The sequence below is a fragment of the Mucilaginibacter gossypii genome, from assembly GCF_900100945.1.
GTDB lineage: Bacteria > Bacteroidota > Bacteroidia > Sphingobacteriales > Sphingobacteriaceae > Mucilaginibacter > Mucilaginibacter gossypii.
Map to the genome: position 1 here is coordinate 1 of NZ_FNCG01000006.1, position 57,671 is coordinate 57,671.

Annotated in this window: 48 protein-coding genes and 1 tRNA gene (1 of these 49 running past the window's edge); 34 read left to right on the forward strand and 15 right to left on the reverse strand. The window is 40.2% G+C overall.

What is annotated here, in order from left to right; translation table 11 throughout:
• Positions 1 to 263: 263 nt before the first annotated feature.
• The 6 genes from BLS28_RS13175 to BLS28_RS13200 form a co-directional block, all read right to left on the reverse strand.
• On the reverse strand, positions 264 to 989 hold the full coding sequence (locus BLS28_RS13175; RefSeq protein ID WP_091167677.1) for an endo-1,4-beta-xylanase: 726 nt from the start codon (positions 987 to 989) through the stop codon (positions 264 to 266).
• 41 nt (positions 990 to 1,030) lie between these two features.
• Complete coding sequence (locus tag BLS28_RS13180; protein ID WP_091167679.1) at positions 1,031 to 2,443, reverse strand: hypothetical protein; 1,413 nt, start codon at positions 2,441 to 2,443, stop codon at positions 1,031 to 1,033.
• A gap of 361 nt (positions 2,444 to 2,804) precedes the next feature.
• Positions 2,805 to 5,240 carry a glycoside hydrolase family 3 N-terminal domain-containing protein gene (locus tag BLS28_RS13185; protein ID WP_091167680.1) on the reverse strand — a complete coding sequence of 812 codons (2,436 nt, stop codon included), beginning with the start codon at positions 5,238 to 5,240 and terminating at the stop codon, positions 2,805 to 2,807.
• A 210-nt stretch (positions 5,241 to 5,450) separates the two neighbouring features.
• A complete protein-coding gene (locus BLS28_RS13190) occupies positions 5,451 to 7,028 on the reverse strand; it encodes a RagB/SusD family nutrient uptake outer membrane protein (RefSeq protein WP_091167681.1) in 1,578 nt (525 codons plus the stop codon).
• Positions 7,029 to 7,088: 60 nt separating this feature from the next.
• The gene (locus tag BLS28_RS13195) at positions 7,089 to 10,199 is read right to left on the reverse strand and encodes a SusC/RagA family TonB-linked outer membrane protein (protein WP_091167682.1); all 3,111 of its coding nucleotides are present in this window, start codon (positions 10,197 to 10,199) and stop codon (positions 7,089 to 7,091) included.
• 451 nt (positions 10,200 to 10,650) lie between these two features.
• The gene (locus tag BLS28_RS13200) at positions 10,651 to 14,793 is read right to left on the reverse strand and encodes a hybrid sensor histidine kinase/response regulator transcription factor (protein ID WP_091167684.1); all 4,143 of its coding nucleotides are present in this window, start codon (positions 14,791 to 14,793) and stop codon (positions 10,651 to 10,653) included.
• A 403-nt stretch (positions 14,794 to 15,196) separates the two neighbouring features.
• Here BLS28_RS13200 and BLS28_RS13205 point away from each other — a divergent pair, with 403 nt between their 5' ends.
• From BLS28_RS13205 to BLS28_RS13245, 10 genes are all read left to right on the forward strand, one after another.
• Positions 15,197 to 17,524, forward strand: a complete 2,328-nt coding sequence (locus tag BLS28_RS13205; RefSeq protein WP_218134409.1) for a glycoside hydrolase family 3 N-terminal domain-containing protein — start codon at positions 15,197 to 15,199, stop codon at positions 17,522 to 17,524.
• Between the two features lie 141 nt (positions 17,525 to 17,665).
• A complete protein-coding gene (locus BLS28_RS31160; RefSeq protein ID WP_218134410.1) occupies positions 17,666 to 18,016 on the forward strand; it encodes a hypothetical protein in 351 nt (116 codons plus the stop codon).
• 54 nt (positions 18,017 to 18,070) lie between these two features.
• Positions 18,071 to 19,168: a TolB family protein gene (locus tag BLS28_RS13210; RefSeq protein ID WP_218134411.1), complete on the forward strand. Its 1,098-nt coding sequence runs from the start codon at positions 18,071 to 18,073 to the stop codon at positions 19,166 to 19,168.
• A gap of 23 nt (positions 19,169 to 19,191) precedes the next feature.
• Positions 19,192 to 20,148, forward strand: a complete 957-nt coding sequence (locus BLS28_RS13215; protein WP_091167685.1) for a sugar phosphate isomerase/epimerase family protein — start codon at positions 19,192 to 19,194, stop codon at positions 20,146 to 20,148.
• Positions 20,149 to 20,178: 30 nt separating this feature from the next.
• The gene (locus tag BLS28_RS13220; protein ID WP_091167688.1) at positions 20,179 to 21,207 is read left to right on the forward strand and encodes a glycoside hydrolase family 5 protein; all 1,029 of its coding nucleotides are present in this window, start codon (positions 20,179 to 20,181) and stop codon (positions 21,205 to 21,207) included.
• Positions 21,204 to 22,400, forward strand: coding sequence for a Gfo/Idh/MocA family protein (locus BLS28_RS13225; protein WP_091167691.1), 1,197 nt, complete (start codon positions 21,204 to 21,206; stop codon positions 22,398 to 22,400). The genes BLS28_RS13220 and BLS28_RS13225 overlap by 4 nt, the downstream gene beginning before the upstream one ends.
• A gap of 57 nt (positions 22,401 to 22,457) precedes the next feature.
• Positions 22,458 to 23,768 carry an MFS transporter gene (locus BLS28_RS13230; RefSeq protein WP_091167694.1) on the forward strand — a complete coding sequence of 437 codons (1,311 nt, stop codon included), beginning with the start codon at positions 22,458 to 22,460 and terminating at the stop codon, positions 23,766 to 23,768.
• A 36-nt stretch (positions 23,769 to 23,804) separates the two neighbouring features.
• On the forward strand, positions 23,805 to 25,352 hold the full coding sequence (locus tag BLS28_RS31165; RefSeq protein ID WP_218134412.1) for a 3-keto-alpha-glucoside-1,2-lyase-like domain-containing protein: 1,548 nt from the start codon (positions 23,805 to 23,807) through the stop codon (positions 25,350 to 25,352).
• 263 nt (positions 25,353 to 25,615) lie between these two features.
• Positions 25,616 to 25,924, forward strand: coding sequence for a hypothetical protein (locus tag BLS28_RS13240; RefSeq protein ID WP_091167697.1), 309 nt, complete (start codon positions 25,616 to 25,618; stop codon positions 25,922 to 25,924).
• Between the two features lie 150 nt (positions 25,925 to 26,074).
• Positions 26,075 to 26,980, forward strand: coding sequence for a hypothetical protein (locus BLS28_RS13245; RefSeq protein ID WP_143020751.1), 906 nt, complete (start codon positions 26,075 to 26,077; stop codon positions 26,978 to 26,980).
• A 470-nt stretch (positions 26,981 to 27,450) separates the two neighbouring features.
• Here the strand turns inward: BLS28_RS13245 and BLS28_RS13250 are convergent.
• The 3 genes from BLS28_RS13250 to BLS28_RS13260 all read right to left on the reverse strand — a co-directional run bounded on the left by BLS28_RS13250 (position 27,451) and on the right by BLS28_RS13260 (position 28,319).
• Positions 27,451 to 27,530 (reverse strand) — tRNA-Leu (locus BLS28_RS13250).
• 19 nt (positions 27,531 to 27,549) lie between these two features.
• Positions 27,550 to 28,074, reverse strand: coding sequence for a Fe-S protein assembly co-chaperone HscB (gene hscB / locus BLS28_RS13255; protein WP_091167701.1), 525 nt, complete (start codon positions 28,072 to 28,074; stop codon positions 27,550 to 27,552).
• 50 nt (positions 28,075 to 28,124) lie between these two features.
• Positions 28,125 to 28,319, reverse strand: a complete 195-nt coding sequence (locus BLS28_RS13260; protein ID WP_091167703.1) for a hypothetical protein — start codon at positions 28,317 to 28,319, stop codon at positions 28,125 to 28,127.
• 211 nt (positions 28,320 to 28,530) lie between these two features.
• On the opposite strand from BLS28_RS13260, the gene BLS28_RS30520 reads away from it, so the two are divergent.
• Positions 28,531 to 28,821: a hypothetical protein gene (locus BLS28_RS30520; protein ID WP_143020752.1), complete on the forward strand. Its 291-nt coding sequence runs from the start codon at positions 28,531 to 28,533 to the stop codon at positions 28,819 to 28,821.
• Positions 28,822 to 28,901: 80 nt separating this feature from the next.
• On the opposite strand, the gene BLS28_RS13270 is transcribed toward BLS28_RS30520, so the two are convergent.
• Complete coding sequence (locus BLS28_RS13270; RefSeq protein WP_091167707.1) at positions 28,902 to 30,533, reverse strand: carboxylesterase/lipase family protein; 1,632 nt, start codon at positions 30,531 to 30,533, stop codon at positions 28,902 to 28,904.
• A 143-nt stretch (positions 30,534 to 30,676) separates the two neighbouring features.
• Between BLS28_RS13270 and BLS28_RS13275 the strand changes: the two genes are divergently transcribed.
• The 14 genes from BLS28_RS13275 (at position 30,677) to BLS28_RS13335 (ending at position 43,731) form a co-directional block, all read left to right on the forward strand.
• Positions 30,677 to 31,426: an NUDIX hydrolase gene (locus tag BLS28_RS13275; protein ID WP_091167709.1), complete on the forward strand. Its 750-nt coding sequence runs from the start codon at positions 30,677 to 30,679 to the stop codon at positions 31,424 to 31,426.
• Between the two features lie 167 nt (positions 31,427 to 31,593).
• Positions 31,594 to 32,028: a VOC family protein gene (locus tag BLS28_RS13280; protein WP_091167712.1), complete on the forward strand. Its 435-nt coding sequence runs from the start codon at positions 31,594 to 31,596 to the stop codon at positions 32,026 to 32,028.
• Between the two features lie 105 nt (positions 32,029 to 32,133).
• Complete coding sequence (locus tag BLS28_RS13285) at positions 32,134 to 32,355, forward strand: hypothetical protein (RefSeq protein WP_223266127.1); 222 nt, start codon at positions 32,134 to 32,136, stop codon at positions 32,353 to 32,355.
• Positions 32,356 to 32,419: 64 nt separating this feature from the next.
• A complete protein-coding gene (locus BLS28_RS13290; RefSeq protein ID WP_091167714.1) occupies positions 32,420 to 32,803 on the forward strand; it encodes a VOC family protein in 384 nt (127 codons plus the stop codon).
• A 426-nt stretch (positions 32,804 to 33,229) separates the two neighbouring features.
• Positions 33,230 to 33,616, forward strand: coding sequence for a response regulator (locus BLS28_RS13295; RefSeq protein WP_090525064.1), 387 nt, complete (start codon positions 33,230 to 33,232; stop codon positions 33,614 to 33,616).
• A complete protein-coding gene (locus BLS28_RS13300) occupies positions 33,597 to 34,685 on the forward strand; it encodes a sugar transferase (protein ID WP_091167718.1) in 1,089 nt (362 codons plus the stop codon). Before BLS28_RS13295 ends, BLS28_RS13300 begins: the two co-directional genes overlap by 20 nt.
• A 4-nt stretch (positions 34,686 to 34,689) precedes the next feature.
• Positions 34,690 to 35,373 (forward strand): TolC family protein, encoded by a 684-nt coding sequence (locus tag BLS28_RS13305; RefSeq protein WP_143020753.1) that lies wholly within the window; start codon positions 34,690 to 34,692, stop codon positions 35,371 to 35,373.
• 3 nt (positions 35,374 to 35,376) lie between these two features.
• Entirely contained in the window at positions 35,377 to 37,542 is a 2,166-nt protein-coding gene (locus BLS28_RS13310) for an exopolysaccharide transport family protein (protein WP_091167721.1), read from the forward strand.
• Positions 37,543 to 37,589: 47 nt separating this feature from the next.
• Positions 37,590 to 37,727 carry a hypothetical protein gene (locus BLS28_RS31170; protein ID WP_218134413.1) on the forward strand — a complete coding sequence of 46 codons (138 nt, stop codon included), beginning with the start codon at positions 37,590 to 37,592 and terminating at the stop codon, positions 37,725 to 37,727.
• Between the two features lie 24 nt (positions 37,728 to 37,751).
• Positions 37,752 to 39,251 (forward strand): O-antigen ligase family protein, encoded by a 1,500-nt coding sequence (locus BLS28_RS13315; protein ID WP_091167722.1) that lies wholly within the window; start codon positions 37,752 to 37,754, stop codon positions 39,249 to 39,251.
• 12 nt (positions 39,252 to 39,263) lie between these two features.
• Positions 39,264 to 39,878 carry an acyltransferase gene (locus tag BLS28_RS13320; RefSeq protein ID WP_091167725.1) on the forward strand — a complete coding sequence of 205 codons (615 nt, stop codon included), beginning with the start codon at positions 39,264 to 39,266 and terminating at the stop codon, positions 39,876 to 39,878.
• A gap of 10 nt (positions 39,879 to 39,888) precedes the next feature.
• Complete coding sequence (locus BLS28_RS13325) at positions 39,889 to 41,232, forward strand: lipopolysaccharide biosynthesis protein (RefSeq protein ID WP_091167727.1); 1,344 nt, start codon at positions 39,889 to 39,891, stop codon at positions 41,230 to 41,232.
• 9 nt (positions 41,233 to 41,241) lie between these two features.
• Positions 41,242 to 42,459 (forward strand): glycosyltransferase family protein, encoded by a 1,218-nt coding sequence (locus BLS28_RS13330; RefSeq protein WP_091167730.1) that lies wholly within the window; start codon positions 41,242 to 41,244, stop codon positions 42,457 to 42,459.
• Between the two features lie 57 nt (positions 42,460 to 42,516).
• Entirely contained in the window at positions 42,517 to 43,731 is a 1,215-nt protein-coding gene (locus tag BLS28_RS13335; RefSeq protein WP_091167733.1) for a glycosyltransferase family 2 protein, read from the forward strand.
• A 140-nt stretch (positions 43,732 to 43,871) separates the two neighbouring features.
• Here BLS28_RS13335 and BLS28_RS13340 read toward each other — a convergent pair whose 3' ends face one another.
• The 4 genes from BLS28_RS13340 to BLS28_RS13355 are packed head-to-tail and all read right to left on the reverse strand — an operon-like array spanning position 43,872 to position 46,425.
• Complete coding sequence (locus BLS28_RS13340) at positions 43,872 to 44,423, reverse strand: sensor histidine kinase (RefSeq protein WP_091167736.1); 552 nt, start codon at positions 44,421 to 44,423, stop codon at positions 43,872 to 43,874.
• Positions 44,424 to 44,437: 14 nt separating this feature from the next.
• Positions 44,438 to 44,773, reverse strand: coding sequence for an STAS domain-containing protein (locus BLS28_RS13345; protein WP_091167740.1), 336 nt, complete (start codon positions 44,771 to 44,773; stop codon positions 44,438 to 44,440).
• Complete coding sequence (locus BLS28_RS13350) at positions 44,748 to 45,953, reverse strand: fused response regulator/phosphatase (protein WP_256337415.1); 1,206 nt, start codon at positions 45,951 to 45,953, stop codon at positions 44,748 to 44,750. The genes BLS28_RS13345 and BLS28_RS13350 overlap by 26 nt, the downstream gene beginning before the upstream one ends.
• Complete coding sequence (locus BLS28_RS13355) at positions 45,925 to 46,425, reverse strand: hypothetical protein (RefSeq protein WP_091167743.1); 501 nt, start codon at positions 46,423 to 46,425, stop codon at positions 45,925 to 45,927. The genes BLS28_RS13350 and BLS28_RS13355 overlap by 29 nt, the downstream gene beginning before the upstream one ends.
• A gap of 77 nt (positions 46,426 to 46,502) precedes the next feature.
• Between BLS28_RS13355 and BLS28_RS13360 the strand changes: the two genes are divergently transcribed.
• Positions 46,503 to 47,426 (forward strand): glycosyltransferase family 2 protein, encoded by a 924-nt coding sequence (locus BLS28_RS13360; RefSeq protein ID WP_091167745.1) that lies wholly within the window; start codon positions 46,503 to 46,505, stop codon positions 47,424 to 47,426.
• Positions 47,423 to 48,598, forward strand: coding sequence for a glycosyltransferase family 2 protein (locus BLS28_RS13365; RefSeq protein ID WP_091167748.1), 1,176 nt, complete (start codon positions 47,423 to 47,425; stop codon positions 48,596 to 48,598). The genes BLS28_RS13360 and BLS28_RS13365 overlap by 4 nt, the downstream gene beginning before the upstream one ends.
• Before the next feature lie 226 nt (positions 48,599 to 48,824).
• Here BLS28_RS13365 and BLS28_RS13370 read toward each other — a convergent pair whose 3' ends face one another.
• The gene (locus BLS28_RS13370) at positions 48,825 to 49,550 is read right to left on the reverse strand and encodes a glycosyltransferase family 2 protein (protein ID WP_091167751.1); all 726 of its coding nucleotides are present in this window, start codon (positions 49,548 to 49,550) and stop codon (positions 48,825 to 48,827) included.
• Positions 49,551 to 49,632: 82 nt separating this feature from the next.
• Between BLS28_RS13370 and pbpC the strand changes: the two genes are divergently transcribed.
• The 7 genes from pbpC to BLS28_RS13405 all read left to right on the forward strand — a co-directional run.
• Complete coding sequence (pbpC, locus tag BLS28_RS13375; RefSeq protein WP_091167753.1) at positions 49,633 to 52,023, forward strand: penicillin-binding protein 1C; 2,391 nt, start codon at positions 49,633 to 49,635, stop codon at positions 52,021 to 52,023.
• 99 nt (positions 52,024 to 52,122) lie between these two features.
• A complete protein-coding gene (locus BLS28_RS13380; RefSeq protein WP_091167756.1) occupies positions 52,123 to 52,830 on the forward strand; it encodes a 3'-5' exonuclease in 708 nt (235 codons plus the stop codon).
• A 2-nt stretch (positions 52,831 to 52,832) separates the two neighbouring features.
• The gene (locus BLS28_RS13385; RefSeq protein WP_091167759.1) at positions 52,833 to 54,530 is read left to right on the forward strand and encodes an ABC transporter ATP-binding protein; all 1,698 of its coding nucleotides are present in this window, start codon (positions 52,833 to 52,835) and stop codon (positions 54,528 to 54,530) included.
• Positions 54,531 to 54,603: 73 nt separating this feature from the next.
• A complete protein-coding gene (locus tag BLS28_RS13390; protein WP_091167762.1) occupies positions 54,604 to 54,843 on the forward strand; it encodes a hypothetical protein in 240 nt (79 codons plus the stop codon).
• The gene (locus BLS28_RS13395; RefSeq protein WP_176844451.1) at positions 54,825 to 55,205 is read left to right on the forward strand and encodes a type II toxin-antitoxin system VapC family toxin; all 381 of its coding nucleotides are present in this window, start codon (positions 54,825 to 54,827) and stop codon (positions 55,203 to 55,205) included. The genes BLS28_RS13390 and BLS28_RS13395 overlap by 19 nt, the downstream gene beginning before the upstream one ends.
• Before the next feature lie 83 nt (positions 55,206 to 55,288).
• Complete coding sequence (gene rnr / locus BLS28_RS13400) at positions 55,289 to 57,427, forward strand: ribonuclease R (RefSeq protein ID WP_091167768.1); 2,139 nt, start codon at positions 55,289 to 55,291, stop codon at positions 57,425 to 57,427.
• Positions 57,428 to 57,516: 89 nt separating this feature from the next.
• Positions 57,517 to 57,671 carry the start of a polyprenyl synthetase family protein gene (locus tag BLS28_RS13405; RefSeq protein ID WP_091167769.1) on the forward strand. 820 nt of this gene lie beyond the right edge of the window, so the window shows 155 of its 975 coding nt (coding positions 1-155); the start codon lies at positions 57,517 to 57,519; the stop codon falls past the right edge of the window.

A 57,671-nucleotide genomic window follows, 5' to 3' on the forward strand; every position in this document is an offset into this window, starting at 1 on the left:
TAATGAGAATGCAATCAAAATACAGATATGGTGCGCTTTTATTGCCGATCTTCTAATCAAAATTGTCCAGGTACAACTCAAAAGACAATGGTCTTTCTCTAATCTGAGTTCTATTATAAGACTCCATCTGATGAGTTATATCCACCTATTTAACTTTCTGAACGATCCGGAGAAACTGTCCGTCATGTCAACAAATCACTCACGGCAACTAAAATTGGGGGGGCTTGGACATCCGCTTTAAAACCTAAATCCTTCTTTTTATATCATAATGCAGTCTTTTTATAACAATAACAAACTTTACCGGACAACAGTGACTTAATATAAGTATAACCTTCGCCGGATATTTTATCCATCCAAACACAGTGGTCTTTAGCAGTATCATCGGCGTCCGACGGATCCGCCAAGCCGCTTCCTCTCAAAGTGCCATTATTGTTTACCGCTTCATTAACCACATCCCATGATTTTACACAGGGCGAGCCATCCGGGTTCTTATAGTGCTGGTAATAATACGTTATAACATTGGTAATATGGGTTTGCATGATAGACCGGTAAGTTTGATCGGCAGTTAAACCCGCGGTGGTTGCATTACTTAGCCATGTAGGATTGCTTGAAAACCAGATAAGGTTATGCCCATGTACCCTTGGTATACCATGGCTCTTCGCAAAAAGTATAACTGCGTCATTATAAGTAAAGCTACCCCTTGCTGGTTCAACGGAAGCAAATTTCATTTCATTTTCGGCAGTTAAACTATTGTATTGATTGCCTGCCAAATTAGTATAGGCTGAATTACTAAATTTGCTGGCGTTAATGGCAGCGCCGACTAAAACTGCATCATTAGCGTTCTTAAGTAAGGGATTATTACCCGAATATGGTACATTATCCACCACAACCTTTGTTGTTTTTACATCATTTATTTTTGATAATAAAAACTCTTTTTTACAGCCGGCTACACCTAATCCGACTAAAAAAAATAACACAATCTTCTTCATTTTAATTTAAATTATTGTTTATAAATTGGTTAAGTAATTGGCTATTTACGTTTATCGAAGTATTGTACAAGGTTAAAAACCTGTTTATTCAATTCTTTAATTTGTTGCACCAGCGGGTTATAATACTCGTAATCTGAATCAACTATTCCTTTATTAGAGTCTCTGTTGGAAAGATCTGTTTTCAAATTATCAGGGTCATTGTCCTGGTAAGTAAACCAATGCCAGCCAACACAACTTTTACTCTTAATAAGTGATAAGGCAAAATTTTCATAGAAATATCCTCTGTCTTGCTGGGTTTTAACAATCCAACCAGCTCCCCCATTATTTGCCAAACCCGAATCCTGGGCTTTTACATACCACTCCGTAATTAAGAAAGGTTTGCCAGACCATTTTTCCCAGTCAGCCATTTGCGCAGAATCCGGCTCCCATTTCCTGTAGTGGTTAATAGATATGACATCCATATATTTGCCCGCTACTTTAAAGATCTCTGGATTGCTTAGTTCCTGCCTATCCTGCTGGTTAAATCTGCAGCCCAAATACATATGGTTTGGATCATACTTTTTCAGTGCCGCGGTTACCTTCTGCATATAAGTATCAAAGTAAAAACCAGAAAAAGCCAGCCGGTCAGCTTCAGTGATATCTGCTAACGAGGAAGTTTTCCCTTTTCTTTGATCTAACCACTTCCGGGCTGCGATGTATCCCGGTTCGTCCTTAGCCAGGTTCTTAAGCGAAATATCCAGAGCGTCCGTTTTCCAGGGTAATTCGTTGTCCGAATAATATCCCAGTAAGTATTTATCCTCTTTATATTTTGATAAAGGTTTAAAAGCAGCGTCACAATACGCGTCGAATTCCGGATCGAATACCATTACTAAATCAAACCTATAGCCTTGCCATCCCGCAATTTTATACTTTCCGCCGAACCTTTTAATATGGTCCGCCTTGTAGCTCCCCATTGCATTTACAATTACAGTATAAACCATGGGCGAAGGGCTATTGCGTATTAAATCAACATCAGACCAAGCTCCTGCTCCGTTAAATCCCAGATCTTTTAAAAAAGTACTTTCATGTTTGTACCAGTTATTAACAGACCCATATTTTTGTTTCAGTATTTTCTGTTGATGCTCAGATGTAAAAGGGCGAAATACGGCCACCCCCTTATTAATAAACGGATACCCATCCGGATCAATGAACCACCATCTATCATTGATCTTTTCAGTTCTGAAATACCCTGTACCCTTTTGCTTATTCATTTCCCAGCTTCCATATTTGTTTAGCGGGGGTTCAGTCTGAGATTTAAAGTCGGATAGCGCGACCAGGGTTTTTGTTTTGTAGTTTGTCCAAACGGTATCCTTATTTGATTTTTTCGCTTCGACGAATCTATAGCTTGAGCTTTTTTGGGCAAAAACAGCCCATGAAAAGGCTACAAAAAGCCCTATTAGAATTATTATTTTCATAATTTATGGGATTCTTATACTTTATTGCCATGCGGCCAGGAAACCGCTATATGCGAGTGTTTTGTTATAATTTTCATCAAAAAGTAAAGGGCACTTTATATTCCCGTTATTGCTATATCTTAACCACGTACACTTATCTGTAACTCCCCTCTGATCTTCAACTTTTAATACTTGCTCCGATGCCCGTGAGCTTTCCCTGAACAAACAAGGACTGATTTTTATTTGCGCTCTGGCAAAATGTGGAAAACCAAGTAAAACCATCTACAACCACCTTATGGGCTCTTTTTTTCATAGCGTAAGTCGATTATGGTTTATGATAATATCATATTTATAATTAATTGGCTATCTGGGTTATTTATAATTATTTCACCGTTAAATCCTGAGATAGTTGAATACTGTCGGAAGAATTTCCGATTTTAATTTTGAAAACACCGGGCTCTACAACAAAATTCATCTTGGTGTCAAAAACGGCTAAGTCATCCGGATGTATCCTAAAACTTAATGTTTTAGTTTCTGCCGGCAACAGACTTACCCGCTCAAACCCCCGTAAAACAGAATCATAAGTAGTTAGGCTACTTTGCTCATCTGTGATGTAAAGCTCCGCAACTTCATCCCCTTTTACTTTACCAGTATTGGTTACATCTACCGAAACAGTAACATCTTCTTTATTAGATATCTCCGAGGGACTTATTTTAAGGTTTGTAAAACTAAAGGTTGTGTAACTTAATCCGTACCCAAAAGGATATAAAGGTCCGTTTACACTAGTTTTGCCATAACCGTTGGGCCCCGCAGTAGGCTGGCCAGCTTGCGAACCCTTTTTAAAAGGAAAGTTAAACTCAATCTGGCCGGTTGTTTTAGGAAATGTAATTGGCAGTTTTCCGCCCGGATTGTAAGTGCCAAACAAAGTCTCGGCTATAGCTCTTCCACCTTGAGCCCCTGGAAACCATGCTTCTAAAATTGCGGGTAAATATTTATTTTCCCAATTAATAGTTAATGGTTGACCGTTTATCATTACCATTACTACAGGCTTGCCGGTGGCATATAGAGCCTGCAATAGTTGACGCTGCCTGCCAGGTAAATCTAATCCAGTTCTTGACAAGCTCTCGCCTACCCGCTTCTCATCTTCACCTACCACAGCTATCACTACATCCGAACGTTTAGCCATTTCCACAGCCTTATTAATCTCTTGCTGTTCTTGAAAAGTTAACGGAACTGGTATAAGCTCACTTTCTGGCCACGTTGAGTCTACGACATCACATCCCTTTGCGTAGTTTACCTTTACCCTATTTCCGACTTCATTGGTAATTCCGGATAAAACTGAGATCAAATGATTATTTGAAGGACCATATCTGCTTAACTCGTAATTGGTTTCAGCTGCCAATGGACCGGTAACAAGGATACTTTTCAATTTGCTTTTATCTAATGGTAGAAGTGGCTGCTTTTTATCCTTATAAGGTTGGTTCTTTAACAATACAAATGACTCCCTGTTAATTTGCATTGCAAACTCATCATCTTTTAGCGTGTGTACCTTTTTATCGGATAACTTCGTGTCATCCACATAAGGTTGATCAAACAATCCCAGTTTAAATTTTACCCTAAGTACGTCAGAAACCCTAGCATTCAATGTTTCCATCGAAACTCTGCCTGTTTTAACCAAATTTCTTAGGGGCAGAATAAAATCCTGTGGTGGTGTAAAATTGGTTCGAACGTTAAGGCCGGCCTCTACAGCTAGCCTCACTGCATCTTCGGCATCTTTTGCTACATGATGTTTTGTTTCCAGGAACTCTACCGCCTCACTATCAGAGACTACATATCCCGTAAAACCGTATTGTATTCGTAATAATTCCGTTAAAAAATACCTACTGCCAGTTATCGGCATCCCATTCCAGTCATTATAACTGCTCATTACGCCAAAAGGATGTGCTTCCTGAATTACTCGTTTAAAAGGATAGAGAAAAATTTCTTGCAATTCAATAGGCGCAATATGAGGATCTGTTCTGGCATTGCCATCCCTTCCTCCTTTGGGGACGCTGTAGGCCGCAAAATGCTTCAACGTAGATGCGACGCCATTCTCTTGTATACCCAATGTCATCTGCTTACCTAACTCGGCAACCAGAAAAGGATCTTCACCGTAGGTTTCAACTACCCTGCCCCATCTTGGGTCTCTGGATACATCCAAAATTGGAGCATAAACATTAGTATATCCCAATGCTTTAGCCTCTCTTCCAACGATATTACCTGCCGTTCTGACCATTGGCTTGTCCCAGGTGCTACCAATGTTGATAGGCGAAGGTAACGGTGTTGCACGATCATGATTTAGTCCATGAATTCCTTCATTAGTAAAATCGACTGGAATTCCTAATCTGGTTTGTTCTATAAACCATTTTTGAACCAAATTAATCGCATCGGCATGTTTACTGAAAGGGTAAGAATACTCAGACTGTGCATCGGGGTTAAAAGGTAAACTATTGAGGTGTTCATCAATATTTGCTATACCATCTTTCCAGATTTCATTTTTCCATTCCGCTGTTGGAAGCTGATCTTTTAAAACACGATGATAGCCGTAAAGTGTTGCCATTTGACAAGTTTTCTCCTCTAAAGTCATCTGCGATAGCAGATCATTTACCCGGGCCTCTATGTTTTGGGTGGGATCTTCGAAGATGTCCTCCTTTCCGTTTTTATTAAAATCTATCCACCTTTGATGATAGATATTAACAGATTTATCTTGAGAAAATAAAAAATCAACATTTAATAGCAAGCATATAATCAAGACAAAGTTTTTTAGGAAATATTTCATAGTAATTAGTTAAAAATTGGGGCTGGCGTGTTTTTTGATCGTTAGATTTGAGCAGGAAGACTGACAGGCCAAGAAATGGCAATTCTGTTTACATAAAGCGCAGTATTTATCAGCTAATTTTATTTCAATCCGTGGAACATCCCGGCCTTATTATATATAAATACCCATCAGCAAATAGATAACGATATTTGCCGATGGGTATAAAATAAATTAATAGCCCGGATTTTGCGGGAAATTTGGCGCCATAAGGTCAATTTGATCTTGTGGTATTGGCCAACGTACCTGAAAATCTTGCATCGGGAAAACCTTTTCGTTGGTGCTTGCGCTTCCAAATGTGTGGTATTTATTTACCTGACTCACCAAAACTCCCATTCTTTTTAATAAAAACCAGCGCCCTCCCTCGAACGCCAATTCCCGTGCCGATTCGTCTAGAATGGTTTGTTGGTCGATTGATGTAAAATTTGGCATGCCTGCTCTAGCGCGAATCCTGTTAATGTACATTAAAGCAGTAGGGTCCGAACCGTTGTTGGTCAGTCTCCAATGAGCTTCAGCTCCCAGCAATAGGGTTTCGGCGAGTCGATAAGCTATTACATCTTTGTAGCTTCCTGCACGGCCATCAGGCTTGGTGAAATCCTGATATTTCTTCACACTCCAGTGGTATTGCCTGTAATTATCTGAATAGGATGACTTTGGCAACTTTCTTCCGTAATAAGGATCTCCTGGTTTGTTACCGACTACAGTATCTGGGAAAAAATAAGTTGTGAAGCGCTTGTCAGGAGATAGCCCCGTGGTTTTATCCCATCCTAACAGCGTTTTAAGATAAAAATTCGGTGTTGTCCATGCAAAAGAATTGCCGCCCCAATTATTATCTTCAATCATATGGCCTCCAGGCATTTCATAGTAACGTGCAGTAAGCACAGCATTTAAAAAGTGCTGTTCTCCGCCGGCAAGATTTGAGCTTCCTCCTGTTAACTCATCAAACTGGTAGGTATAAAGAGATTCGTTATGATTGACATCCGCGCCAAACACCTTTTCCAGTGGTTGTAAAGCATAAGGGCCAGTATTAATCACTGCATCACATTGAGCGGCCATTGTTGCCCAATCACCCTGCCAGGCAGCAACTTGAGCTCTAAGGTGTCGGGCAAGCCCCTGGCTAACTTCCCCGGGTTGAGCAACATATGATAAATTGGCAATTGCAAAATCTAAATCGGAACTAATCAACGAAAGAACCTGCTGTTTTGTGGCTGGTTTATATTGAACAGGGTCAAAGGCGTTATTTACAGTCGTTGGGATGGTATCAATTAATATATTATCATACAACTCCCAAAGTTTAAAAAAAGTCATTGCTCTAATAACCCTTGCTTCACCGATAACTTTATTTTTAGCGGCTGCCGAGGAAAAACTAACTTTTTTCGCACCTTCGATAATCGCGCTCGCCCTGTCTATCAGTTGATAACCAGAATTCCATTTACCCCTTGGGAAATCTATAGCGTTCATATTTGCCTTGTAAATTTGAGCATCGTTAAAGGTCCTGGTGCAACCCAAATCGTCCGCGCAATAAATCCAAAGGTTATCCTGCTGCAAACCACTATTATAACTAACCAGTTCATATGCTCGCTGTAAATTATACAATGCCCCAAGGCCTACATTCAACCCTGCCTCATCCTTGTAGATAACATCCGAGCCAATTTTTGTAAAATTTTCTTCCGCTAGCCATTTTTTGCAGGAGGCCAAAAGGGACATTATTCCTACAATTCCTGCTATCAACATTTTATTATGATTTTTCATTTTATTATTTTATTAAGACATTTAAGAATTAAAAGATCGGCTGTTATAAACATTTTACTATTATTGCAAACCGATTTTTACTCCCAAAATAAAATTTCTTGTTGCCGGATAAGAGTACAAGTCTTGCTCTGGGCTATAAGCCTGATACTTGGTACTAGTGATTAGGTTTTGCCCTGTTGCGTAAATCTTCAGATTAGCAATTTTTAATCTTGAAAGCACTTTTTGGGGAAAGGTGTAGCCTATGGTGAGGTTTTGTAACCTCCAATATGAAGCATCTTGCAATCCAAGATTATACATTCCCGGAGGCGAAGTACCAGCATTTGGCTGTGGAAAAGTATTGGAAGGGTTCTCGGGAGTCCAATAATTCACCTTGATCCCATTTCTATTTCCTCTTAAATCCCCACCTGCGGTATAATCATATAAAAATTGATTGTTTTTTGTAATGCCTTGTACGGTATAAATATCCATTGAAAAATCAAATCCTTTGTAGGCCACGCTTAAGTTAAATGAGCCTGTCCAATCGGGATATTTAGATGTTATATAATTATCATCAGCATTTATTTTTCCATCACCATTTTTATCTTCCAATTTCACGGTTCCAGGTACAGGTGTTTTCTGGGTGAACGGATCAACAATAGGCTTTCCACTTGCGTCTAAAGCTACAGGAGCTTGCACACCATTAATTTCCCACTTTCCTGTTGCCTTATCAAAGGTCGAGCCGGGGTACACTTCAGTACCCTGCCACACGCCAAGATATTTCGCTTGTCTGTAAATCTCGATTGGCTGACCAATGAACCAATTATTTGCAACATCATCATCCTGTACACCATCGCCGTTAAGGTCTCCATATAGCTTCTTGATTTTATTCCTATTTTTGGAAAACAACACCCCCATCCTCACGGTAAGATCCTGGGTTTGTACAGGCACACCGTCCAATTGAATTTCTATGCCGCGATTTTGAATTTCGCCAATATTATAAGGTTGTGTAGTGTATCCGATTGAGGAATTCAACTGCCTATTTACCAATAAATCAGTTGTTTTGGTATTATAATACTCCACTGTACCGGAAATACGATCTTTGAATAAAGCAAAATCCAATGCAGTGTTTAAGGTTGTCGATGTTTCCCATTTCAGTTTAGGGTTGGACAGTGAACTTCCGGGTGTATAACCTGAAACTCTGTTGTTGCCAAATAAATAATCTCTTTGATCTGCGAGGCTCAAGCTTCCATAAGGAGGAATTCCTTCATTACCCACACTTCCATAGCTCGCGCGAAATTTAAGGTTTGTGATCTGTTTTACATCCGTCAGAAACTTTTCTTTATAGATATTCCAGCCTAAAGCAACAGCTGGGAAATAGCCCCATTTATTGTCGGCACCGAAAACAGATGATCCGTCAGCACGGGCACTTAGCGTTACATAATATTTTGACGAATAATCATATTGAACCCTACCAACACCCGAAACCAACCTGCGCCTGTTACCTCCGATTGTTGGCACATTAATTAAAGCTGACTGTAATCCGTAAATGCCAAGTATGTCATTCGGAATTTTAGATGCTGAGTTTCTGAAATATGTGTAATCCTGCTGAGTTGCACTGGATACAAAAGTAAACCCCAGGTTATGCTTTTTTATTTGAGTATTATACGTTATTATATCTTCCAGCAACCATTCTCTGTTATCCTGAAAGTAGATGCTTCCGTTAGCAGATCCATTGGCAACGCCGCTTTCGGAAAGTGCCGTATTGTAGTCCAATTGTTTATAATTCCAGGACCTGCGGCTAGCGTTAATTCTGTTATTGAATCCCTTGAACGGTTTTATATCTAAATAAATATTAATAATATCGTTGCGGTTACGGGTATCATCCTTTGTTTGCTGTAAATTTAATAAAGGGTTGAAACTTTCCTGATTACCTCCCGGCCTTACATTATAGCTTCCATCTGCATTATAGATATTACCTAACGGGGATGCTGTTATTACTTCACGGAGAATTGTGGATACTCCCGGATCATTTGATTTAGAGGTTTGGAATGAGGTATTAATTCCAACTTTTAACCAACTCTTTAAATCCTGGTCTAAATTTATTCTGATAGCTCCCTTTTGAATATTAGTTGTTGGCACTATGCCTTGCATATCCTGAAAATTCGCTCCAACATATAGTTTGGTTTTTTCGGTACCAGATGAAAAACTTAGGTTGTGATTCTGAATTGTTGAAGGTTTCAAAACTTCTTTTGACCAATCTATAGACCGATTTTCGGCGATAGCCTGTAATTCGTCTGCGCTGAAAATAAGATTGTCTGGTCTGATAATGTTATTATTAACCGCTCTATCGGCTTCTCTTTTTAACTGTGCAAACTCCGGGCCTGTATATACATCAAAGTTTCTGTGCACGGTTTGTGTTCCATAATAGCCTCCATAATCGATTGCCAGTTTACCTAGTTTCCCTCTTTTTGTAGTAATGAGAATAACACCATTAGATGCTCTTGCCCCATAAATAGCCTGTGCGGCCGCATCTTTTAAAATCTCGATTGATGAAATATCATTGGGGTTAAGATCGTTGATAGAACCGATAGGGACACCATCTGCAATTACAATCGGGCTATCTCCCCCAGCTAAAGACCCCCTTCCCCTTATTGAAATATTAGAAGAGCCCCCCGGACCCGCGTCGTTTGTTGTTACCTGTACACCTGCCGCCTTTCCTCTTAGCATCTCCCCCACATCCAAAGTAACATTTCGAGTTGCGCTTTCAGGCTTGATAGAAGCAACAGAACTGATGATATCACTTTTCTTTTGCGTACCATAACCTATCACAACTACTTCGTTAAGATTACTGGAACCTGCTTTGAGCACTACATGCAGATCTCTTTCTTCCCCAACTTTAACCTGCTGTTCCAAAAAACCGACATACCGAAATACCAGGACGGCATCATTATCAGGTATCTTCATTGAAAATCTCCCGTCAGTGCCGGTTACAGCACCTTGTTTGGTGCCCTTTAACAGAACGCTAACTCCAGGCAGCGTTAATTTTTGTTCGTCCGTTACAATACCCTTTATCACTATTTGCTGGGCTTGAGCCTTTAAACATAGCAATAATAAAATAGCAATTGCACTATGCCTGAGGTAGCCTCGGCTAAGCACATAAAAAGCATTTCTCTCTTTGTAAAAAGTTTTCATTCTAATTGGTTTGGTTAATAATTTGGTAATTGGTTGCGTTACTATTAGAGATAATAACTGCTACAAATATGATTGAGGAGTGCAGAATCGACGGTATTTTAGCGTACTGAAATGAGGGTTCAAATGTACTTTACAGGCAGAAACAACTATTACAGGAGTCTATTCAAACTATATATTAAATTGCCAAGGTTGCTTTTGAATGTGTGGAATGTTTGAATAAACTACTTTTTGACCCGATACTGCGGCCATTTTGTTGCTGTGAGAAAGCATCAATCGAGATGAATTAAAGATCCCATTACACGTCAGATATGATATGCGTGCATTTAGAATATCAGATAGTTAATTACTGGAGCTATGATTTGCATTGGCGGACAGAACGCAAAGCCAAAGACACTCCTTTGCATTTATTACCCCGTTGTTGCAAGCTACGAAATAAGCCCTGTTAGAGGGATCAAACTTTTTTCTGATGGAAGTTTTGAATATATTCTGAGGGCGAATACTCAAATTGCTTTTTAAATTCCTTACTAAAATGCTTTCTGTCATTGAACCCGACCATGTATGCCACTTCAGCAATAGAATAGGTATTTTGCTTAAATAGCGCGGCAGCCTTTTTTAATCTGATTTGTTTAATTAAATCTGCCACAGAATAACTGGTTAAGGCCTGTACCTTCTTGTACAATACTGTACGGCTCATCCCAATTTCGTTAACCAAGTCGTTTACTTCAAAAGTAGGGTCTTCTATCTTGCATTCTATAATGCTCATTAACTTGTTGAGAAACTTTTCTTCGGGAGAGGCTATATTACTGGGCGAAGGCATTAAAACAAACTGTTGTCCAAATTTTTCACGCATCACCTCTTGAGCATGCAATAAGTTCTTGATATTTAATTCAAGGATTTGAAAGCTAAATGGCTTAGAAACATATGCATCTGCCCCTGTTGAAAGACCATCAATTTGATGATCAAGTGAGGCTTTGGCTGTTAGTAAGATAAAAGGTATGTGACTGGTGTTTTCGTTTGACTTAACGCCCTTACAAAAATCCAACCCATTCATTCCTGGCATCATAATATCGCTGATTATTAAATCCGGAATTTCATGTTTCATTGACGACAAAGCATCCTCGGCATTTGAAAACTGCAAGATGGAATATTTCCCATGCAGCAAATCAACGATTAATTGTCTCACTTCATCATTATCTTCGACAATCAAAAGTGTATACTTTTTTGACGACCTGGAAAATAAAGGTGCGGCGTCATCATTAACAATAACTTTATCAGAATTCATAACGGCGGTATCCATTATATAGGCAGCCTTACTCGGATCAAGAATCTGCTGGCTATTCAGATGTTTACTTCCAATTGGAAGTGAGATAATAAAACTGGTGACATTTTCTGGAAAACTTTCACTGCTTATTTCAATTTTACCGCGGTGCAATTCAACAATACTTTTTGACAGCGCTAATCCAATACCACTTCCTATATCCTGCCTTCCCCGATCATCTACCTGAAAAAAGCTTTCGAATAATTTAGGCTGCATATCTTTGGGTATACCTTTTCCATTGTCAGTTATTCCAATTTCAATCCAATTGTCTTCTATGAAACTCTTGCCGACCGTTAGGGTGATTTTTCCCTGCTCCGGTGTAAATTTAAAAGCATTTGAAAGTAAATTATAAATAGCCTTCTCAAGCTGATTTGAATCAAAATATATAAATAATGGTGCTTCTGAAGCGACAAAATAATACTCTATTTGCCGGTCATCCGCTAAGGCCTGAAAAGATTCAAAAATACTCTTGCAGAAAGCTGTGATATCCTGGTTCGTACAATATATGTTCAAGCGCCCCTCTTCTGCTTTGCGAAAATCTAATAATTCAGTAACCAGTTTCATTAACCTGCCCGCATTGCTTTTAATTAAAGTCAAGGGTTTAACAAATTCCTTACTGCTATTTTCCTTTAGTATTTTATCTAAAGGGCCTAAGATCAGGGTTAATGGAGTGCGAATTTCATGAGATATATTGGTGAAGAAATTTAATTTCATTTGGTATAATTCTTCTTGCCGAATATTGTAAACGTGCTCCAGGTATAAATCCCTCTTTAATCTGGCCCTGTTTCTTAAAAAACGGACTACTATGATTGAAACTATACTAATGCAAAAAGCATAAATTAAATACGCCCACCAAGTTGCCCAAAATGGGGGTTTAACTATTATTTTTAAGGACCGGATGCCGTTTCCCCAAACCTTGTCATTATTTGAAGCTTTTACTTTAAATATGTAACTTCCGGGGGGGAGATTCGCGAAGTTGACTGTTCTTTGTGCCCCAATCTGTTGCCAATCTGTATCATTGGCCAAGCCTTCCAACTTGTAGGCATATTGATTATTTTCGGCATTGATAAAATTTAATGCAGAATAAGTAAAGCTCAAATTCGCCTGATCATAAGGCACAACAATTCTTTTCGCCTCTACAATTGAACTACTAAGCGGCGAGTCTTTTTGTCCAATTTCTACTGCCTTGTTATTAACCAAAACCCTGGTTAGGGCAACCTCAGGCTGTAAAGTGTTTTTTATAATTTCTTCAGGATAAAATACAGACAAACCATTCATACCACCAAATAAAAGCTCCCCGGTATGAAGTTTAATTGCTGCATTGTTTGAAAACTGATTGCTAATTAAGCCATCGTTTGCTGAGTATCCCGATATTTCTAAATTATGTTTTGAAAAAGGAACATCAAACAACTTAAAATCTATTTTGTATAAGCCTAAATCTGTACTAACCCATAAATTGTGCAAATCGTCTTCCACAATGGCATGAATAACATCGTCCCCTAATCCCAAATCCTTACTAATAACGTAAAACCTGCCGGTTGCCCGGTCAAAATAATTTAGACCTCCGCCTTCTGTACCGATCCATAGCCTATGTTTGGAATCGATAAAAAGAGCAGTAACATTACTATTGTCAATTTGAAATTTATTGTGTCTTCTTCGCTGGTAAATCTTTGTAATGGCGTTGGCTTTGGTGTCAAAACAATTCAATCCATTTTGTGTCCCCACCCACAAATTGCCATCAAAATCTTTAACTAAAGCCGAAACAAAATTATCGCTCAGGTTCAGACCTCCCATATTGTTTAACGCCTGTTTTCGTAAATAAACCGGAGATCGTCCATTTGGCAATACATACCTTAATCCACCGCCATTTGTTCCAATCCAAGCACCTTCTCCATCTGGCAAAATTGCACTGATAAGTTTTTCGCTCAATTTCCCATCGCTTACAGGGAATTCGAAATACCTGAACTTCTTCCTTTCCTTATTAAACAAGCTTAACCCATCTAACGATCCAATCCACAAATTTCCTTTACCGTCATCGGCCAATGATTTTATTCCGTTACTCGCCATTAATTGATTATCTGGCTTTATCGAGAAATATTCACATTTATGGTTATTGAAATCAAGATGGTTTAAACCGCCCCCAAATGTACCCACCCACCAAGACCCATCTTTGTCCTCAGTTACAGCATTCACCAAAACATGGTTCAACCCTATTTCATTACCAATACGTTCCACGATATTTTTGAAGTTCGCATTCCCTTTATAATAGAAGTTGATCCCCCCTCCGAAAGTACCAACCCAAACACAACCTGCCCTATCTTTCATAAAGCTCCAAATTGCGTTATCATTTAAACTGTTTGGATTTAAGGGGTCGTGCTTATAATTGGTAAACTTCTGTGTGGCTGTATTTAAAATACAAATTCCAGTACGGGTAGCAAACCACAACGACTGTGCATCAAATAATAAAATATCCCGTACCCAATTGGAAGATATTGAATTAGGATTGCCCGTTATTGACAGGTACCTTAATAAGGTATTTTGCTTTTTTTGATATGTGAAGGCCCCGGCCGTTTCCGTACCAAACCATAAATTACCTTCTTGATCTTGCCTGGTGACTAAGACTTTTAGATCTTTTACTTCTTTAAATGCTTCGGGGATTGTAAGCATTTGATAGGTTTTAGGATCAAACCTACGTAAACCAAGTTTGGTACCAGCCCACAATGAATTATCCCGGTCTGTAAACAAAGAAAATATTGCTTTTTTACCCAAAACTTCGTTAGATTCGGTAGTGAAAACCTCCTCCAATTTCCGCGTTTTTCGATTAAGCTTTCTAATTCCGGCAAAAGTACCCACCCATATATTGCCGAGGTTATCTTCCGCTAACGAGGAAATATAATTTCGTCCTCCTTTAATTTCTAAAATATCAATTGGCGTAAAGGTTTCAGTATATTTATTATATAAGCAAATTCCATTCGCAGTACCTATCCATAGGTTTTTTTCATGATCCTGGAAAATAATATTCACCCTGTTATTACAAAGGCTACTGGGATTTTTCTCGTCATAGACAAAAGTCTTAAACTCGTATCCGTCGTATCGTGTTAAACCTTTTAAATTCCCAAACCAAATAAATCCCTTATCATCTTGCAAAAAATTTGAAATAGGGCTTTGCACCAATCCTTCCTTATAAAAGATGTGCTTGAAATTGAGTGTTTGAGCACCAACCAGATTAGCAGTAAAAAATAAAATTATGAAGTAGTAATACTTACTTAAATTCATAAAGGGCTTTATAATTGGTTATTTGAACTATTCGAAGGGAACGGTGCCGCAAGATATAAACATTCGATTAATTTAAAGTTATTTTACAATGCTGGATTTTAAACAATAAAGCGCTATCACTATCGCAAGCGCCTGAATTTATGGTGGATATAATTATTTCGGCAGCTAAATATTCCAAGTCATTTCCGTTAAAATTAGAGCTAAACACGAGCAACTACTTCCGTTATTATTAAAAGGGATATTTTAACCCCACACTTGGGATGTTTATACCCCTATCAATTGCATGTAACTTATCATGTTTGCCAAGCTGATCTTTAAAATCAACCTCCAAACCTAATTTTAACACCCTGCATGAGTTTTCATCAGCATTAAATGCTGATGAAGCGATACATTCTAAATATTTATGTACAGAAAGTCCCTATTTAAAAACATTTGGAGAACAACTTCGCCGTTTTGCAGCGGTCAGAATCGCTACTCTTTTATAAAAGCGTTAAAATACGCTTCATTTTTGATTGCAGCAGTTTCAACCTTTTCTGTATCATATAGGCAAATCAATGTACAAACACCGAAAAAAATTCAAGAATCGGCTAAAAGATCCGCCTTGGTTTATAAAAACAAAAACATCCCCATTAATCAGCGGATTGAGGATTTACTGCGAAGAATGACAATCGAAGAAAAAATTCTTCAGATGACGCAGTGGACCTATGGTAAAAATGCCAATGCAAATAATATCGAAGCAAGTAAAAAAGCGGTTCGTCCCGAAATCGGTTCTTTGATTTATCGTAGTGTTAATCCGGTTTATCGTAATGAGATTATGCGAAAGGCCATGGAGCAATCCCGTTTAGGGATCCCTATTTTGATGGGTTTTGATGTTATTCACGGCTTCAGAACGATATATCCAATCCCTTTGGCCCAGGCATGCTCTTGGAACCCCAACCTGGTGGCAAAAGCTGCCGCCGTAGCAGCCAAGGAATCAAAGCTTTCGGGAGTTGACTGGACATTTTCACCAATGATTGATGTAGCGCGCGATCCGAGATGGGGAAGAGTCGCGGAAGGATATGGTGAAGACCCTTATACCAATGCCGTTTTTGGCGTTGCCTCGGTAAAAGGATACCAGGGTAAAAATCTTTCCGATACCTTTTCTATTGCGGCGTGCCTGAAGCACTATATTGGCTATAGCCTATCCGAAGGAGGACGCGATTACCATTATGCCGATGTGTCGGCGCAAACTTTGTGGGATACGTTTATGCCACCTTACGAAGCTGGTGTAAAAGCAGGCGCTGCTACCCTCATGAGTGCATTCAATGATATCAGCGGCGTGCCTGCTTCGGCAAATCATTTTACTCTTACTGATATTTTGAAGCAGCGTTGGAAACATGATGGCTTTGTAGTTTCAGACTGGGGCTCAATTGAAAATTTAATTCCACAAGGTTTTGCAAAAGACAGGAAAGATGCTGCTTTAAAATCATTCACAGCAGGTGTTGAAATGGATATGGTTGACAATATATACGCTGACAACTTGCCACTGCTTTTAAAGGAGCATAGGATTTCGATGAAGCAGGTTGACGACGCGGTCCGTAGGATTTTAAGATTAAAGTTTAAACTAGGCCTATTTGACAAACCTTATGTAGAAGAGCTTCCAGAAAAAGACAGGTACTATCAACCTGAAAGTATGGCCATTGCAAGAAAACTTGCAGAAGAATCGATGGTGTTACTTAAAAATGATGGTCAAACACTTCCTATTGCTCATAATATTAAACAAATTGCTCTCATAGGTCCGATGGTAAAAGACAGTATTAATATCATGGGATCCTGGGAAGGGCAAGGCATGCCTTCGTCTGTAGAAACAATATTTGACGGATTTAAGAAAGAATTTCAAGGAAAAACCACACTGAATTTTGCTAAAGGCTGTGACTTTGACGGGGATGATGAAAGTGGATTTAATGAAGCTTCTATCGCAGCAAAAAAATCGGATATCATCGTATTATGTTTAGGCGAAATGGAAAAATGGAGCGGCGAAAATGCGACCCGCTCTACCCTTGCTCTGCCTGTTATCCAGCAACACCTCTTCAGTATATTAAAGCAATCAGGAAAACCTATTATTTTGATAATCTCCAATGGCCGCCCCATCGAGTTGGGGTCGTTGAATCGTTTATCTGGTGCTATTTTAGAAATCTGGCAACCTGGAATTGCTGGCGGAAGTGCAGTAGCAGGAATTATCTCAGGACGGTTAAATCCTTCCGGTAAATTAGCCATCACATTCCCTTTAACAACCGGGCAAATACCTACCTACTATAATATGAGGCAGTCTGCCCGTCCAAAATTAGGTGGTTACCAGGATATATCTTCAGAGCCAAACTATTGGTTTGGGCACGGATTAAGTTATACAACTTTTTCTTACAGTAAGATCACCCTTTCGGATAGTATCATAAGTAAAAACAAAAATCTAATCGCAAGAGTAGAGATCACCAATACAGGGTTGCGCGATGGTAAGGAAACAGCTATGTGGTTTATTTCGGATCCCGTGGCTTCTGTAACCCGACCTGTTAAAGAACTTAAATTTTTTGAAAAAAAGAACCTAAAAGCAGGAGAAAAACAGACTTTCCAATTTGAAATTGATCCAATAAGGGACTTAAGTTTCCCAGACGCCAATGGTGTTCGACATTTGGAAAGCGGTGAATTTTATATAATGCTAAATGAACAAAAAGTAAAGTTTGAATTGGTTGATTAGCCATGTTTTATCAAATAAATGTTAAACCTATGATGCCGAGCCAATTAAAAACAGACTTCAGTTGCAATTAAATAAAAGCCATAGCAATTTCAAAAACAAACATTATCACCACATTATAACATCCATTGACCAAATCACCTAATGAAATCGAAACTATTTTATTTGACATTGTTGACTGCATTTCTTTCAAATGCCAAGGCGCAAATCCCAGGAGCTAAAGTTGGTTCATTTGACCAATTCATAGATATTGGAACAACCCAAATTAAAGGATTCGCGAGTTACCAAGAGCCCCTACAGGCCTATCGTTTAATAGGTTCAGGTATGAATATCTGGTTCGGACATGACAGTTTTTCTTTTCTGAGTAAAAAAATCACCGGAGATTTCGTTATACAGGCGCAATTGAGTTTTGTAGGTGATGGGCATGAGCCACACGGAAAAGCGGGCTTAATGATTAGAACTTCTACCGCAGCAAACTCGCCGGTAGTAGCCTGAACCATTCATGGTGACGGCTTAACATCGCTTCAATACCGCACAACTACAGACACCATGATGAAAGAAATCAAACTAACCATCAAGTATCCCGATGTATTACAATTAGAAAAAAAAGGGAATAATTACACGATGTCTGTGTCACATTTTGGAGAAAAGTACCTGGTACAAAAACTGGAAAACATTGACCTGGGCAACAACGTGGTTGCGGGCCTTTTTATTTGCGCACATACCAATAAGTTTACCGAGGAGGCAGATTTTTTCAATACACGAATATATAACACCGCCCCCAAGGAACTGGTTCAATACAAAGAATACCTTGGCAGTGCTTTGGAAATTATGGATATCAATACCGGGCTACGACAGGTTGTTTTAAGTGACAGTGGTTCTTTGCAAGCACCTAACTGGACTCCAGATGGCAAATCACTGATATTCAATAAAGCTGGTAACCTATACAATTTCAGCCTTGACAACAGTTGTGCAAATTTATTAAACACCGGCTTTGCTAATAAAAACAATAACGACCATGTTCTTAGTTTTGATGGACTGCAAATTGGCATTAGTCACCATGCATTAGAAGAAAAAGGACGGTCAATAGTATACACGCTACCCATCACCGGTGGTTTTCCAAAGCAAATAACGACCAAAAGTCCATCATATTTACATGGTTGGTCGCCTGATAACCAATTCTTGTTATATACAGGCGAACGAAACGGGGAGTTTGATATTTTTAAAATATCAAAAAATGGCGGAAAAGAAATCCGACTGACCAATAGCCCCGGTCTAGATGACGGAGCAGAATATTCACGCGACGGAAAATACATTTATTTCTGCTCTACACGCACAGGAAAAATGCAAGTTTGGCGCATGGATGTTAATGGAAAAAACCAAACGCAATTAACATTCGATGATTTCAACAATTGGTTCCCCCATGTGTCGCCCGATAATAAATGGCTGGTATTTATATCGTTCCAAAACCAGGTACCTGCTGACAAACATCCATTTTATGAACACGTATACCTAAGGTTAATGCCGGTTGAAGGCGGCCCAGCAAGAGTAATATCCTATTTATATGGCGGACAAGGAACAATAAACGTTGCAAGCTGGTCGCCAGACAGCAAAAAAATAGCATTTGTTAGCAATGGAAATTTTTAAAACACATAGAAAAAATTTAAAGCATGAACACTAATCAAATTAAGTCAACAATTATGGGTACCCATAAAAAAGCATTGAAAATAATCATTTTGGCTATTTTTTTATCACCAATATCAGCCATTGCACAAAGAAAAAATTTCTATCCATTAATTCCTTCGCTTAACGCCTACTCCTTCAGCGATTTATTAACAGCAAAAGATAATCGTGATAAACAACCGGTTTACAGCATATTCAACCTATTGGATTGGTGCGCCTCACAAAATATAAAAGGCCTTGACCCAACTGCTTATTTCTTCCCTTCCTATCCTAATGTTCCTTCAGACGAATATCTTAAAAGATTTAAGGAAAAAGCTACACAACTGGGTATAAAAATTACAGGCACCGGTATAAGAAATAACTTTGCCTCACCTGACCCTAAAGTACGAGCAGAGGGATTACAGCTTGCTAAAGATTGGATTGTTGCCGCCTCTAAAATGGGCGCTCCTGTGGTTAGAGTGTTTTCAGGAGACATTCCCAAAGGATATGAAAACAAATGGGGAGAAGTTGCCGGATGGATGATAGATTGCTATAAACAATGCGCTACCTATGCCCAACGTTATGGTGTAAAAATTGGCATCCAAAATCACGGAGATATGTTGCAAACAGCCGATCAATGTCTTTACGTGTTAAAAGCTGTTGATTCTAAATGGGTAGGATTAATTGTGGATACAGGCAATTTTAAAACAGAAGATCCCTATGAAGATATTTCAAAGGTCGTGCCATTCGCTATTAACTGGCAGATAAAAGAAAGCCCGTTCGGTATAGGAGGCACAGTACCTACTGATTACTTAAAACTTATCAAAATCATCAAAGCTGGCGGCTACACCGGTTATCTTCCTGTCGAAACCTTATTAGTCCGGGGCAGACCCTACGACCCATTTGAATCTGTCCCAGAAATGCTAAACAAACTGCAAGCTGCAATTAAACAAGTTTACAATTAAATACGCTGGAACTTTGACCGAATACTTTAAATGAAAAAAATCAACAACCTAAGTCAGTTGCTGCTGGCATTACTGTTTATTGCCACTGGAAGCAAGACTATATATGCCCAGCAAACCGTAAATTATAGCGATGCATTTGCACAAAATGCAAAAATGGGCCGAGGCGTAAATATAATCGGATATGACCCCTTATGGAAAGATGCCACTAAAGCCCGAATGAAAGACAAACATTTCAAACAGATAAAAAATGCTGGATTTGATAATGTCAGGATAGTCATTAGCCCATTTAAATTTTCTCTGCACGATTCAACTTTTACCATTAACCCCGATTTCTTTAAAAAGTTGGATTGGGCTGTAAAAGAGTCTTTAAGAAACAATCTAATGACTATAGTTGATTTTCATGAGCACAATGCAATGGGAAAAGATCCATTGGGTACCAAATCAATGTTTTTATCCATGTGGAAACAAATTGCAGACCACTACAAAGATTATCCTCATGATGTCCTGTTTGAAATTGCTAACGAGCCGAACATGAAGCCCGAACTGTGGAATAAAATTTATAGTGAAGCCTACGATATTATACGTAAGTCTAATCCCTACAGAACGTTGCTTGTCGGAACGGTTTATGGTAACCAGATCAAATATCTAAATAATTTGACTTTACCTGAAAGAGATAGCAATATCATTGTTGCTATCCACTATTATAGTCCTATTCAATTCACTCATCAGGGTGCTCCATGGTCCTTAAAAAACAAAGACTTAAGCGGCATCACATGGACTGGAACCAACGAACAAAAACAAGCGGTGACGGATGATTTTGACATGGCAAATCAGTGGGCTAAAAAAAATAACCGTCCAATAACGCTGGGCGAGTTTGGAGCTTATGAAAAAGCCGATATGGCTTCACGCGCGAAATGGACCAATTATGTAGCGAGACAAGCAGAAATCAGAAACTGGAGCTGGAGTTACTGGCAATTTGATTCCGACTTTATTCTTTATGATCTGGATAATGATGAATGGGTACAACCAATTAAAAATGCCCTGATACCTGCGAAATGATTGATCATAGCAATAAAATTGTCAAAGTTGGAATTGTAGGTTCCGGATTTGCGGCAGACTTTCATTACAACGTTATAAAACGAGTTTACTGCGCAAATTTGCAAATAGCAGGTGCGTTTTCCACAAACAGTTTAAGGCTGAAGGCATTTACAACGGCACGAGGGATTAAAAGCCTTCCTACACTGGACTCACTAATTGAAATCTGTGATGTATTACATATCTGCACGCCTCCTTCAACTCATGAAGAGTTGGTCATAAATGTTTTAAAGAAAGGCAAGCATGCAATTGTAGAGAAACCGTTTACCGGATATTTTGGAGACGGCTCTGACAACTTTAATGGAGATCTTTTTAGCCGTAATGATGGATTAACATTGGCCTTAAACAGCATTGAAAATATGCTATCGGCAGAGCAGGCGAGCAAGGGTAAAATTATGTACGCCGAAAATTGGATATATGCGCCTGCTATACAAAAGGAAAAAGAGCTCATCGAAAAAACAGGTGCACAAATACCGTGGATACAAGCACAACAATCCCACTCAGGATCACATTCTTTAGCTTACGGGAAGTGGAAATTATCGGGGGGAGGCTCTTTAATAGGCAAGGGAAGCCATCCGTTGGCCGCATCGATTTATTTAAAAAAGATAGAAGGTATAAAAAGAAACGGAAGACCAATTCGCCCTAAAGAAGTTTCAGCCAGGACGCATGCCATTACCCGAATGCCCAGTTTTAAAAATGAAGGGTATTTGAAAGACATGTATGAAGATGTAGAAGATTACGCAATCGTTCACCTGGTATTTGACGACGGAACTATTGCCGATATAACTGCCTGTGAGTTGTTACACGGTGGTGTGAAAAACTATGTTGAAGTACATGCAAATAACCATCGTACGATATGCAATATTGCGCCTAATAATGCCATGCAAACCTATAACCCTTCAGATTCAAACTTCGCCGATATTTATGTGGTCGAAAAAACCAGAACAAAACAAGGCTGGTCTTTCATTTCGCCGGACGAAGCCTGGTTCAACGGATATCAACAGGAAATGGAAGCATTTTATCAAACTGTGATATCCGGAGAACCCATAGAAAGCGATAGCCAATTGGCCGCCGACGTAATTACGACTATTTATACTGCTTATTTATCCGCTGAGTTGCAAGGAAAATCGGTGCCTATTTCATTAACAAGGCGGTAGAACATGATTTAAAATAACACTACCTGACAGCATACATGCAGTGATCGCTAAATTGAAATGAAAAAAGAAGAATATCACACCGAGAAGTCAGTAAAACAATACCGATGGACCATCCTTTGCCTGGTGTTTTTTGCAACAACTATTAATTATCTTGACCGGCAGGTAATCAGCCTGCTAAAAGACGACTACTTAGAACCACTTTTCGGATGGAATGAATCAGACTATGCCAATATAGTAATTGCATTTCAAATCACCTATGCCCTGGGGATGTTGGGCTCTGGTTTTATTATTGATAAAATAGGTACAAAGCGAGGCTATGCATTAGCTCTTTTTATTTGGAGCATTGCTTCAATCGCACACGCTTTTGTCAAATCCACTTTCGGATTTTTAATAACCCGATCCGCGCTTGGGTTTAGTGAGGCGGGAAATTTCCCTGCTGCTATAAAAACGGTAGCAGAATGGTTCCCCAAGAAAGAAAGGGCATTAGCCACAGGTATTTTTAATTCCGGTACGAATGTAGGTGCAATATTTGCCCCTCTTTGTGTGCCATTTATTGCCATTAAATTTGGATGGGAATGGACGTTTATCCTAACGGGCGCCATTGGAATTATTTGGTTAATTTTTTGGTTCGTTTTTTACCAAACCCCTCAACAACACAAAAAAATATCCAAAGATGAATTCCAATATATTACTAACGATGAAAATATTAACATCGCCGAAACACAAAAAACCAAATGGATAAGCTTATTATTTTATAAACAAACCTGGGCATTCGCGGCGTTAAAGTTTTTTACCGACCCTGTCTGGTGGTTTATATTGTTCTGGCTTCCTTCTTTCCTAAACAGGCAATATGGAATGACCAAACTGAACCTGGCATTGCCAATTGCAGTGGTATATACCATGGCCATGTTTGGAAGCATCATAGGAGGCTGGTTGTCAGGCCACCTCATCAAGCTCGGCTGGCCGGTATACAAAGCACGTAGACTAGCTTTACTCATATTTGCACTTTGTGCCTTACCTATGTTGGCGGCGCAATGGCTAGGCACTTTCAATTATTGGAACGCTGTGGCAATTATTGGCCTGACGGCTTCAGCTCATCAGGCTTGGTCGGCCAATATTTTTACAACTGTATCTGATATGTTTCCCAAAAAAGCAATTGCATCAGTTGTGGGCATCGGCGGTACGGTTGGTGCCGTTGGAGGGGTACTAATTTCTAAACTTGCTGGATTTTTACTTACCTACTACAGTAACCTCGGGAAAATAGAAGTAGGCTACTACATCATGTTTATCATATGTTCAATGGCCTATATTATTGCTTGGATAATTTTTAGTTTGTTGGCTCCTAAGATGCCTAAAGCAGAGATATAGCTTAATTTAAAAGCAAACCTCGTAAACCAATAATAAATGAAAAAAATAAAGTTAACCCTATTTCTAATCGGTGGTTTTTTTATGATTTATGTTAATGCAGCCGCACAAGACAATCAAATCACAAAACAGGAAAAAAAAGACGGCTGGAAATTGCTATTTGACGGGAAATCAACTAAGGGCTGGAAAGGAGCATTTCTTGATCAGTTTCCCAATAAGGGCTGGGTTATTGAAAATGGATTATTAGAAGTAGAAGCTACAAATGGCGCAGAATCCGCAAATGGTGGTGATATTGTAACGATTAAGGAGTATGATAATTTTGAATTGAAAATTGATTTTAAATTAACTAAGGGTGCCAACAGTGGGGTAAAATATTTTGTTGAGCCGCAACAGCCAATTCCCGGTACATCGAGATCTGCTATTGGCCTGGAGTATCAGTTATTGGATGATGCCACCCACCCGGACGCTAAACTAGGCAAAAACGGAAACAGAACTATTGCCTCATTATATGATTTAATTCCTGCAATTGATAACAAACCAGTCAAACCGATTGGCGAATGGAACACCTTAGAAATAATATCTAACGGAACTAATGTGCAGCATTGGTTAAACGGGGTGCTAGTGTTAAGTTACGATCGAACTAGCGATATGTTTAGATCTCTGATTGAAGAAAGCAAGTATAAAGATATACCTGATTTTGGGATCAATAAAAAAGGCCGCATACTTCTTCAGGATCATGGCTTCAAAACTTATTTTAAAAACATAAAAATAAAGGAGAAAAAGTACAACGAAACACCCATACAGGGAAAAACATTAAAAGAAACACCAGGAATAGTATCTTATACCTACCGTAATAGCTTCCAGAGAAATTTCGAAGCAACACTTGATACGATAAAAGCTTTAGGATTCACTAATATTGAGTTCTCCAACCTCTTCGGAAAAAGTCCTGCCGCTATTAAAAAAATGTTAGACGAAAGAGGTATGAGGTGTACATCGTTTGGCGTTAACTATGAAGATTTGACTAACAAAACAAGTGAGGTTGGACAAAATGCGGTAATATTAGGAGCTTCATTTGTACGGATGGCGTGGATTCCGCATGAAAAAACAAACCTGACAATAGATGTTGCCCAAAAAGCGGTACGTGATTTCAATATTGCAGGTAAAATACTGAAAGAAAAATTTGGATTAACTTTTTGCTATCACAACCATGGTTTTGATATGCAATGCTATGGAGCAAACACATATTTCGACTATTTTATGGCAAACACAAGACCAGAATTTGTCAGCTTTGAGTTAGATATATTATGGGCATTCCATGCCGGAAAAAACCCCATTGACTTATTAAAAAAATACGGAGAGAGGTTTAAGCTAATGCATGTTAAAGATTTAAGGAAAGGTGTTATAGGAAATCTTACAGGTACGACACCGGTAGCAAATGATGTCGCACTCGGCTCCGGTCAAATAAACATCGCAGAAATAATAAAGGCAGCACAAAAATCAGGAATAAAATATTTTTATATAGAAGATGAAAGTAATGTAGTAAAACAGCAGGTCCCTGTGAGTTTAGCGGTACTAAAGTCGTTGTAAAAATTAGACGCATAATTAAAATCGTGACCATCTAATAGACGGGTTTAAAATAAACTTTGTCAAAGCGTAAATAATTAACTTTAACCGTAATAGCATCTGACAATATATAAAATTATGTTGAACCGTTTTTAAACAGCCTCTAAGAAGAAAATCTGTTCTTAATTGAAAAGAAACCCAAAATCTAATAATACCAAAGCTTAACGTCAATATAAGTTTTTTTTACAACATAATTTATTTATATTTAATGACTTAAACTCGCAATTATGAAAAAAACCAGGTCTCTTTTAACTTTACTTTTGTTGGCCGGAACAGCTGCAGGCCAAACTTCGGCGGTATCGGTATTGCAAAATGAACTGGTCAAATCGTTGCAATCAGAGGGAATTCTGTTAAAGGACCAGCAAAAGAGCTGTACCGGTGATTGCAGACCTGCGTGTCCCTGGAAAAATGACCGTCAGCGTACCAAGGCGATCCAACAGGATTCACAATTAATGAACTATCTGGTCGGGCACTTTAACCCGCCGACATTCGTCGACGGGCAAAATGTCCTGCCAAATTTCAGTTACTCGAACTAAAGCCTTACCCGTATAGGCAGATACCTGATCAGAAATGGAGACCTAAGCGTCATCAATACCCAAAACCCACAATTGGGAATTTGGAATATCAATCAGATCAGTATCCCATCACCCGTGGAAGGGGCAAGTACGTATCTGCTTAACTACAGTATGAACAACCTATTCACCAACAAGGGGACTGCCAGTATAAGCTCGAGCTTTCAGAGTTACATCAGCGGCAAACTGCAAGACGAAACCAATGTTTCCAGAGATCAGAAAATGTCATTGACTGTCGCCGCCGGCGTTTTTGAAAACCAATTAGCGACAATCTATCAGAACGCCCGCGACGGAAGCATCAATGGCGCACAGTTCGGATCATTGTATGATCTATGGCTCACATACGCAAACGGTAAAGCGCAGGCCGGTGACCAGATCATATCCAATTTTACAGGCATTTGCTTCTATTCAACACAGGGCCTGGATAATTCATCAGGCAATACCTTTACCGCGTCCGTCAACGGAAGCGGTACTTTCCCATTCCTGAGCTACGGTTTGATCGACAATACGAACTGGACAAAAACAGACGAGCTTAGCACATCTAGCCGAAACTATCACGTTTACTTTTTCAAGCAGCCCAACTTCATTAATATTCTGACAAAAGACGAGATATTAAAGGCATGGAGCCAGGTAACAACCCTTCCCGATCCTGTAACTATTAGTTCATCGACCATTCTTCCTAACAAAAAGCTTATCGTACAGATCAAGTTTGGCCCTGTTGCGAAAGGATCATTTTCGAATATCAAATTAGATACGGCTTACAGTTTCCTGCATTTGAAAAGTACAAGGTTCATCAAAAACATCGTGCTGGATAACGATCCCAAGGATGTGGTCAATAATGGTGACGGTTTTTATACATTTAATATAGAGGTTACAAGAAATGAGGACTTCATTGCAAGCAACAGCAGTTCCGTATCCAAAACGATCTCCAATACCTTTCCCATCAGGTTATACTTTGACAACCCGTTAAATAATAAGTACTTGGAAAACGTTTATACAAATATTCAGCTACAAACGTGATGTGACTATTGGCGATATGCAAAATTTTGAAATTGAGCGCAAACGACTGATTACCGAAATTTCCGATCAGAATAATACTTTAACTAAACTTAGAACAATGCTTTTATCTGAAGATATTGACTTACAAGATTATAAAATCATGAAGTCTCAGAGTGAAGAAAAAATTGTAAGACTCGAGGCAGAATTAAAAGAAGTTAAGGCAAAAAGTTTAGCACAAAATGATTTAAGTCCTATCGTTGACGAAGCATTGATTAGACTAAAATGCCTCGTAAATTTGTACAAGGGAGGCAGCGTGGAAGAAAAAAGGTTTATCATCGGTTCGATCTATCCCGAAAAAATGATAATTCTTGAAAATTCAGGTCGAACCGGAGAGGTGAACTTCGCGGCACAACTTATGTTCCAGATAAACAGCGGGTTACATAAGAAAAAAACCGGAGTTAGAACTAAAATTAGAACTAACTCCGGCTCGGTACCCAGCGCCGGAGTCGAACCGGCACGGTTTCCCACAGGTGTTTGAGACCAGCGCGTCTACCAATTCCGCCAGCTGGGCATGTTGTAAGTGTCTTTCCTTACAAGCGGGCTGCAAATGTAGATAAACTCTCCTTGATTCGCAACAGATATTTTTGTTTATAGTAAATATTTGCAATTTCTATCCGGCGGCTTTCCTTCGCAGTATCGTCCAACTGTTCATAATCTTTGGTCAGCTTCTCCAGCTCTTCATTCATATCCCCTTCAATAGCAAGTGTTTCTGCGGTTATGGCAGCCAGGTGCGTTGCATCATCAACTTCCATAAGCCGCTCATTGATATCCATCATTTCCATTAAAAAATCTGCAGGCAATTGTGGTTTTGCCCCTTCAGATACCAGGTCGTGCAGTTTTAAAATGTATTCTAAACGTTTTGCCGGGTCGCCAAGCGCGTGGTAAGCCTTGTTATTTAGGGTAGATAACTCCAGGATCTCCTGCTGCCTGGTTTCATCCTCATTGGCATAAAAATCGGGATGGTAAAGCTTGCTCAGCTCGTAAAACTTTTTCTTAAGTAGCGCCTGGTCAACCTTAAAAGATTCAGGGATACCGTAAAATTCAAAATAGTTCATAGGGCAAAGATAACTATTAACAAGTTATCCATGCCGATATCAACTTCATGTTAAAATAAGTTATCTGCTATGCATTGGTCGGTTTCGGCTTTTTCTACCAATTCTGTTTTGGAGTGCGTATCAACAAACAGCTTTCTGTCTTTAGTTAAAGTGGGCGCTACGCCCAATGAACCTATCCCGGCAGTGGCCAACATCATAAACAATAAAAGCCCGCAAAGCCTCGTGAACTTTTTAAGTTTTTTCATTTCGATTTCAGAAAATAAATTACAGGCATTACCCTCTTTGGGGTTTGTACCTAAATAATTAAAATGGAAATGATTACCACATCGGATAATCAGTAAGGAAGGATTATCCTATAAGGGACTATCGGCATCGCCTAAATCCGGCTTGAAAGCTTGGTTAAAAAGAGCGCGTTTAACGAGCCTGCCGGGTATAAACAATTTAGAAGTTTTTTTAATGCTGATATCGGCTTCCAGGCTATGCAAAAAGCTTAACGCGGGCAGACTAATATCCCCGGAAATTAAAGTTGAACAATTATTCCGCTTAGCCGTTTTAACAGCAGCTTTATATGATAATGATTTTGAGACCCTGTTTACAAAACCGGCAACCAAAGTTGTATCGGGAAGAGCTGCCTTATTTGTGGTTTGGATAGTAAGCCCCGAAAAAGTAAAAAAGCAAAGCATTACCATAGCTGTTAACAACCATTTGGATAACACGCTTTTTACCGGGCTAAATATCATTATATAAATGTAATGATATTGATCTACAAAAAAGCCCCTGCGCAAATTCGCAGGAGCCAGCCCATTTGTCTGAAAAAATCTTATTTCTTATTTCATGTAATCTTTATCTAAAAACAGGTAGCGCGCCCGGTTAACCTCCGGCATCTCCTCGCTTTTAACGTCAATATTCATAAATTTAACATGATTGTTATCCTTAATTGCCGACCATTTTGGCAAGCCTGCGCCGTTAGGGTTGGCAGTTTTTATAAAGTTGGCAAAGTAGTTTTCCATGGTTTCGGATACTTTGAAATCATCGGGTGTCCAGGCATAGGTTTTGTTCCCGGCCAGGTTCCCCATGGCATATTCAATTTCTGAAGCATGGGCAGCACCCACAGGTGGCGGCATTTTCGGGGCCGGTTTTGCGGCATCGCCCTTAACCACACCGCCGGCAAGCCCCGGGGTGGCATTCCCCATAGAAGCTACCATGGCCGGGCGAACCCGTGAAAACAGGTAACGATAAACCGGCTTCCCTCCGGTTTGTACCTGTAAGTCGGCCCATTTCCAGGTGCTGTATACGATAAACCGGTCGCTCGACAAGTCGGTTGCAACTTTGATCACTTCCCCGTCATTAGCAGCCGGGTATAGTTTCAATGCTTCCTCTGCCCTGTCACCATATAATTGTTTGAGCGTTTTGGTATAATTTTCAAGCGTTGGCGCATCGCCGCGCATCATGAACTGGAATGGTACTTCGGCCGAGTTCCAGCCCACTAACAAAGGAACTTTAGCCTGTTGGCCCGCCATAAAGATCTCAGGCAACGATTTTGGCAGCAAGTAATTATCAATAGTGGCCGACATTGGCGGCGTACCAGGTTTAAAAGCATCGTTCAACAATTGTTCGGCGGGTATAGCCCGGAGATCGGCCAGGGTATTGGCTTTCTCGTTAGCAGCAAACCTAAGGCCGTTTTGTTCAGCGTCAGCCAATGGTATAGGGAAAAGTGTTGGTTTGATACCCGCGCCACTCTCGCCGATAGCACCCGCGATCAGGTCTTTTGATAAAGGTGAAGCCATTTGTACCGATACGGAGATAGACCCTGCCGATTCACCCGCAATGGTAACACGTTTGGGATCGCCGCCAAAGGCAGCTATATTTTTTTGTACCCACAGCAAGGCCAGGTGCTGATCAAGGTACCCATAGTTACCCGACGAATGGTTAGGTGATTCTTTAGTTAATTCGGGATGCGAAAAAAAACCAAATACACCAAGCCTGTAATTTACGGTTAGCGCTACGATGCCTTTTTTAGCCATGCTTTCGCCATCATAGCGCGACTCAGAACCATCACCGGCCATTAAGCCCCCGCCGTAAAAATAAACCAATACAGGCAACTTCTCTTTGGCTGATTTTGCCGGCGTCCATACGTTTAGGTATAAACAATCTTCGTTCATACCTGATGAACGAAAGCCCATATCACCAAAAATGGGCTTCTGCATGGGGTTATGGCCAAAATGATCGGCCTTTAATGTACCCTCCCAGTTTTTGGCGGGCTGAGGCTCCTTCCAGCGCAAATCGCCCACGGGCGGCTGTGCAAACGGAATACCTTTAAAACTTAATACGTTTGATGCTTCGCGAGTACCCTCAAGCGCGCCGTTCTCAATGGCGGTTTTGTTTGCCGATAGCTGCGCCATTACCTTTACCGAGGCAACTTGTGCAAGCAACAGCATTACTAAAATTGGTTTCTTCATTACTGGTATTTGGTTAGTCTGGTTTAATTGATGGAGATTTTTTGAATTCGATCCTTATTGTATCAATTTGTTACAATAATAAATTATTTTTCGATAGCTATCAATTTTTTTTATTTACTTGTGCCTTTGTTTTGTTACGATACATGAATAAAGAGTTTCACCAACTGGAAAATAACATCGCGGGCGAGGGTTTTCTACCAGGTCTTGCTGTAGATACAGTTATTTTTGGTTTTCATGACAACCAGTTAAAGGTATTGCTGCTGGCTTATAAAAATACCGGGCTATATGCGCTTCCCGGCGGCTTTATTCATGATAATGAGGATGTGAACGAAGCGGCGCGGCGGGTACTTCAAAGCCGAACAGCCTTAACCAACATTTACCTGGAACAGTTTTATGTTTTTGGCAATTACAGCCGGTATGATCCCGGACCGCTTAAGGCCATTATGCAGGCCCGTGGCTATAACCCGCCCGCTGATCACTGGTTATTAAAGCGTTTTATTTCGGTGGGATACTATGCGCTGGTTGATTTTACCAGGGCTATCCCAACACCCGATGAGATATCTGATAGCTGCGACTGGTACAGCCTGAATGAACTGCCTGCGCTGATGCAGGACCATCAGCAAATTATCAATAAAGCACTGGAAACCCTGCAGAACGAGCTTGACCAAAAGCTGATAGGTTTTAACCTCATGACCGAGGAATTTACCATGGGCGACCTGCAATCGCTCTACGAAACCATTCTTAACAAAAAGCTGATCCGCGCTGCTTTTCAGCGTAAAATGCTGGGGCTGGGTATTTTGGAGCGCGTGGCAAAAAAATGGACTGGCGGCGCGCATAAGGCACCATACCTGTATAAATTTGTTTCGAACAGGTTGCCGGCGGATAATAGCTAAAACCGGCAACACCTTCTTTATTGATCTATTTGTGTGTTTTTGTGATGAAACAATGTCGCAATTAACCCCTTAACATGTCTTGATACCCCCCTCCTATGTTAGGGTACAAGACTTAATTTTACTTTCACAAAATCACTCAATTATAAATCTATAAAAACAATGACATCATGTTAGCTATTAATCCTTATTTAAACTTTAACGGTAATACCGAAGAAGCTTTTAATCACTACAAGTCAGTATTTGGCGGTGAGTTTGCAATGGTTATGCGTTTTAAAGACTCACCTGCGGCAGCCAATACGCCCGAAAAACACCAGGATAAGCTTATGCATATTGCACTACCCCTTGCTAATGGCAGCATGCTCATGGGTACGGATGCAATTGGTGAAGGAGGTATGCCATTCGTAACTATGGGTAATAACTTCTCGCTCACCATAAGTGCCGAATCAAGAGAGGAGGCAGACAAACTGTATAGTGGTTTAGCCGAAGGCGGTAATGCTGTTTCGCCTATGCATGATGAGTTTTGGGGCGATTATTTTGGCTGGCTTACCGACAGGTTTGGCATAAACTGGATGATCACACACAATCCTAACGCCACCAAATAATAATTTATTGATTTTTTAGGGTCGGATGAACCAATCACCGTCCCTAAAAAATCAAACATTTCTATTGTTCAACCAAAGGTTTTAGGTACACACCAAAACAGGCTTATGATAGTAGAAGTTTTTAAAACCAATGTAAATAAACGCCGCCAGGCTAATATGCTTTTGAATGCCATTCATAGCACGTTTGGCAACCATAAAGCCAATTTCGATCTTGATGATTGTGACCGGATTTTGCGGGTGCAGTGCGATAGCGGCACATTATGCGCTCACTCGCTCATCAATTTTTTAAATGAGTTAGGTTTCCGGGCCGAAGTTTTGGAAGGCTAAACTCACTTTTACAAAACAAATTATTAAAAAGCAAGGTAGTATCAATAACATAAAGTCAACTATCATGTTAAAAGACAGCAAAGCATTCAGCGGATTTTCGGTAGATGATACAGCTAAAGCGAGGGCGTTTTATGCTGATGTACTCGGGTTAGATGTAAGTGATGTACCCGCAATGCAAGGCTTACTTAACCTTAATATTACAGGGAGCACCCCCATATTAATATATACTAAACCCAACCATACCCCGGCTACCTTCACCATTTTAAATTTCCCGGTTGATGATGTGGAAAAAACAGTTGATGAACTCAGCGCGCGCGGCGTTAAGTTTGAGATTTATAACCAGGAGAATTTTAAGACAAACAAAAAAGGCCTTTTTCTTAATGGGGGTCCAAAAATAGCCTGGTTTAAAGACCCTGCCGGAAATTTTTTATCCGTGATAGAAAAGTAGCGCTATAAATACCTATACCCGGTATAAAATTAAATCCCATTTTGGGGAATTACAGCTACCCGCCGTGGGAATAAATTCCTCGACGGTTATTAACTTTCCGTTAATATCGCAATTTTTCACAACCATTTTATATATTAACCGTATAAAAGCCTACTAAGCCTTTAATTTCGGCTGTTTTTTTATTTGAGGAATGTTTTTTGCATGCAATTGCAGTGAAAAACAAAACGCGTTAATTGTAAGGCTATTTATTTTATACTTAGCTGTTAGTTAAAAACGGCTAATAAACCATTTTCTTTTCATTAATAACATTTATTAAATTTATATTTTTTTTACATATCAGCATTTACAATAAATAATAATAACATACAACAAACTGATTAATAAAACATTTGCTTCTCTTTTATAAATAACCCCCATTAATTAAGTATGAAAAGAACGCTACTTATAGTTGATGATGACTTGAGTATCCTAAAACTACTCAACTTCATTCTGTCAAAAGAATATGATATTGTAGTTAAAAATAATGGCATCGAAGCTTTTAGCTGGCTCGAAGACGGCAATATGCCCGAATTGATTATATCCGACCTCCAAATGCCTTATTTTGACGGCCAGTCTTTTATTAAGAACGTAAAGATTAGTGGCTTTTATCGTGAAATACCTGTTATATTGCTATCGGCCGCCCATGATCTTGATGCCCAGGTAAGCAACATGCCCTTTAAGGTTGATGCTTACATTCACAAGCCGTTTAACCCAACTGCATTAAAAACAGCTATTAATCAAGTTTTACAAGTTTATGAATCACCAAACATCTGATTGGAACGAAAGTTCAGGTTCTAATATCAGGATAGCCTATGCCGGCACCGAGTTTAAGGAAATGATTTCGGCTGGACTAAATGAAGGCTTTAAAATTGCTTACAACAACTCTATTGACCAGTTGAATGATTATTTAGGCGAGCAATCTATTTTATCCGTTCCTGATATTATTTTGGTTGAAGTTGATACTGAGGGCAAATGGATTAAAATGGTTGAAGAAGTTAAACAAAGCTTTCTTCTTAGTGGTTTAATTATTGTACTTCTTTCATCACAAAATGATAAAACTCTAAGGCAAAAAGCCATTAAATTAAAGGTTCATGATTTTTATGGCGAACCGTTTGCCATAAGTGACCTGCGCGAAAGGCTTAACTTTTTGGTGCGCTTTAAACTGATAAAGCCCAAATTGCTTGAGCTTTCAAAAGTAGTTGATACGACTTATAAAATGCCGGCAGGTAAGCGCCTTATCGATCTGGTAATTTCGGGCGGTATGATGTTTGTATTATCGCCTGTTATGCTAATAGTTGCTATTTTAATTAAGCTGGATTCAAAAGGACCTGTATTTTACAAAAGCAAACGCGTAGGTACTGGCTATAAAGTATTTGATTTTTATAAATTCAGATCGATGCGTACCGATGCCGACCAACTGCTGGCAAAGTTATCTGCCGAAAACAATCAATATGCCGCCGAAGGGGGCGAAAATAAAGTTGCCTTTGTGAAAATCAAGAATGATCCGCGTATTACTAAGCTGGGCAATTTCTTACGCAATTCAAGTCTTGATGAATTACCGCAATTATTCAATATACTACGGGGCGATATGTCGGTAGTTGGTAACAGGCCATTGCCTTTATATGAGGCCGAGATGCTTACCTCTAACGAATGGTCGATGCGTTTTCTTGGTCCTGCCGGTTTAACGGGCCTATGGCAGATCAGCAAACGCGGAAAGGAAGACATGTCTGAACGTGAAAGGAAAAAATTAGATAATTTTTATGCCCAGAAATATTCTATTTGGTTAGATTTAAAAATTATTGCAGGTACAGTACCCGCATTATTCCAAAAAGAAAAAGTATAACTATATGCCCCTGAAACTGAAGCCCATTTATATTTTTATAATTGCTCTTTTATTTACCACCCGCGCACATGCGCAGCAAACTTCATTTGTAAGTGACATTAACTATCCTTTTCTTGAAAAACTTATAGCAACTGCTAAAAAAAACTACCCCGAAGTAAAATCCCGTCAAAGCCAGGTAAATGCAGCCAAAGCCGTTTATAACTCCGCCGTGTTTTCATGGCTCGATGGTTTAACTGCATCTTACATTTATAGTCCGCAAACATCTATCAACATTTCGCAGCCAACCATATTTAAAGGTTATCAAATAAGCCTTTCGCTAAATTTAGGACACCTGTTTTCGAGGCCGGGAGTTATCAGGCAAACGAAAGAAATCTACAAAGCGGCAGAATTTCAACAGGCCGAGTATATGTTAAGCCTTGAAGCCCAGGTAAAACGCTATTACTTTTCATATCTGGCAGCACAGGCCGAACTAAGGCTGAGGGCAAATGCCGTAATTGATGCCGAAAGTGCTGTTAAGCAATTAAAATACGCGTTTCAAAAAGGCGAAACAACTTTTCAGATCTATAATGAACAGCTTACCACCTTATACAGCCAAAACGCCTTTAAAGTACAAGCTGAATTATCGACATTTACAGCCAAGACCAATCTTGAAGAATTATTGGGTACTAAATTAGAAGACGTTAAGTAAAAGATGGAGATAGGCAATTTTTTCAATCTGCTAAAGAAATACAGAACTGTACTGATAATAATACCGCTTGTAGCAGTAATCACTTCTTTTTTCCTGGTAAAAAACTTACCTGATAATTACCAGTCGCACGCGGAAATAGCCACCGGCATAGTTGACGCGTCCAGCCATCTTCTTGATCAAGATCCGACGACGAACGTACAAGAGCAACAAGTTTATCGCGAATTCAGTAACCTCATGGCGATCATGAAGCTAAAGAAACTTATTGACCAGGTTTCTTATTCGCTCATGATCCATGACTTGAGCGATCCCTATCCCTTTCGTAAACAAAGTAAGGAATTACTTGAATTGCGGCCTTATGAAAAGGATAACGTATTAGCGATTTTTAAAAAGAAATTTGCTACCCTCCAGCCGTTATCTGTTTATGATAAAAACGAGAACTCACTTATTGGGTTGCTCAGGTCAATGAAATACGATGAGCGTAACATAGTAAAAGACCTGCTAATTTACCGTGAAGAAAGCAGTGATTTTATTTCTGTAAGTTTTAATTCAGAAAACCCTCAGCTTTCGGCGTTTGTAGTAAATACATTATGCAAACAGTTTATAGACTATTATACCCAAAGCGTAAAGCAAAATGAATCAAATGCAGTAAACTTTTTATCAAATCTGTTAGATACCAAACGTAAGGCGCTGAGTGAAAAAACCAGCGAATTACAGCAATATAAAATTCAAAACGGTGTATTGAACCTGGATGAGCAGTCCAAAGCGATTTTTAGCCAGATCATGACTTACAGTGACAGAAAATTGCAGGCCGAAAAGGATGTAATATCCAATCAGGGCGCCATTGATGCTATCGTCCAAAAGTTCTCACCCGATGAAAGGAAATATGTTGAATCGATAACCAACAAATACAACCAGGCTATCATTTCCACTCAGGACCAATTGCATATACTGGAAGATCAATATGTACGCAGCGGGTTTAATAATAAGTATAAAGAATCTCTTGATTCGTTACAGCAACAGCTCTCAAATCAGATCAACTTAACATCTGATAAATACATTACCAATCCGCTTGTGAGCAAAGAGGATCAGGTTAAACAAAAGCTTGGTCTTGAGATTTCTCGCGATCTGGCTAAATACAGCGTTAAATCAATAAATGATGAGCTCACAAATCTTAATGCTAAATTCTCCCGCCTGGTTCCGTTTGATGCGAAAGTAAAAACCCTTTATTTTGATATTGATATTGCAGGTAAAGAATACCTGGATGTATTGAACAAATACAATGAAACTAACCTGCGTTCAAGCATTTCAATAAAACTGGTCCAGATTGAGATGGCCCAGCCTGATGTAGCCCAGCCTTCAAAAAAAATGCTGCTTATTATATTAAGCGGCATGGGCAGTTTATTTGCCTGTCTCTTTTGGCTGTTCGTATTATTTTACATCGATGATACCATTAAAAGCCCTACCGAACTGGTTAATAAAACCCAGCTACCGTTATTAGGCTATCTGAACAAGATCAGCGGTGAAAATCTCGATCTGCGCAAACTGTGGGATGTGGAGCACCGTGAAAAAATGAAGACCTTTAAAGAGTTGTTGCGCTCTATACGGTTTGAAATTGATCAGGAATTAAAAGGTGAAAAAATTTTAGCCATAACAAGCATCGAGCCTGGCGAAGGTAAAACACTGCTGGCGATAAGCCTGGCATACTCTTACTCCATGATCAATAAAAGAGTGCTGTTAATTGACGGTAACTTCAATAACGCCACGATAAGTAATACCGCTCAGCCGCAAGTATACCTTGAAGATTATTTTAAAAACAGCCAATTTGGCAAATCCGAACTCAGCAGCTCAAACACTACTGTTTTAGGCAACCGCGGAGGTGACGTAACCCTGCTTGAAATTGGCAGCGAAGCCTTTGTTAAGAGCAAATTTGACGAGCTGCGGACTAAATACGATATAGTAATCATTGATACTGCCCCGCTTACCGCGCTTAATAAATCCAAAGAATGGTTATTATTTGCAAATAAAACAATAGCTGTATTTGAAGCCAACAGGAAAATAAATAATATTCAGAAACAGCACATAACCTATTTGAAAGGGCTTGAAAACAAGTTTGCCGGCTGGGTACTCAATAAAACCGAATACGATCAGAAAAAAGAAAAACACTCTTAATTAAACGAAGCACGCAACCCTGGTTCATATACTTAATGTTACTTAAAATGAGAATTGACCCTCCCAAACCCCAAAAGGATCCATTTGAAGATTTAAGTCCGCTTCAAAAAAAAACACGCAAAGCGGCTATAGTATTTGCATTTATCAGTGTATTTGTGTGGGCTGTGAAGATCTTGTTCCTGTAAATTTATAAAAAGAGTTACTAATTCATGCGCAATGAACCAACAGGTAATACTGAAATTAAGCAAAACTTTTGGAAAGCGCTTTTGATTCAAAAGTTTTCGCATCCGTTTGCCCTGTTTTTTTTGGTTATTACCTCACTTGTGATAAGTTTTTTAACCTATAAGCTTGGATTTATAGGCGTAGGTGCTGTTTTTGTGATGACAATGGGTTTACCCATTGTATTTGCCATTACCGTTTATCCCGAATTCGGCATTTGCGCGCTTATCACAGGTGCATTTTTCATCAGTTACATTGCTGAATTTTTACCAAGCGGAGTACCTATCGGTACGTTGATGGATGTAACCACCTATCTGCTTATCTTTGGTTTTTTTATAAAACAGCGCACTGAACAAAACTGGACCTATTTTAAAAATCCTATAAGCTACATGATACTGGTGTGGCTGGCCTACAATATGTTTGAATTTGTAAACCCTGCGGCCGCGTCACGGCTGGCCTGGATTTATACCGTTCGGACTGTGGGTTTCATTATGCTGATGTACTTTGTTTTTGTTTACCAGATCCGCACGGTAAAGTTCATAAAAACGCTTTTAAAACTTTGGATATTGCTGGATATACTGGCGGGAATCTCTGCTTTTCAACAAGAAAACATTGGCTTTTTTCCATTCGAGCGCCGATCCCTGTATTCCGATCCGCTCCGTGTAAGTTTGTTGTTCATCAACGGGCATATGCGTAAATTTGCCATCTTCTCGGACCCTGTAACATTTTCATACAACATGGTTATAGGCGCATTGCTCTGCATTGTACTCATTATGGGCAAATTACCTGTCAAACGCAAAGCATTACTGGGCTTTATCGCCGCTTTCTTTTTATATGTTATGCTTTATTCCGGTACAAGGGCCGCCTATGTATTGGTACCGGGAGCGCTTTCTATGCTGGCCGTTTTAAACTTCAACAAACGGGTTTTATTTTTCACGCTTGTGGCAGGAGGTATGCTCGGCATTTTGATAGTAATGCCAACCTCCAACCCATTGATCAAGCGGTTTCAAACAGCTTTTAACCCATCCGATGACGCATCTTACAACGTTCGTGCTGAAAATCAAAAGAGGATCAAGCCTTATATCCTTTCCCACCCTATTGGCGGCGGCTTAGGTTCTGTAGGCGTTTGGGGCCGTAAGTTTTCACCAAACTCCATGTTAGCCAAATTCCCTCCGGACAGCGGTTATGTGCGCGTAGCTGTTGAAATGGGCTGGATTGGGCTCATCCTATTTTGTACGCTGTTTTTTGTGGTGCTTAAAACGGGAATAAACTTTTACTTCAGTATCAAAAATCCCGAACTTAAAAACTACTGCCTGGCTATGTTGCTAATCTTGTTCGCGTTCAATATTGGTAACTTTCCGCAGCAGGCTATCGTTCAATACCCATCAAACATCCTGTTCTACCTGGCCATATCCATCCTTGTAGTATGCAAGCGCCTTGACAACCAGGAGCAGGAGCAATTAAAAAAAACAGTACAGGGACAATACTAATTAATTAAGCAGATGTCATTTGTATCATCCATAAAATCAAATCCCAAATTAAAAAAATTAGTCCACTGGATGCTTATTCCGCCCGGACAGTCGAGGCCAAGGCTTTGGGTTAGGCTGATACTTAACCGCTTTTTCCATCACCGGGGTAAAAACAGTGTAGTAAGGTTTAATGCACGGATGGACCTTTTTCCGTTCAACAAGTTTTCACTTGGCGCAAAAAGTATTGTGGAAGACTTCGCTGTGATCAATAACGGCGTTGGCGATGTATTTATCGGGGAAGGATCAGGCGTTGGCATCAGTACGGTAATAATTGGCCCGGTTAAAATAGGCAATTTCAGCATGACAGCGCAGCATGTTGTAATATCCGGCCTTAATCATGGCTATCAGGACGTAAGTATGCCGCCACGCCATCAAAAAGTAACCACCCAACAAATTACTATTGATGATAATGTTTGGATAGGTGCTAATTGTGTGGTAACCGCCGGTGTAACCATTGGTAAACATTCGGTTATTGGGGCTGGCAGTGTGGTTACGAGGGATATCCCGCCTTATTCGGTAGCAGTTGGCAACCCCGCCAAAGTAATAAAACAATATAATTTTACAACACAATTGTGGGAGAAAGCGTAAAACATGATACATGAGTTTATTTAAAAAATTAATAAACAAACACACGCTTTCACTGGCAACCAACGCCGTATTGCCGGTTTTGGGAATGGTGATACTATCACTGCTGGCCCGCCGCTTAAGTAAACCCGCCTTTGGCAACTATGTGTTTTTCCAGATTGTATTTACGCTGGCCGATACCTTTCGTACGGGTTTTCTGCAAACATCGGTCATAAAATTTTATTCAGGCTCTACACCCGAAAAAATGAAAAACATATCAGGCTCTGCCTGGTACCTGGGTTTTATGGTCACCTGCGCATTTGCCGTCGTAAATCTCCTGATCTATCTTATTTACACAAATCCGGATGCTGATATAGGTATTACGCTTAAATGGTTTAGCTTCATTTATTTCTGCACACTCCCCTCGGCAGTGAGCCTTTGGACGCTCCAGGCCGAAGAACGCTTTGATAAAATGTTCACGCTGCAATTAATGAACCAGGGAGGTTTTCTGGCGCTGGTGGTTGGCGTTGCCGTTGCAGGCAAATCAAATTTTGAAACAACTATATATTGTTACTTTACAGCTAACCTGTTAAGCAGCGTTATTTGCATTACTACAGGCTGGGCTAAGGTAAAAACCATAGCACACAAAAACTGGGCTACAATAAAACAAATGGCCCATTTTGGTAAATACAGTGTAGGCACATCTATAAGTTCATACCTGCTCAGGAGCTCTGATACATTTATCGTAAAGCCTATGTTCAGCCCCGATCTGTTGGCTGTTTATTACATTCCGCAACGGCTTATGGAGATTTTTGAAATCCCGCTAAGGGCTTTCATTTCTACTGCATTGCCGGTAATGTCGGCGGCTGTACAGCGGGGCGATCAAAAATATGTCACCTATATCATGAAAAAATATGCGGGCATGCTTACCATAGCGCTTACCCCTATCGCTGTTATCTGTTTCGTTGCTGCCGACCTTATTATCGGGCTGCTATTTGGCGCTAAATACCAGCATTCTGATGCAGGCAATATCTTTAGGATTTTTATGTGTTACGTAATGCTGCTGCCTATCGACAGGTTTTTCGGTATAACGCTTGATATCATCAACAAACCCCATCTTAACATGATCAAAGTGTTCCTGATGCTAACTGTTAACATAATAGGCGATTTTACGGGAATTCTCATTTTCCACAACTTGTATGCGGTAGCAGTTGCTTCTATCTTTACCTTTGCTACCGGTGCTATATTTGGTTACTGGGCATTAAAAAAACATCTTCAGTTTAAAATATCCGACATCTTTGTTTTAGGCTACATCGAATTAAAAGAGTTTATAGGTGTTGTGATGGGCAAAATAAAAGGAAAACGACTAACTGAATAAGCAATTTATATGGAGCTTAAAAACCGGCATATCGTAATATTTTCGCAAATGCAGTTTGATAGCCGCCTCGAATCAACAAACTATACTATGGCCAAACATTTGGCCATAGATAACTACGTGTATTATGTTGACAGGCCCTATACCTGGAAAGATTATATCCAGTTTAAAAATACGCCGGGCTATAAGGCACGCAAACCGCACTTCTTTTCTCCTCAAAATAGTTTTATCCAAACAGAGATCCCTAATTTAAAGATCATTATTACGCCTCCGGTACCGTCGATTAATTCGTTGCCCGAAGGAGCTGTCTATCGGCTGGCCGTGAAAGTGAACGAACGAATTGTAGCGGCCAGGCTCAATAAGATTATTAAGAGCCTTAAAATAAAGGACTACATCTTTATCAACTCCTATGCGTTTTACTATCCAAGCTTGCATCGGTTGTTAAAATTGAAACCGTTATTAAAAGTTTATCATTGCGTTGATCCACTTATTGAGGAATACCAAATTCGTCACGGCCTTATATCCGAAGATATATTGGTGAAAGATATGGATCTGGTGATCAGCACCAGTAAAGAGTTACGCAATGCAAAAGCAAAACTTAACCCTAACTCTTACTTCGTACCAAATGCAGCCGACATCGGCCATAGTCAAAAAGCGCTGGATCCGGCGTTGCCTGTAGCAGATATCCTTTCTGATATCCCTAAACCGATAATCGGCTATTTCGGCAATATTGAGCGGCGTATTGATTATAATTTGTTAACGCAGCTACTCGAACAAAATCCCGATAAAAACTTTGTATTTGTAGGGCCGGTTGGTAAAGATTATGAAAACAACCCCGCTTTTAATGCGCCTAATATTTTCAAAAAAGGAGCAGTACCCTATGAGCAGTTGCCTGCCGTGCTTAAGGGATTTGATGTTGCTATTATCCCCTTCAAAAAAGATGACGTAAGCAGTTCCATTTTTCCGCTTAAGTTATTTGAATACCTGGGCTCGGGCCGGCCGGTAGTGATCACCGATTTTAACGAAGATTTAGAAGAGTTTACCGGCGACAGCGTATATATCTGCAAAAATGTTGATGAATTTTCTGCTGCCCTTAATTTATCGTTAAACGACACTCCTTTTTTACAACAAAAAAGATTAAAAATAGCCGCACAAAATACATGGGAGCACCGTATAACAGAGATCAAAAGTTTGCTGGCAACAAATTTGAACAATAAACGGAAAAGTTAATTTTTAATAATACAACCTGCTGCTAATTAATACAAACAGGGTTTAGCAATAAAACACATGGAAATCATTAAATTCATAGCATCCCTAATCGCCATTTTGCTGTTTATATACCTTGGTGTATATAGCCTGTACCTGTTTGTATTTTCGGTACTCGGAAAATTAATCCCCATCAAACAGCCGGCCACAGCCACTGCGCTCAGTAAATTTATAGTTTATATCTGCGCTTATAAAGAAGATGAAATTATTCTAAACTCGGCGGCGGCGGCACTAACTATCGATTACCCTGAAGATATGTTCACGGTTTGTGTGATAGCCGACTCCATGAAACCTGAAACCATTGTTAAATTAAAGCAGATGCCTTTGCAGGTAGTAGAGGTGGTTTTTGAAACCAGCACCAAATCAAAAGCGCTGAACAAAGCCATTGAAAACACGGCGGTTGGATTTGATGCCGCGGTTGTTTTTGACATTGATAACATTGCCGCGCCCGATTACCTATACCAGATCAACAACTATTTACAAGCAGGTCACCGGGTGGTGCAGGGCCATAGGGTAGCAAAAAACTCAAACACGCAGGTAGCAATACTTGATGCTGTAAGCGAAGAAGTTAACAATCATATTTTCAGAAAATCGCAGCAGTTGTTTAATTTTTCGGCAGCCATTATAGGTTCGGGTATGGCCTTGGAGTACAACCTGTTTGTAAATGTAATGTCGCGTATTGATGCCGTAGGCGGGTTTGACAAGGAAATGGGCTTATTATTGACCCGTGATAAGATCCATGTTGCTTATGCAGAAAAAGCGTATATCTACGATGAAAAAGTGAGTAATCCCGCAGTGTTTGAAAAGCAGCGTAAGCGCTGGCTTTCGGCTCAGTTTAACTTGCTTAAAAAGTATGGAGCTACCGCGCCGGCCCAATTTTTCCGCGGCAATTTTGACTACGTGAATGAGATTTATCAGATGGCTATCCTGCCGCGCGTATTAATGCTTGGCCTGATGCCTTTTATGCTATTGATCTCTTTTTTCACTCCGGGCATAGGCCCGCACTGGCATTTGTGGCTCGGGGCAACAGTGGCTTGTTACCTTGGTATCGTAGTTGCCATACCAACATCGTTTTATAATAGAAAACTTTTAGAAGCCATGCTTAAACTGCCGCTTATATTTTTCACCATGTTTTTACTGCTGTTTAAGTTAAAAGGGGCAAACAAAAAGTTTATTCATACGCCGCACGATAATGCTCCTACAGAACCGGTAAACGAACAGACAGCTGTGAAATAGCGAAAACGAGAGTGATAATTAATTGCCCAATAATATAATTACTTTGCCGAAAGTTGTTTCCCTGGTGGTTGTAATTCGGCTACTTATATAACATCCCCTTGACCCATTAACAAAGGCCTTCAGAAATTATGCAATGATGCCTAACGCTGTTTAAGTTCAATTATCGAAGTAAATGTATTTACGCCTGTATCAGGTTTATGTTTGTAGTTAAACGCATCGCTGGCACGTGCGATGATCATCAGGCCATAATGTTCATTTAACCCCATAATGGTTTCCTTGTTAACATACCGTACATCAAGGTCTTCGGTAAAAAACTCTAATTGGTTACTGTTTTTCACCCGTCCTTTTAATGTACCGAAGTCATCACCATAGATGGCAATTTCATTTGGGGTAAATTTGCTGTGCGTTAACGGCCAGGTTAACAATGCCTGCCTGGTATTAATTTGCAGCGGCCTTCCCTTATCCTGTTTACTTATATATAATTTGTTATTTTTCAGATCAATCCCGATCCTGGTAACATCATCCCCCATGTGCTTGAGCGAGTTGGTAAGCAGTTCAATCAGGATGGTTTTTATCCTGAAGCCGGCGTCGTCATCAACTATATCTTTTGCCATGTTTTGGATATAGTTAATGATCTGGACAGTTAAAGGATAAATACCTTCGGTTTCATTGTTAAAAACAAATTTTTTCAAGGTAGTAAATTCGTTTATGCCCCGGTTAAAGCCTCCTGTGTATTTGTATAGATCCTGAACACCTTATCAAGCCGCACCAATTGAAACAATGACCTGATATCATTATTTAAGCCAACTACGGCAATGTCTCCCCCGCTGTTCATGGCCAGTTTAAGAGCCGATACCAATGCGCCCAAAAAAGAACTGTCAACATATATTACCTGTTCAAAGTTTACAATAACATACTTATTTCCTTTATTGATCAGGCTCATCAGTTCCGACTTAAATTGTTCAGCATTTCCCAAATTCGCCTCTTTAAGCAGGATATCCGCAATTAATGCATTATTAAGCAGATGTGTTTGTAATATCATTTAGCTGTTTTTTTTGAATAAATATTAAACTGCAGTCATCAATTTGTTCTCTCGCTTTTTCGTTCAAAAAGCCATCGTGTTTTAAGGTTGCAAATGAATTGGTTTTACCAAGATATTTTTCAATCTCATCAATAAAACTGTTCAGATCGGTTTTCTTTCCTGCCGGTGTCTCTTTATCTATCAATCCATCTGTTATCATGATCAACTGATCACCAGGCTGCATGGTAAATAAATGTTCATCAAAGCCGCCCTCTTTACTAATCCCCAGCAACAAGCCTGATGAGTTAATCCTGTTAAGTTTATTTTCCCTGGAGCTAAAATACAACAGCGGCAAGTCGCCCGCGCCGGTATAACTTAGCGTTTCATTCTCCGGATCGATCCTGACAAGTGAAAGTGTCGACAGCACGTCGCTCACAACCGGGTCATGGTAAATTACCGAGTTGATTTTTTGCATGATACTTTTGGTTGATACGTCCCCTTCCGAAACACATATCCTTACAGCTGCCCTTATATAGCTCAGATAGCCGAATGAAAAAAACCATGCTCCCCATTTTTTGCCCATCACATCGCCCAGGATAATAAAAGTATACCTGTTATTTATAGTTAGCACATCAATAAAATCTCCGCCCGGGTAATTCTCAAACGATTTATGCCAGAAATCTATTTCAAAGCCATTAATACGGGGTATTTCCTGCGGAACGGAATACAAATTTAAGGCTATTGCGGCGCTGCTCAGCTCCCTGATCGTGTGTTCGTGGCGTTCGCGGATGCTGTTCAAAAAATTATTGATCTTTGAGATAATGACCACAATGGGTGTATCCTTATCAATGTAGTCAATAGCATCAAGACTGATCCCCGCTATCATGTGAGCGTGATCGGTAACCGATGTTAAAAACATAAAGGGGATATTTTTATACTCAGGTACAGTCATTAAATGCTGCCTGAATGCAAAACCATCTGTACCGGGCATTTGATAATCAGACAAAATCAAATCGGGGATCTCATTTTCAAGCACCGTCATAGCTTCCTTTACATTACCTGCCTTGCGGCTAATAAAACCCTCTTTTTCCAAAGCCTGGCCTATAACCATCAAAATCAGCGGGCTATCATCAACCAGGAGTATTTTTGGACGTTTCGGCATATTAGTGAGTTCAGGCGTTAATTTTTCGGAGTAGGGCATTTATAAACAAATATACACCCGATAATACTATTAACACCGATATAACATCCATTAAAGTTATACCGTCGTCCTTTGAAAAATAAAAAATGGTAAACATTTCAAAATATGGCGGTGCAGGCATGATGATCATGGCTAAACCAAGTATGATCATGGTAACCGCAATCGCTACCAAAACTATATGTTTTATTCTTTCATGCAGCAGGTATTTCTTCGATTCCCGGCTATCAACCTGGTGTTGGGTAAGTAAAAATTCCAGGTTTGTTACCATATCAAGCCGGCTTTGCTCCTGATCTAACCCGCTAAAGGCATCAAATTTTTGCTGGTTCGAATTACTTTCAATAGCATTATTAATTTTTTGCTGTATGGCTTTAACAAGTTCTTTATCAACATTCCCCTTTTTCAGCAATTGTATAAGCTCATCTGCTTTTATGGTAAGCAGTGACTCATCATTATTTGGTTGGTTATTATTCAAAGGAATATAGTGATATAATTGGTTAACTTTTACTAATATTAGCCGTAAAAAGCAATATCGATAATAACCCCTTTTAGATGAAAAAAGTTTCTGTTGTTACTGTAAGTTTTAATCAGCCATCCGTTACCGAGGAAATGTTATTATCAATTAAAAATACAAGTACTTATAGTAATATAGAAATAATTGTTGTTGATAATGCAAGTAAGATAGATCCGGTTCCAGGCTGGAGAATAAAATTCCCCGAAATAATATTTATCCGCTCAGATGTTAACCTTGGTTTTGCCGGTGGAAATAACCTCGGGCTTACGGTAGCAACCGGCGATTATATTTTTATGGTGAACAATGATACCGAGTTTACCCCGGGTTTAGTTGAAAAACTGGTTGAGGTAATGGATAGTAACACCGCCGTAGGAATGCTGTCGCCCAAGATCAAGTATTTCAGTGATAAACAATTAATACAATATGCGGGCTACACACCTATGAACTATTACACCTGCCGAAATAGCGTGATAGGCTTAAAGCAAAAGGACGAAGGTCAGTTTGATAATATAACTGCGCCTACAGCCTACTGCCACGGAGCAGCCATGATGATCAGGAAAGAAGCTATTGAAAAGGCGGGCATGATGAGCGAAAACTTTTTTCTTTACTATGAAGAGGTTGACTGGTGCGAACACATCATAAGAGCAGGTTTTAAAGCCTGGGTTTGTACCGATGCGCTTATTTACCATAAAGAATCTGTTTCGGTAGGCAAAAAAAGCAAACTAAAAGAATACTTCATGAACCGGAACAGGATCCTTTTTATCCGCCGGAATGCCCCGCCGCTTAAAAAAGTATTATTTTATTTTTATTTTCTGCTGATTGTGGTACCCCGTAACCTGGTTAACTACGTCAAAGAAAAACAATACGACTTTATTCCGATGCTTTTTAAAGCAGTATGGTGGAATTTTACCCACTCAAAAAACAGCAGCAATTTAGGATACCCCATTAACACCATAACATGAAAATAATTTTAGCCATAAGCCTTTTTATTGTTTTTTACACTTTTGCCGGGTATGGGATTTTTCTGTACCTGATCATCAGGATCAAAAGGGCTTTTAAAGGCCGGAAAGCTCTTCCTTCAGAAAACCTGGATGAACTTCCTACCTGTACTTTGGTGATAGCCGCTTACAACGAAGAATATTTTATTGAGCAAAAGATCAGCAACAGCCTCCTGCTTAATTATCCCGAAGGAAAACTAAAACTGCTTTTCGTAACCGACGGGTCATCGGATAAAACACCCGCTATTGTTGCCAGGTACCCGCAGATACAATTGCTGCACCAGCCACAGCGCGCCGGCAAAATAGCCGCGGTACATCGTGCCATGAACTATGTTGATACAGACGCGGTTGTATTTACCGATGCCAATACATTTTTAAATAAAGATGCATTGATCAAGATCTGCAGGCATTACAGCGATGCAACAGTTGGCGCCGTTGCGGGCGAAAAACGGGTACATATTGATGAGAACGCAGATGCCAGTGCGGCTGGTGAAGGGTTCTACTGGAAATATGAATCGGCCCTGAAAAAATGGGATTCGGAACTATATTCGGTTGTGGGTGCGGCAGGCGAACTGTTTAGTGTGCGCCGCTCACTATATCAGCCTGTTGAAGCGGATACTGTGCTTGACGATTTTATGATCTCGATGCTGATAGCTGCTAAAGGCTACCGCATTGTTTATGAACCTGAAGCATACGCTACCGAAACGGCGTCGGAAAATGTGTCGGAAGAGTTAAAACGAAAAGTGAGGATAGCTGCCGGCGGAATGCAATCTATTTTAAGGCTAAAAAAATTATTCAATCCTTTCCCCTACCCAATTTTATCGTTTCAGTATATCAGTCACCGGGTTTTAAGATGGACCATTACACCGTTCCTGCTTATATTATCGTTTATTTTAAACGTTGTGCTGGCTCTTAAACCTGGAGAAACAGCTATGCAAGGATTATTATTGGCGCAGATATTGTTTTATTTGCTGGCCTTGCTTGGGCTGATAATGGAAAAGCGGCAGCTCCGTATAAAAGTTCTTTTCATTCCCTATTATTTTTGTGTTATGAACTATGCAGTGCTGGCGGGCATTATCCGCTATTTTAGTACCAAGCAAAGCGCGGTTTGGGAAAAAGTACAACGGAAGCAGTAAAACATTGATTTTAGTTTTGATGACAACTATTTTTTGAATGTCAAACATTTTAGAACCTGTTTAACACGTTGATTTGTATATTGAGACGCGTCACATTGCATCTACTGTGTGCAATTTAAAATGGATTGGGCCACTCTAAAAAACGGCTTTCGTCATTCAAGTTCTTGCTGATAATTTCAGTGAAGAAGAAATACGGTTTATGAAAGCTACTGCTATAGAAAAACTCTTACTTTGATTTAAACAATCCATATTTAAGGATGCAGTAAATAGCCCTAACCCCATCCTTCCATCCTATCTTTTTGCCTTCCTCATAAGTACGGCCATAATAGGAAATGCCTACCTCATAGATCCTGATGCGGTGTACCCTCGAGATTTTTTGGGTAACCTCGGGCTCAAAGCCAAAACGCTTTTCAGTGAGCTTTATGGATTGGATAACTTTGGTATTGAACAGTTTATAACATGTTTCCATATCAGTAAGGTTAAGATTGGAAAACATGTTTGAAGCAAAAGTAAGCCATCTGTTGCCAATGGTATGCCAAAAAAACAGGATACGGTGAGGGTTGCTTCCCATAAACCTGGAACCATAAACCACATCAGCAAAACCCGCTACTACGGGCTTTAACAGATCGTTGTATTCAGCCGGATCATATTCAAGGTCGGCATCCTGGATGATCAGGTAATCGCCTGTAGCTTTTGCTATACCTGTATGTAAAGCTGCTCCCTTACCTTTGTTTACTTCGTGCTTAAAGTATTGAATGTTAACTTCGGGGTTGGCAAGTTTATATTTATAAATAGCTGCTTCTGTATCATCCTTTGAGCAATCATTTACAATGATCACTTCTTTTTCAATATAGTTGATAAGGTTTACCTCTTTAATTTTATCCAAAATTAAATGGATGGTTTTACCTTCGTTGTAAGCCGGAATAATAATTGATAATTTTTGTATCGTCATTTATTGTATTATTGCCTGGTAGATTTTTGCCACAATTATAGTTGTATAAACCTGAACTGGCTTAATATTTTTATATTTAGTAATGCAATTTGCGCTAAAACGAGCTAAAAGTTATTTAAAAAAGCCTAAAGTTATAGTATCACTTTTCTTTTTGTTTGTTTTAACCCTGATATTTTGGTTTTGTTTGCCCAATCCTTTATTTAATAGTCCCACCTCCTACGTAATTGACGATGATCGGGGCCAGTTACTCGGTGCATCCATAGCAAATGATGGCCAATGGCGCTTTCCTTATAATCCCACAGTACCTGAAAAATTCAAACAATGTATTATCACTTTTGAGGATAAACGCTTTGAGCACCACCCCGGCTTTGATATTGTTGCTTTTAGCCGGGCCATCAAGCAAAACCTGAGCTCGAAAAAGGTAAGCAGCGGCGGCAGTACCCTTACTATGCAGGTGATCAGGCTGGCTACCAGGCATAAACGCAATATCTGGAATAAACTGAAAGAGATTTTCATGGCAATGCGCCTTGAAATATCCCATAGCAAAAGCGAAATTTTAGCGTTATATACCAGTAACGCCCCCTTCGGCACCAATGTCATTGGGTTGGATGCTGCCTCCTGGCGATATTTTGGCCGCAGCCCGGATAAACTTTCCTGGGGCGAAATGGCGGCTATGGCTGTTTTGCCTAACTCGCCATCCCTGGTACACCCTGGCAGGAACAGGGCCATACTGCTCCGCAAACGGAATTCATTATTGGATAAATTGCATAAGGCAGGTATCATTGATAGTACAACTACAGCCCTCGCCCGGCTCGAGCCTGTGCCCGACAGACCGGTGGCCCTTCCTCAACTTGCTCCACACCTGCTGCAACGTTTTAAAACCGATCATCAGGCTAAGCCAGAGGGAGATACCCGCATTACAAGCAGCATCAAGTCGTCGCTTCAGCAACAGGTAAACGATATCCTGGAGCAGCATCATAGTTTACTAAAGGCTAACGACATCAACAATATTGCCGCCATTGTACTTGATGTTGAAACAGGTGCAACACTTGCATATGCCGGTAACATATCCCACCGGGAGGACCCGCAAATGGAGAGCGATGTTGATGTGATAGATGCCCCGCGAAGCCCCGGAAGTACCCTGAAGCCGCTGTTATACGCGGCAATGTTGCACGACGGACTGATATTGCCCAATAGCCTGATGCCCGACGTACCTACCATGATCGCGGGTTACCATCCGGAAAACTTCGATCTGGGTTATGATGGTGCTGTCCCCGCATCACGCGCCTTATCCCGTTCGCTGAATGTACCGGCGGTTAAAATGCTGCAGCAATACAAATATGAGCGTTTTTATGATTTTTTGCATAAAGCAGGCATCACCACTTTAACCAAACCTGCCGATCACTATGGACTGTCGTTAATATTGGGCGGGGGTGAAAACACACTTTGGGAATTAAGCGGCGCTTATGCCGATATGGCGCGCGTACTTAATCATTACAACAAAAACAATGGCAAGTATGATCCTGCTGATTTTCATAATCCTGTTTATGAAAAGAAGGCTACAGCCAAACCTGAACTTGAAAAGTCTGGGTTATTGGATGCGGCTTCTGTTTATTACACTTTCCAAGCCATGGAGGAAGTGATGCGGCCGGGCGAGGAAATGCTATGGCAGCAATTTAGCTCGAGCCAGCGGGTGGCCTGGAAAACCGGTACAAGCTTTGGCTTTCGCGATGGATGGGCAATTGGGGTTACTCCTAAATATGTTGTTGGCGTTTGGGTTGGCAATACCGATGGCGAGGGCCGGCCGGGCTTAACGGGCATTAACACAGCTGCACCTGCCCTGTTTGAAATCTTCAGGCTATTGCCCGTATCGCGCGATTGGTTTGAAATGCCAATGGGCGAAATGGTGAAAATAAATGTGTGCAAACAAAGCGGCTACCGGGCCGGGCAATACTGCCAGGATGCAGATGAGCAATATGTACCCAAAAGCGGCCTGAAAGCCCCTGTTTGTCCTTACCATCAATTGGTGCATTTATCTGCCGATGCCAAATGGCAGGTAAACGGTAATTGTGAGCCGCCGGATAACATCCTCAATAAAAGCTGGTTTGTGTTGCCGCCATCTATGGAATATTATTACAAAGCCAGAAACTATCAATATCATGTACTCCCTCCCTTTCGCCCGGATTGTATCCAGGCCGACAATGGAAATACAATGGAAGTCATCTACCCTAAAAACGGTGCTAAAATATACGTGCCCCTTGAAGCAGACGGCACCCGTGGCCGCATGATTTGCAACGCAGCACACCGCCAGCCAGGTATGAAGATTTTTTGGCACCTGGATGATCAGTACGTTGGCGAGACCAAAGATTTTCACCAGGTGGCTTTAAACCCACCTCCGGGCAGACATATTCTTACGTTGGTTGATGGCAACGGCAATACTATCAGCATAGCGTTTGAAGTATTGAAGAAATAAAAAACACAACTTATCGATTTTAATTTTTCTGTAAACTAAATGTCCGCAGCAACCATCTACTAACTTTATCATTATATTGGCTCAATAATTTTTAACCGGATGCTTGAACAGTACGATCTGCATAATTTATTGGTAATTGATATCGAAACGGTGCCGCAGTACAGCACCCACGAACAACTGCCCGAAAATCTGCAGGTTTTATGGGAACTAAAAACCCGGCATCAACGCAAAGATGAACCTGCTGACATTCATTATGAGCGCGCCGGCATCTGGGCCGAGTTTGGTAAAATAGTTTGCATTTCGGCCGGGATCTTTATTGCCGGGAAAAACATTGGCTTGAGGGTAAAATCTTTTGCATCACATGATGAAAAAGAATTGCTTACCAAATTCTGCAACCTGTTGGTCAGTCAACCGCCCAACCTTATTTTATGTGCTCATAATGGCAAGGAATTTGACTTCCCGTACCTCTGCCGCCGTTTACTGGTAAACGGCATATCAATTCCGCCGCAGCTGCAAATAGCGGGTAAAAAGCCCTGGGAGATTGTCCATTTAGATACCATGGAATTATGGAAGTTTGGCGATCACAAACATTACACTTCCTTAAACCTGCTTACCACAATTTTTAATATCCCAACCTCAAAAGACGATATAGATGGCAGCGATGTAGGCCGCGTATACTGGAATGAAAACCAGTTGGAGCGCATTTGCGCTTATTGCCAAAAAGATGTGATAGCTACAGCACAACTATTAAGACGTTACCGCGGCGAAGAACTGATAGCAGACGAATTTATAACCATTGTAGGCTAATAATGCTTAAAGTCAGTGATCTGTCGGTTAGTTTTAAGAATGGTAAAAACCAGTTCACAGCGGTAAAGGGAATTTCTTTTACACTTAACAAAGGTGAAACCATTGGCATTGTCGGCGAATCCGGCTCGGGCAAATCTGTTACCTCCCTTGCCCTGATGCGTTTGCTTAATGAAGATCAGGCCCTAATAGATGGCTCTGTGCTTTTAAATGGTGTATGCCTGTGTAAATTATCGGAAGATGAAATGCGGCGTGTGCGCGGCAACCAGGTAGCCATGATTTTCCAGGAGCCAATGACCTCGCTTAACCCGGTACTTACTTGTGGCTTTCAGCTTACGGAAGCTATCAGGTTGCATTTGGGATCAAGTAAAGCGGAGGCTAAACAAAAAACCATTGAGCTGTTTAAAGAAGTACAATTACCGCGGCCCGAAGCCATATTCAACAGCTATCCTCACCAGATTTCGGGCGGACAAAAACAACGGGTAATGATAGCGATGGCTTTGGCCTGCAACCCGGAGATTTTGATTGCCGATGAGCCCACCACTGCACTTGACGTTACCGTGCAAAAAACAATCATTGAGCTGCTGCACAAGCTTAAAGCTGAAAGGCATATGAGCCTGATCTTTATATCGCATGATTTGGGTGTGATCAAAGAGATTGCCGACCGGGTTTTGGTGATGTACAAAGGCGAAATTATAGAGGAAGCCGCGGTAAAAGATCTATTCGCAAATCCCCGGCACCCTTATACTAAAGGATTGCTGGCCTGCCGTCCTTCCCCGCAGCAGCATTTGAAAAAACTCCCTGTTGTGGCCGATTTTCTGGATGGGGCCAGGCCCGCAGTAACTATAGAAAGCATCAGGGAATTATATCATTACCCGGACACCGAAATCGCCGAAAGAAAGCGTAAACTATATGAACAGCAGCCTTTGTTAAGGGCAGATAAATTAAATACCTGGTTCCCTACAGATACGGGGCTTTTCAAACGAAAAGATCATGTTGTAAAAGCAGTGAACAATGTAAGCTTTGATGTATACCCAGGCGAAACCTTAGGCCTCGTCGGCGAATCAGGCTGTGGAAAAACCACTTTGGGGCGAAGTATTTTAAGGTTGATAGAACCTACTTCGGGGAAGGTCTCTTTTGATGGTACTGATCTTCGTGAACTTAAAAAAAATGAGTTGAGGCAGATCAGAAAAGATATCCAGATCATTTTTCAGGATCCATACTCATCATTAAATCCTAAGCTTACCGTTGGCCAATCACTTATGGAGCCATTGCAGGTACATCAGTTTTACAGCAATGATACAACCCGCAAACGAAAAGTGCTGGAACTACTTGAACGGGTTAACCTGCTGCCCGCGCACTTTGACCGTTATCCGCATGAGTTTTCGGGTGGACAACGGCAGCGGATTGTTATTGCCCGGGCTTTGGCGCTCCAGCCTAGATTTATCATTTGCGATGAATCAGTTTCCGCGCTTGATGTATCGGTTCAGGCCCAAGTATTAAACCTCATTCGCGAACTTCAGGACGAACTTAAATTGACCTATATCTTTATTTCGCATGATTTGGCCGTGATTAAACATATCTCCGACCGGATGATGGTGATGAACAAAGGCGAGATAGTGGAAACCGGCTATCCCGACGATATTTATTATCGCCCAAAAGAAGAATACACCAAAAGGCTGATTGCTTCAATACCGGGTTGATCAGGCTGCATAAATATCCAATCTAAATGTTTAAATTTGTTAAAAGCACTTTTTTTATTTAACCATTAAAAAAATGATACGCACGAAAGTGACACCGGAACAACAGGATATTTCTATTCATATTCCACAGGACTATGTAGGGAAACAGATAGAAGTGCTTTTGTATGCTGTGGATGAGTTACAGGAAGAAAAACAGATAGAAGGCAAAAAGCCATCTGATTTTAGAGGCAAGCTAAAATTATCCGATGAACAATACATCGATTTCCAAAATCACGTAAAAAACATCAGAGACGAGTGGAAGAGGGATATTTAATTGACACAAACGCAATTATCGATTATCTCGAAAGCAAATTACCAGAAAAATCAAACCAGCTTTTAGATAATACAAATTTTCAGCTTTCCGTAATTTCGCGCATTGAACTTTTAGCCTGGCCCAAAGCTACTGATAGCCAATTAAAACTTTTAACCGATTTTATAAATATATCACACATATTTGATTTCAATGAGCCAGTGATTCTAAAATCAATTGAAATCAGAAAAAATTATCGTGTAAAACTCCCCGATGCAATAATTGCAGCGACAGCGATAGTCAACAAGCTGACTTTAATAACAAGGAACATCAGCGATTTTTCAAAAATTTCGGATTTAAAATTACTTGATCCATATCGCTCGTAGGCACTCTTGATGTCTATTTAAGCATTTGAATACCATCATTCCCACACCCCAAAATTCTGTATCTTTGATGCAAATACTATTCTATGTCTAAACGCAAGAAAAACAACTCTTCTATACACCAGGTACTTACCCAAATGGTACTTGATATATTTGAACAAAACGGCAATACGCCACTCAACTATAAACAGGTTTCTGCTAAATTAAACGTCCGTGACCCCGAATCGCGCGAGATCATCTACGACATCTTAAAAGACGAGGTTAAAAAATCGGTATTAAAAGAAATCGCTCCGGGCAAATTCCAGCTGCTTGAACTTAAAACCTTTATTGAAGGCGTAGTTGACCTCACCAACGATGGTTCGGCCTTTATCGTTACCGATGACGAGTTTGAAAGCGATATTTTCATCGCTCCGCGTAAGCTTCGCACCGCTCTTAACGGCGACCGTGTGAAAGTTTATGTATACGCCAAAAGTAAAGGCAAGCACAAAGAAGGCGAGGTTATCGAAATTCTGCAGCGTGCCAAAATGGAGTTTACGGGCATTGTTAAACTCTCAGAACGATACGCGTTTTTTATTCCTGATGATCGTAAGATGATGCACGATATTTTCATCCCCATTAGCGAGCTTAACGGGGCTAAAAATGGCATCAAAGCTGTAGCCGAAATCACCGACTGGCCAACAGAAGCTAAAAACCCTATCGGAAGGATCAAACATATCTTAGGAGCCCAAGGTGAAAACGATACGGAGATGAACGCCATCCTGGCCGAATATGGTTTTCCGCTATCATTTCCTGCCGAGGTTGAGCATGATGCTGAAGAAATTCCGGACGTGATCACGCCCGAAGAAATTGCCAAACGCCGTGATTTCCGAAACATCACAACCTTCACCATCGACCCATTTGACGCCAAAGACTTTGACGATGCCCTGTCCTATCGCGTGCTGGATAATGGCAACTACGAAGTTGGTGTTCACATTGCGGATGTATCGCATTACATTACCCCTGATTCAGCTTTGGATAAAGAGGCTTTAGACAGGGCTACCTCTGTTTACCTTGTGGACAGGGTTATCCCGATGCTGCCCGAAAGATTATCAAACGGTCTTTGCTCGCTCAGGCCAAAAGAAGAAAAGCTTTGTTTTTCTGCAGTGTTCGAAATGGATGAAAATGCCAATATCATTACCGAATGGTACGGTAAAACCATCATCTACTCCGACAGACGCTTTACCTATGAAGAAGTACAGGAAGTAATAGAGACGGGAAAAGGTGATTTTAAGGAAGAAATATTCAAGCTCAACGCACTGGCTTATAAGCTTCGCGACCGTAAATTTAAAAACGGCGCTATCAGTTTCGAAACTACCGAAGTTAAGTTTAAACTGGATGAAAACGGCAAACCAACAGGCGTTTATGTAAAAGAGCGCAAAGACGCCCATAAACTAATCGAAGATTTTATGTTGCTGGCTAATCGCAAAGTGGCCGAGCGGGTGAGCAAAATGGGCAAAGGCAAACACAAATACACTTTTGTTTATCGTGTGCATGATTCGCCCAAGCCCGATGCGCTGGCCAATTTTGCCCAGTTTGCAGCCAGGTTTGGTTATAAAATCAATACAAAATCTGACAAGGAAACAGCAAAATCCCTCAATTACCTGATGGAAGACGTAGAGGGAAAAAAAGAACAGAACGTGCTAACCCATCTGGCTATCCGCTCCATGGCCAAAGCTATTTACACTACCAAAAGCAGTGCTCACTACGGTTTGGCTTTTGATCATTATACGCACTTCACCTCGCCAATTCGCCGTTATCCTGATGTCATGGTACACCGGTTGCTGTTTCATTATTTAAATGGCGGACAATCGGCCAATGCCGAGTTTTATGAAAAGCTCTGTTCGCACAGTTCTTTAATGGAGAAAAAAGCAGCCGATGCAGAGCGTTCTTCAGTAAAATACAAACAAGCTGAGTATCTTCGCGACCAGGTTGGTAATACCTTTATGGGCATCATATCGGGGGTTACCGAATGGGGTATGTATGTAGAAATCATTGAAAACAAATGCGAGGGTATGATCCGCCTGCGCGATATCTCGGACGATTTTTATACTTTGGACGAGAAAAATTACGCCATCATCGGTCAGCGTAAAAAGAAAATTTACCAACTGGGCGATGAAGTAAAGATTAAGGTAAAACAGGTTGATCTGACCAAAAAACAGATAGACTTTATATTGGTACAAGAATAATGAACCGTGATTCGCCTGATTTTAGGATTTCCTGATATTTATAATCAAGTCGATCCTAAAATCAAGAAAATCAGGGTTCCCGTAAACAAATGAAACAACTTACAGAGTTACAGTTACTAATAAATGATGCAGTAGGCAAACTAAGCTATCCCGCTTACCCGGCCGATCTGTATGAACCGATAAGCTATATTTTATCTATTGGCGGAAAACGTATGCGCCCTGCCCTGCTCCTGCTGGCCTGTGA

Excerpts from the sequence above, each read along its gene's own strand:
- BLS28_RS13175 (WP_091167677.1), bottom strand. The coding sequence starts at position 989 with ATGAAGAAGATTGTGTTATTTTTTTTAGTCGGATTAGGTGTAGCCGGC.
- BLS28_RS13180 (WP_091167679.1), bottom strand. The coding sequence starts at position 2,443 with ATGAAAATAATAATTCTAATAGGGCTTTTTGTAGCCTTTTCATGGGCT.
- BLS28_RS13185 (WP_091167680.1), bottom strand. The coding sequence starts at position 5,240 with ATGAAATATTTCCTAAAAAACTTTGTCTTGATTATATGCTTGCTATTA.
- BLS28_RS13190 (WP_091167681.1), bottom strand. The coding sequence starts at position 7,028 with ATGAAAAATCATAATAAAATGTTGATAGCAGGAATTGTAGGAATAATG.
- BLS28_RS13195 (WP_091167682.1), bottom strand. The coding sequence starts at position 10,199 with ATGAAAACTTTTTACAAAGAGAGAAATGCTTTTTATGTGCTTAGCCGA.
- BLS28_RS13200 (WP_091167684.1), bottom strand. The coding sequence starts at position 14,793 with ATGAATTTAAGTAAGTATTACTACTTCATAATTTTATTTTTTACTGCT.
- BLS28_RS13205 (WP_218134409.1), top strand. The coding sequence starts at position 15,197 with ATGTACAGAAAGTCCCTATTTAAAAACATTTGGAGAACAACTTCGCCG.
- BLS28_RS31160 (WP_218134410.1), top strand. The coding sequence starts at position 17,666 with ATGAAATCGAAACTATTTTATTTGACATTGTTGACTGCATTTCTTTCA.
- BLS28_RS13210 (WP_218134411.1), top strand. The coding sequence starts at position 18,071 with ATGATGAAAGAAATCAAACTAACCATCAAGTATCCCGATGTATTACAA.
- BLS28_RS13215 (WP_091167685.1), top strand. The coding sequence starts at position 19,192 with ATGAACACTAATCAAATTAAGTCAACAATTATGGGTACCCATAAAAAA.
- BLS28_RS13220 (WP_091167688.1), top strand. The coding sequence starts at position 20,179 with ATGAAAAAAATCAACAACCTAAGTCAGTTGCTGCTGGCATTACTGTTT.
- BLS28_RS13225 (WP_091167691.1), top strand. The coding sequence starts at position 21,204 with ATGATTGATCATAGCAATAAAATTGTCAAAGTTGGAATTGTAGGTTCC.
- BLS28_RS13230 (WP_091167694.1), top strand. The coding sequence starts at position 22,458 with ATGAAAAAAGAAGAATATCACACCGAGAAGTCAGTAAAACAATACCGA.
- BLS28_RS31165 (WP_218134412.1), top strand. The coding sequence starts at position 23,805 with ATGAAAAAAATAAAGTTAACCCTATTTCTAATCGGTGGTTTTTTTATG.
- BLS28_RS13240 (WP_091167697.1), top strand. The coding sequence starts at position 25,616 with ATGAAAAAAACCAGGTCTCTTTTAACTTTACTTTTGTTGGCCGGAACA.
- BLS28_RS13245 (WP_143020751.1), top strand. The coding sequence starts at position 26,075 with ATGAACAACCTATTCACCAACAAGGGGACTGCCAGTATAAGCTCGAGC.
- hscB (WP_091167701.1), bottom strand. The coding sequence starts at position 28,074 with ATGAACTATTTTGAATTTTACGGTATCCCTGAATCTTTTAAGGTTGAC.
- BLS28_RS13260 (WP_091167703.1), bottom strand. The coding sequence starts at position 28,319 with ATGAAAAAACTTAAAAAGTTCACGAGGCTTTGCGGGCTTTTATTGTTT.
- BLS28_RS30520 (WP_143020752.1), top strand. The coding sequence starts at position 28,531 with ATGCTGATATCGGCTTCCAGGCTATGCAAAAAGCTTAACGCGGGCAGA.
- BLS28_RS13270 (WP_091167707.1), bottom strand. The coding sequence starts at position 30,533 with ATGAAGAAACCAATTTTAGTAATGCTGTTGCTTGCACAAGTTGCCTCG.
- BLS28_RS13275 (WP_091167709.1), top strand. The coding sequence starts at position 30,677 with ATGAATAAAGAGTTTCACCAACTGGAAAATAACATCGCGGGCGAGGGT.
- BLS28_RS13280 (WP_091167712.1), top strand. The coding sequence starts at position 31,594 with ATGTTAGCTATTAATCCTTATTTAAACTTTAACGGTAATACCGAAGAA.
- BLS28_RS13285 (WP_223266127.1), top strand. The coding sequence starts at position 32,134 with ATGATAGTAGAAGTTTTTAAAACCAATGTAAATAAACGCCGCCAGGCT.
- BLS28_RS13290 (WP_091167714.1), top strand. The coding sequence starts at position 32,420 with ATGTTAAAAGACAGCAAAGCATTCAGCGGATTTTCGGTAGATGATACA.
- BLS28_RS13295 (WP_090525064.1), top strand. The coding sequence starts at position 33,230 with ATGAAAAGAACGCTACTTATAGTTGATGATGACTTGAGTATCCTAAAA.
- BLS28_RS13300 (WP_091167718.1), top strand. The coding sequence starts at position 33,597 with ATGAATCACCAAACATCTGATTGGAACGAAAGTTCAGGTTCTAATATC.
- BLS28_RS13305 (WP_143020753.1), top strand. The coding sequence starts at position 34,690 with ATGCCCCTGAAACTGAAGCCCATTTATATTTTTATAATTGCTCTTTTA.
- BLS28_RS13310 (WP_091167721.1), top strand. The coding sequence starts at position 35,377 with ATGGAGATAGGCAATTTTTTCAATCTGCTAAAGAAATACAGAACTGTA.
- BLS28_RS31170 (WP_218134413.1), top strand. The coding sequence starts at position 37,590 with ATGAGAATTGACCCTCCCAAACCCCAAAAGGATCCATTTGAAGATTTA.
- BLS28_RS13315 (WP_091167722.1), top strand. The coding sequence starts at position 37,752 with ATGCGCAATGAACCAACAGGTAATACTGAAATTAAGCAAAACTTTTGG.
- BLS28_RS13320 (WP_091167725.1), top strand. The coding sequence starts at position 39,264 with ATGTCATTTGTATCATCCATAAAATCAAATCCCAAATTAAAAAAATTA.
- BLS28_RS13325 (WP_091167727.1), top strand. The coding sequence starts at position 39,889 with ATGAGTTTATTTAAAAAATTAATAAACAAACACACGCTTTCACTGGCA.
- BLS28_RS13330 (WP_091167730.1), top strand. The coding sequence starts at position 41,242 with ATGGAGCTTAAAAACCGGCATATCGTAATATTTTCGCAAATGCAGTTT.
- BLS28_RS13335 (WP_091167733.1), top strand. The coding sequence starts at position 42,517 with ATGGAAATCATTAAATTCATAGCATCCCTAATCGCCATTTTGCTGTTT.
- BLS28_RS13345 (WP_091167740.1), bottom strand. The coding sequence starts at position 44,773 with ATGATATTACAAACACATCTGCTTAATAATGCATTAATTGCGGATATC.
- BLS28_RS13350 (WP_256337415.1), bottom strand. The coding sequence starts at position 45,953 with ATGCCCTACTCCGAAAAATTAACGCCTGAACTCACTAATATGCCGAAA.
- BLS28_RS13360 (WP_091167745.1), top strand. The coding sequence starts at position 46,503 with ATGAAAAAAGTTTCTGTTGTTACTGTAAGTTTTAATCAGCCATCCGTT.
- BLS28_RS13365 (WP_091167748.1), top strand. The coding sequence starts at position 47,423 with ATGAAAATAATTTTAGCCATAAGCCTTTTTATTGTTTTTTACACTTTT.
- BLS28_RS13370 (WP_091167751.1), bottom strand. The coding sequence starts at position 49,550 with ATGACGATACAAAAATTATCAATTATTATTCCGGCTTACAACGAAGGT.
- pbpC (WP_091167753.1), top strand. The coding sequence starts at position 49,633 with ATGCAATTTGCGCTAAAACGAGCTAAAAGTTATTTAAAAAAGCCTAAA.
- BLS28_RS13380 (WP_091167756.1), top strand. The coding sequence starts at position 52,123 with ATGCTTGAACAGTACGATCTGCATAATTTATTGGTAATTGATATCGAA.
- BLS28_RS13385 (WP_091167759.1), top strand. The coding sequence starts at position 52,833 with ATGCTTAAAGTCAGTGATCTGTCGGTTAGTTTTAAGAATGGTAAAAAC.
- BLS28_RS13390 (WP_091167762.1), top strand. The coding sequence starts at position 54,604 with ATGATACGCACGAAAGTGACACCGGAACAACAGGATATTTCTATTCAT.
- rnr (WP_091167768.1), top strand. The coding sequence starts at position 55,289 with ATGTCTAAACGCAAGAAAAACAACTCTTCTATACACCAGGTACTTACC.